The following is a 57,671-nucleotide window of genomic DNA, read 5'->3' as shown; positions in this document are numbered from 1 at the left end:
GATCGGCGCAGCCGCGGCCATACGTATCCGGGAAGCCGAGGCGTTGGAGGTCGAGGAGGCGGGCAGCCCGGAACCGGATTGTCTGGAAGACGGTAGGGAGAAGGCGGCCCCGGACCCGTCTCCCGGACCTCACGAGCGACACCGGCACCCCGCCACCGTGGCCTTCCAACAGGTGCACTTCGCCTACCGCCCGGGTCTGCCCCCAGTCCACCGCCAGGTCTCCTTCACCGTCCCCGCCGGCGGAGTGACCGCGATCGTCGGGCCGTCCGGCGCGGGCAAGACCACCGTCTTCGCCCTCATCGAGCGCTTCTACGAACCGGACGCCGGCCACGTACTGCTGGACGGCAGGAGCGTACGCCGATGGCCTCTCGCCGAGCTCCGCGCGGCCATCGGCTACGTCGAACAGGACCCGACCGTCCTCGCCGGAACCTTGCGCGACAACCTGACGCTGGGCGCAGCCGACGCCACGGACGAGCAGCTCGCCCAGGTGCTGCGCCTGGCCCGGCTCGACACCGTGACAGGACGCCTGCCGCACGGTCTGGACACCCAGGTCGGCCACCGCGGCAGCCGGCTGTCCGGCGGTGAACGGCAGCGGGTGGCGATCGCGCGTGCCTTGCTCCGACGGCCTCGGCTGCTCCTCCTGGACGAGGCCACCTCTCAGCTCGACGCGGCCAACGAGGCCGCCCTGCGTGAGACCATCACGGACACCGCACGCCGCACCACCGTCCTGGTCGTCGCGCACCGCCTGTCCACCGTGACCACCGCCGACCGCATCCTGGTCATGGAAAGCGGCCGCGTACGGGCATGCGGAACCCACGCCGAACTGATGGCACGCGACTCCCTGTACGCCGAATTGGCAAGCACACAACTGATCGTCTTCCGCTGACGTCACGCCCCCTCTTGGCAGTCAGGAGCGGGCAGGTGATGCGGTCAGTCCAGCGTGACGGCTCTGCGTACGGAGTGAATGTGCTGAGGGGCGAGGGGGTGCCCGATCCGTAGGAGGACCTGTGGTCGCCATCCGGATTCCAGCTCGGTCGCGAGCCGCACTGCCAAAGCGGGTACTTCGACTGGCCCGGCCTGAATGTCGTGCGCCAGCCCCTCGGCTGCCGCGCGCAGCAGAACGCGGTATGCGGCGCGGCCCGCGTCGCACCAGGCCATCGGATCGTCGGCCCTCGTTGCGACGACCACGACCAGTCCCGGTGCTGTCGCATAGACGGTGCGCACAGCCTCAGCCGCCTGAGTGGGATCCGCATGTTCCAAGAACCACTCGGTGGCCGGCATGTCGTGCCGTTCGGTGCCGGGGAGAAGGGCTTCCGCAGCCATCCCGTTGAGGGCCGGCTCCCCGTGCCAGTGCACCAGCCCGGCGAGCTCTCGGCGCAGGGAGGGCAGGGACAGCGCGGTGGCGAGGCCGGTGCCCGCGAGCGCGCCGATCCTGTCCACCGCCTTCCGGTCGGTGATCGGGAAGAGCTGGGTATCGGCTCCAGTGTGCGGCAGGGCAGTGGAGTGCAGCCAAGAAGGCTTGGTCAGCGGTGCGTAGGGCCCTCGTTCGGTGTGTCGTTGCCAGATGGCCCGGTACAAGGGGGAGTCCCCGGCCGGGGTGCATTCGGTGAGATGCAGTACGGCCAACGTGTGGTCGCCTGGTACCTGTGCCGTGCGCGTCACACGGGCGTGAATGCCCCAGCGGTGCGCCGCCACGACGAACGCCTCGATGAACATGGCGAGGGAAAGCGCTGTCTGGCGCCGGGTCGGGTCGCCGGCGTCCAGCGCATAGGCGTCATGACGGCCGACGTGGAGTTCGTGCCCGGTGAGCTTGCAGGCCCATGGCTGCGCGTTGTGGGCCGAAGGGGCGCGGCCCGCAACCTGAACCAGGAAGCGCACCTTGTCCCGCAGGGGCCCGTCTGCGGGATACCGGCCCGGCTCCTCCGTCACGGCGCGTCCCCGAACAGCGCCCGCATACTTGCCGTGTACTCGGCGTCGACGCGTTCGCGCTCGGCCACCGCTTGCGGGGCATGGTGGCCGACGTCCAGGACCGCGTCCAGATCCACCGCGTACCGGCCGGATGGCATGGGGTGGCCGGTGAGGATTCGCCGGGCCGTGTAGGCCAGCGCGGCCCCGGCGAGGCCGGCTGCCGTGCCGAGTTGCGGCCAACTGACGAGGCGCGTGCCCACTTGCAGCAGCGACAATTTCATCCGTGCGGTCACCTCTGACCCTACCAATGCGTCGGCCAGAGTGATGCGTTCGGCATCCGTGAGCTGCTCCGGCAGCCGGCGTAGCCGGTCTTGGTCCACCGCTCCGTGAAACAACGGCCGTTCCGGTTCCAGGTCGTAGCGTTCCACGTCCACGAGTACGTTGTCCCCGTTGTCGGTCGCCATGACCACCGGCACCTTCCGGGAGCGTGCGGCAAAGCGCGCGAAGGCTTTCACGCGCAGGTCGTCCGTCTCCTCGATGAGCAGGTCAAGGCCGTTGGCGCCGCGGCCGAAGAAGTCCTCGGCGGTCCGTTCCGACAGGCCGTTGAACACCTCGATGTGCTGGAAAGGGTTGAGTTCCCATACACGCTCGGCGCAGATCGCGGTCTTGGGCAGGCCGAGGTGGCATACCGAGGCCGTCACCCGGTTGAGATTCGTGAGTGCGAGGGTGTCCGGGTCGGCGATGCGCAGTCGGCTCGCGCCTCCCGTACCGACCAGTGTCATGACCGCAGACATGCCCACGCTCAGTCCGGCCACCCCCACCTGGGCGGCGTGATAACGCTGTTGTTCCTGGTGTGTGATCAGGTCGCGGTTGCGTGCAGTGCGCAGCCGCAAGTACGTCATCTCGTCCGGCAGGTGGACGGCGGTGTGCCGCCACGGGAAGTAGGCCCACACGCCGGCACGGCGCAGGTCGCCGTCGTTCCACTTGGAGGCCAGGTAGCGTCGGTAGGTGACCTGGTAATGCGGGGAGTCGACGGCGAGGAAGGGGAACTCGACGCGGAAGAGCTCCTCGATGATGTCGGGGAGAGTATCCACTTCGTGCAGCGGTTCCCCACAGGCCCGCAACTCCGCAAAGGCCGCGACGTCCCGGCGGCGCGACATGTCGTACAGACAAACGCCGGCCGACGACCGCAGGGAGTGGCGTCTCACGGGACGACCCGCCGGCCCTTGCCTGTGCGCACGAAGACCGGATCGCCGTGCGGAAGCGCAACCACGTCCAGGAGGCACCGGCCAGGCATCGCTTCCTCCAACTTCCGGTATTCCGCATTGGTCGCCCGCAGCGATTCACCGACAGCCTGCTGGATGCGTAGCCGCAGCGGTGGGCTCGGCACGGTGCCCGGCGCCAGCTCCACCCGCAGCCGCAGGAACTGCCCGCCGCTTTCCGCGGCCTCCTTGCCGAGGACGAACCTTCCTGATGTTCTGAACACCAAGTCGGGCCGCTCCAGCGCCCCTTTGATGTTGTCCGGGTAGATGTTGATCGCGTAGAAGGTGCATACGACATCCATGCGCCCGTACAGCGCGACGAAGTGCCCTGTCGAGCGCCCGGCAAGCTGCGCGGGCACGTCGTGACCACACTGAGCCATCGCCTCGGACAGCGACGCCATCGACAGCACCCGGCCCGCGTCACCGATGCGATAGCGGATCAACGGCAGACCGCTGCCTGTACTGAGGACGAGGTCCCCGTTGACGTCCTCGATATGGCGGTACCGCGGGTCGAACTCCACGAGCGCGGGCAGTACACCGGCGTCGGGGAACAGCGCCTCGCACAACTGCGGGTCCCTCGCCGCGGCGCGCCGGGCATGTATGGTCAGCGGCGATTCGACGCCTATGATCCCGGTGTCTGCCGAGCCGTAGATACCCAGGGAACTGCTGAGGGGATCAGTGGCGCCTACTGCCTGGTGAACACTGTCGCGCCAGCTTTCGGAAAAGCTCTCACCCGAGAACACCAGACGGAGCCCGAGCGGCTCCAGAGGCACGTCGGCGGCGGAGGCAGCGGCCAGGACATCCTTGACGAGGGGTGGGTAGCCCATGACCACTGTCTGGTCGAAACCGGGAGCGACGTCCCGCAGGATCCTCACGTTCTCCTCGACGTCGATGCCCGGGCAGACCGCTGTGAGCCGGTAGCCCTGTTGGGCCAAACGCAGCGCTGCCTCAAGCTGAGAGGTGCCAGCCACGTGCGTGCCCATGAAGAAGGAGATGACGCACAGGGTTGATCGGGAACGGCAGTCGAACGCATCAAACACACGCGCGTTGAGATGGGCGGCTTCCCGCAGGCTGTCCTCGTCCTGGGGCCAGTAGAACGGGGTGCCGCTCGACCCCGAACTGGACGCCACCAAGCGGGTACCGCCAAGACTGCCGTGCCACATCAGATCGGCCAGCGGAGCCGACCGCAGGTAGTTCTCCTTGGTCGTGACCGGGACGCGACCGAAATCGGCAGCTTCCACCACCAATGCTGGGTCACAGTCCTGGCTGCGCAGAAAGATCGCATACGCCGGTATGGCCACCGACGCCCGCCGAAAGAGCTGCAGTGGCCAGTCACTGTCGGCCGAAGTGGTCAGGACAGACATCAAAGCCCCGCTTTTCTTGCTGGCCACGACGTTATGCCCAGCCCCCGGGCGCGGCCACATGTGAGCCGCCAGGTGGGTGACACAGACGGCCGGCTCGCCATAACGACCCAGGCCGCGGTCGTCCCCGTACAGCGCACGAAGGCCCAGTGGTCCCGCCGCGACCGGTGCGACCCCCGCCGGGCCCTCCGATGTCCTGCCTGGTGGCGACCACCTTCACCTCAAGGCTGTCCTGGTCAGCTGCCCTGATCTCGACGCACTCGCCGACCACCGCCACCACGGACCTGCCCAGCCTCCGCCGGTTCGCTCAGCACCTCGAACACGAGCTCAATGCCGTAACCGCTTGGGATGACTGCCGAGCACTTCGCGCAGATTGGCAGACAGCCTCAGGCCGTCATGCAGCCTTAGGTCGCCATGCAGTCTTAAGCCGTCATGAAGCGGTCCAACTCGCGTGACTTCTGCTGCAGGGTGGCTGCCCAAGCCCCCTCAGAGGAACCCGGAGGCGCCGGGACCTGAACATCCCTGAGGCCGCCGCCTTCGGCGTAGCCTGCTGGCTGCCAGTTCACCTCGATGCCCGCCCTCTCCGCGAGAACCAGAACCGTGGCGACGAACCCCTGGGACAGAGCAGCCACGACGGCGTGACTCGTTCGCCGGTGCCACGCGAGCAGAGCATCGACGAACGCCTTGAACGCGACGGGGTCGATCTGGCACTCGTCGGCCTGCATAGGACCAATGCCGGACGGCAGACCCAGCTCGGCTTGATAGGTGCTCACCTGGCTCATGAATAGCCGGGAGGCTCCGTTGGACGGGTTCCACAGGGTCTGGTCGCCCATGTCGTAGTACTGGCTCAATGCAGCCTCTCTCTGCCGGTCGTACCGGCCAGCGTAGTGAGCACACCATTGCTGCGGCCGCGCCGGGCGCGTACGGCGAGGTGGGGAGTCAGCGTGTCTCGCCGATGGCGTGTGTCGGCCAGGCGGTGCTGTCGGCCTTGAGCCCCGGGTCGCCGGCCAGCTTGGCGGGAGCCGTCGCGGTGAACGCGAGGACCTCCCGATGGAGATGAGACTGGTCGACGTAACCGCATTCCGCCGCGACCTGGGCTGCGGCCTGGCCCGAGGCCAGGCGGCGGGCGGCGTGATGGAAGCGGACCAGTCTTGCAACGCGCTTGGGCGGCAGACCGATCTGCGACCGGAACCGTCCCCACAGGCGTTTGCGACTCCATCCGGTTTCGACGGCCAGGTCCTCGACCCGCACCCGGCCGCAGCTGGTGACGATCCGCTCCCAGGCCCAGGCCACCTCCGGCTGTACGCCTGGCCCCGTCTGGCGCCGACGGGCGAGCAGCGCGTCCGTCAACGCGAAACGGTCTTCCCACGAAGAGACATCGCCCAGCTGTTCCCGGATACGTCCGGCCTCCCGGCCCCACACGTCGTCCAGGGCGACTGCCGAACCGTCCAGCGTCACTGGTGAGATACCCAGCACGGCGTGGGCAACCAGCGGGGAGAGCCGGACCTCCACGCACGCGACGTTCTCGCCCCGCATGTGAACCGCTCCGGAAACGAGCCCGGCGACGAGGCTTCCCCGCTGCTGCCGACCGGCTGCATCTTCCACCACAAGCGAGCCGTCGCCGAACTCCACGACCAGTGTGACGCCGGGGTGAGGGACCACCGGCATCTCGACCGGACCGGCGCTCCGCCCGCGAAATCCGGCCATGGTGACACCATCAACGCGGCTGGGCAGCAACGGACTTGCGGTGGCCCACACGGCCGCAGCGCCGGGCCCCTGCACGGTGGATCGCATGGCCACATGCTACGCGGCGGTCGACCGGAACATTTGTCCAAGACGCCCGTGCGGACCGCCGGAGACAGTGGGTTCATGACCGAAGCCGTACTCCAGAACGCCTTCCAGGCCCTTGCCAGCGGCGACCGCGGACAGATCGCCGCGGTGTTCACTGCGGATGCCGAATGGCTTTCGCCTCCCGGGAACGCGACCAGTATTGCCCTGAACGCGACCCACCACATGGTGGGCAGGGACGCGATCGCACGCTTCTTCGCCGGGGACTTTCCCCGCCTGTTCGCGCGAGACCTGGCCGTCACCTTCAACCATTTCCATGCCGACGGCGCGTGGGGAGTCGCGGAGGTGACCGTGGCGGCGACGCTCGCAAACGGCAACCACTATGCCATCGACTACTGCTTCGTCTTCGAACTCCGGGGCAATCTGATCCACCGGGTCCGCGAGTACACGGACACGGCCCGCGGACACCGCATGGTCTTCATGGGCGGTCGGCTGTGCCCGGAACGGCGAGTGATGTGGGTGGCGGTGGGGTACTGGTGGCCCCACGGTGCGCTCGGTTGTCTGCCGTCAGTTCGTGTCCGTCGAGGTTGACGGCCACGGACGTGACGCCGCGTGTGGCGAGCTGTGCGACCACGCGGCTCCAGCACCAGCTTCCGTGCCAGAGGCTACGAACGAGAAAGGCTCCGCGTGTCGTTGCCTTGTCTTGCCATCGGTCACGCGACCGCCGCGCCCGTGCGTTCGGTGGCGATTTTGACGGCGAAGCCTGCCAGGGCGGTGCCCATCACATAGCGGTGCAGGCGCTGCCAGAGCGGGTGCCGGGCGAAGAACCCGGCGACGGAGCCGGCCGTCACGATGAAGAACGCGTTGCCCGCGACTCCCACCGCGATCTGGGTCAGTCCGAGCAGCAGTCCCTGCAGACCCACATGGCCGCGTTCCGGGTCGACGAACTGCGGAAGCAGCGAGATGTAGAGGATGGCCACCTTGGGATTGAGCAGACAGGTCAGCAAGCCCATCAGGAAGAGCTTGCGGGGACCGTCCTGCTCCAACTCCTGGGGCGCGACCGGGGACCGGCCGCCCGGTCGTACGGCCTTCCAGGCCAGCCAGAGCAGGTAGCCAGCGCCGGCCAGCTTGACCGCCAGGTAGATTTCCGGCACCAGTGCGAAGACGGTGGCGATGCCGGCGGACACCGCGAAGAGGTAGGCCAGGAAGCCGAGGGCCACCCCGGCCAGCGAGATCAGCCCCGCCCGGCGGCCCTGGGCGATCGAGCGGGAGACCAGATAGATCATGTTTGGCCCCGGCGTCAGCACCATGCCGAGCTCCACCACCGCGATCCCCGCTATTGCTCCCAGCCCGATCACAACATTCCCTCCGTACGCGTGTTCGCCTGGAGCAACCTAGCAGCCCGCCCAGCTGCGGCACGCCCAGTCCGTGCAGGTGAGCGAGGGCTGCGCCTCCGGCGCCCGGGGCCTCGTCGCCGCGCGCTCAGGCCACGGAAGATCCGTCCGGAGCCCACCGGGTATCCACGTGGTGCCGGTTTTCGACAGCGTCCTTGGGATTGGTGGAGCCGCTGCCGTATTGGTGAAGGGGGAACATTTAGATCGTTGCTCTTCCCGTCAGGACCAGTGTCTGCTTGGCAGCCCGGGAATCGCCGACCAGATCGCCGTGCGCTACATCGTGGCGCCCCACGTCCCGTCGCGCATGATGACTCTCCCGCGTAGTTCCGGCTCGCCGCGCCACGCGCGCACAGTCTTCGGGACCACGCGTACGTACAGAAAAGAATCCTCTTCTACGCGTGGGTCCCACCCGAACTTGCCGGCGAACGCCTCCGCTGCGTCTTCGGGCACCTCTTGGTCCGGGAAGTACTCCGCCTCACCTTGGATGAGCACCACGTCGAAGGTGTCTGGTAGCGCCAGGCGCACCCGCGGCTCTTTGCGGACGTTCCGCGCAGTCGCGGAAGAGGCGCTGGTGCACATCCACACTGCTTGCCCATCCCACAAGTACCACAGCGGTACCTGGTGCGGCCCGTGATCAGGGTGAGCCGTCGACAGCCATACATCCCGCTCGGTAACGAGCCGCTCCAGAGTGTCACGCGTACGCTCTGCTGTTTGACGACGAACGATTGCCGTGGTGTCCATGGGGACCGACCCTAGCCAAGCAGGCGCGAAGCGCGCCTGAGGCGCAGGACCTACTCCCCGCGACCGATGAGCTTCTCAGCCGTGGGATGGGCCGTGGAAGGGAGTCGAGCTCCCCAAGTCGATCGGCGCCAGCGCCGGCCCGGCGGCGGGGTGCCCGGCAGCGCTACGCTGCCGTTTCCCGCACACCGTGCCGAGGTTCACGCTCGGGTTCGTGGTGTCTCGACGAGGCGGTCGCCAGACAGCAGCGTGCCGGCCTGCTTGACGTGTTGCAGCACAGGTGAGACTTCCATGCTCTGCAGGCCGGCCAAGGACCCGATGCGGTCCGTCGTGAACTCGAATAGTTCGTCGAGGTCGCGGCAGTGCGCGACTGCATGGATGTTGTAGGGGCCGGATACGGCCGCAGCGAAGGCGATCTCGGGCTCCTGCGCAAGCGTGCGTCCGACGTTCTTCACTGCCGACGGATGCACTCGCAGCCACAGGTTCGCCCGAGCGTGATAGCCCAGGGCGGCTGCGGCGATCTCGACGTCGATGTGGACGACGCGACGCTCGATCAAAGCGTGCAGGCGGCGTGATACCCGTCCTGGAGTGGAATCCGCCGCGGCTGCGAGGTCGACGAGACTGGCGCGACCGTCTGCAGCGAGAGAGCCGAGGATCTTCTCGTCCTCTGCGGTGAGGCGCACAGGATCGCGGGTGACGACTGGGGCCTCAGTGAAGGGCGCACCTTCACTGCCCAGCATGGCTTCCTGCTCCGGAGACAAAGTGCCTTGCAGGGCGGCCCAGTAGTGGCCGCGGCCTCCCATGAATTGACGGAGCATGGCGAAGGCATTGATGTCGAGTACCGCTGCGGTGCGCGGAAGCCGTTGACCGAGCAGGTCTTCGCGCTGCTCACGAGTTCGTGACTGCGTCGCGCAGGTGATCTCGCAGCCGGCTGCGCTCAAGGCGACCCAGTTGACATCGTCACGCTTGGCGAGTGCGTCGGCGATCGCTGAGACGCTGCCTGGACGGCAGCGCAGTCGCACCAGCCACCTGCTCTGTCCCAGGGCGCCTGGATTCACCATGCCCGCGACGCGGACGACGCCGTCGGCGCGCAGGCGCCGGTAGCGGCGGTTGACGGAGCCTTCCGTGAGGCCGAGCGCATTCGCTATCGAGGCGAACGAGGCCCGCGGGGCGATCTGCAGAGCGCGAATGATTCGCACATCATCGGGCTGCACATCGCCAGGTTCACACACTGCCATGCCTCGCATGAGGAGAATCCTACAGAAGAGGCCCTTCGGTTCGCTCCGGAAACAGCGCGGCGAACAGACTTGCAAAGCACCGTTGAAGAGCCACAGCGGCATGCTGACCACGGCATCCCGGTGCACGAAGTGGGTTCGCGCCGCGAAAGAACGGAGATGACGCCGTATGCTGTCGACTGGGACAGATCAGCACACCCCGACCGCACTCATCATCGGAGCCTCGCGTGGCCTCGGCCATGCGATGGCGACCGAATTTTTCGACAGGGGATGGCGCGTCATCGGTACAGTCCGCGACACCACTTCCCGAACGCTCCTGCATGATCTCGCGGACCGATCTGGCGGGCGTGTGAGCGTCGAGCACCTCGACATCAACGAGCCCGATCACCTGGCGCCACTGCACGAACGCCTCGCCCACCGCCGGCTCGACCTGCTCTTCGTCAACGCCGGCACCACCAACAACGAGCAGACCCCGATCGGGACGGTTCCGACGTCGGACTTCGTCCAGGTGATGGTCACCAATGCCCTCAGCCCCATGCGCGTCATCGAAGCGCTCGAAGACCTCGTATCCCCCGCCGGACTGATCGGCGCGATGTCGTCCGGACAAGGCAGCATTACGAACAACACGACCGCCGGCCGCGAGGTCTACCGCGGAAGCAAAGCGGCCCTGAACATGTTCATGCGCAGCTTCGCAGCCCGGCAGGCCGAGACGCAGCGCGAGCGCGCCTTCGCTCTCCTGGCGCCAGGCTGGATTCGCACCGCGCTGGGCGGACCGGACGCACCGTTCACCGTTGAGGAAAGCGTCCCGCTACTGGTGGACGTCCTGCTGTCCAGGCTCGGCACCCCCGGTCTGGCGTACCTGGACCGCTCGGGTCAGACAGTGCCCTGGTAAACCAACCGGCTCTCACGCAGGGCGGCCTGGCGAGAACGCCCCGGCCGGCGGTCCGCGCCGGGGCCATCCAGACGTCATCTGGTTTCGCTTGCAGTGACCGCCTCCGCAGGACACCGAAAGGACGACGGCCATGCCGCTCATCGCGATCGAAGAACACTGGATCATGCCGGACGTGACGTCCGCGCTGCGCGCCATGCCGCACAGCGACGAAAGCCTCGCCTTCAACGAGATGGGCGACAACCGGCAACGTTTGGAAGACCTGGCGGCCGACCGCATCACAGCCATGGACGCGCAAGGCATCGACCTGTCCGTCCTCGCCCTCACCCCGCCGGGAACCCATCCGCTGTCGCCTGGGAAAGCCCTGGGACTGAGCCGCGCCGCGAACGACGTGGCCGCTGGAGCCGTCTCCCGCAACCCGACCCGCTTTCGAGCGTTGTCCACCCTGCCCATGTCTTCGCCGAAGGACGTCGCGGGCGAGCTTGAAAGAGCTGCGGGCATGGGGCACGTAGGCACCATGGTCTATGGCCGGGCAGGAGACCTGTTCCTCGACGATCGCGCCTACGACGACTTCTTCTCGGCCGCTTCCGAAATCGGCCAGCCGGTGTTCATCCACCCCCAACTGCCGTCCGATGCTGTGCGCGACGCTTCGTACCGAGGCTTCGATCCCATGACGGATCTCGCCCTCGCCACCTTCGGGTGGGGCTGGCACCTGGACGCCGCGACGGCGGCCCTGCGCCTGATCCTGCGGGGTACGTTCGACCGTCATCCGGATCTGCAGATCGTGCTGGGACACTGGGGGGAGTTGCTGTTGTTCTCGCTGGACCGAGCCGACAGTCTCTCCCGTATCGCCGGATTGCAGCGATCGGTATCGGACTACGTTCGGTCGAACTTCCATATCACCGCGTCCGGGATGCTGAACCCGGCACTTCTGCAGCATGCCCTGTCCGTCACCTCTGCCGACCGGCTGATCTTCTCGACCGACTACCCCTTCCAGCGGCCGACCAAGGTGGAGATCGACTCCCTCCTGAACCACTTCTCCACAGACGCGGAACGTGAACAGTTCTCGTGGGCCAATGCGGCTTCCCTGTTCGGGATCGATCTCTGATCCTCGGCTCATGATCCTCGGCTCAGGGTAAGAACTCCTGCTTGGTTGGCTGCGTCCGTCTCGGCGGCCTATCCCCAACTCGTCATGACCGTCTGAGAGCGGTTCTTGGCATGGGCGGCAGCGCGCCAAGTTTTCCGTAACGCGTGTTGTGTAAATTTGTGTGACTCGATACGGTGCCGCCATCTTCTGTATTCAGGACGGGAAGCCGGGATCAACATGTACGACGTTGCAGCAAGCGGGGCCGGCTTCGCCGGCGTGACGTACGCGGCGTTCAGCGGCTGGGCCGAACGGCCCACCGACTTCGCACCGATGTTGAAAGGGGAGGTCGCGTGTGACGTCGCCGTGGTTGGGGGTGGTTACGCCGGCATGGCGGCGGCGCTGCGGCTGGCTGAGCGCGGTGCTGATGTCGTCCTGCTGGAGTCCGGGTTCTGCGGGTGGGGCGGCAGCTCGCGCAACGCCGGGTACCTGTCGAACGCGCTGGCAGGCGACCCGCAGCTGCTGAACACGCTGTACGGAAGCCGACTGCCGGGCCTCGTCCGTTACGCGGACCGGGCGGCCCGATTCACCGAAGAGCTGATCGGGCGGCTCGCCATCGACTGTGCATACGAGCCGACGGGCAATGTCATCGCCGCCGTCTCCCCGGGGCAGCTCCGGCGCACCCGACGGAACGCTGAGATCCTCCGGGGTGCGGGGGCGGACGTCGAGTTCGTCGAGGGCGGGAGCTTCGGCCTGCCGAAGACGTTCCTCGGCGGCGTCTTCGAGCGGGCCGGCGGGTTGCTGAATCCCGGGATGTTCGCGCTCGGTCTGCGCGAGGCGCTTCTCGCATCAGGTGTGCGGACCTACGAGCGGACCGCCGTGCGCGCGGTCGAGCCCCACGCCTCGGGAGCAGTCGTGAGCGTGCCTGGCGGCTGCGTCCGCGCCGAGCGTGTTGTTCTGGCCACCAACGCATACTCCCGCGACCTGGCGATCGCCCCGAAGCGGATGGTCACACCGATCTGGACCAGCTTGGTCGAGACGGAACCGGTCGATCCCGAACGCCTGGCGGCGACCGGCTGGACGCGGCGCGTCGGTATCATCACCCCGCACGCGATCCTGGAGAACTACCGGCCCACGCCACGCGGCACGATCATGTTCGGAACCCGTCGGCTGCGGGCAGCGCAAGGGGCGCTGGGCGCCCGCGAGCCGGACGACGCGGTCGTGGCGGACCTCGTCCGCGGCTTCCACGAACGGTTCCCCTCCCTCCGCGATGTCGCACCGCGGCGTGCCTGGGGCGGGTGGATCGCGATGACGCCGTCGTTGCTGCCGGTCGCCGGCGAGGCGGCGAAGAACGTCTTCTACGCCATCGGCTGCAACGGCCACGGCCTCGCCCAGTCCCCTTACCTCGGAACGCTGCTCGCCGACCGGCTCGCCGGCGACCGGATGCACGAAGACCTCGCCGCCGTATGGCGTGCGCGGCCGCGGTTCGCTCCGTCCGTCTTCAACGCGCCGACGCTGCGCGCCGCTTGGACGGTCGACCGCGTATCGGATCGCTTGCACCGCCGCAGGTCCGCCTGAAGATCGGCCCCGTGCCGCGCCTTCCGCCGCACCCGGTAGTGGCAGGTTGTTGTGTGAGGGGGCGCTGATTGAAGGGCCGCGGTTGATCTTATGGGGCTGCTACGGCTCCCGGGCCCGAGCCCCGGAGCCGTAGCAGCTGGTGGAGCTTCGAAGTGGTTCGTGTGCTGCCGTGAAGGCCGGTGGCGGGTGATTACCGAGTGGTTGCGTGCCTGGCAGATGGCCCACTGCCCGCTACGGCGACGGCGCGGATTTCGACCAGCAGTTCGGGCAGGGCCAGTTGGGTCACTCCGACCGCGGTCCACGATGGGTAGGGGGCGGCGATGTACTCGTCCTTGACGCGGCTGAACGCTTCCATGCCGCCCCGGAGATCGGTGTGGAACGTGGTGAGCTCGACGATGTCGTCCAGGCTCGCTCCCGCGGCTTCGAGGACGGTCCGTACGCCTTCGAAGGCGAGCCGGGCCTGGGCCTCCGTCCCGTCGGCGGGCGTCATGGTGGTGGCATCGATCCCGACCTGGCCCGACACCCAGATCATGTCGCCGGCGCGGGTCGCCTGCGAGAAGTGCAACCTGTCGTGCAGCGCTCCGGTGGGAGGCGGGTTGACCGATCGGTGTTTCATTCCGTGGGACCTCCTCGCGGTCCTGGTCAGGCGAGTTGGCGGAAGACGGGGGAGCGGAACGGGTCGCCCGCGTTCAGTTTCGCCATCTCCTCGACGAAGAGAACGCCGTTGCGGGCGAAGTGCCTGTTGCCCTCAGGGAGGGGGCGGAACGTCGCGTCGTCGCCGAAGAAGCGCAGGACCAGCGTGTGGCGCTCCGGGCATGCGGCGTCGACGTGCGCGCCGCCATGCAGTGCGCGGGGGTGCAGTACGACGACATCGCCGGGCTCGGTCGCCCAGGAGAGGACGTCGTAGGTGTCGGGGTCGCGTGCGAGTTGGGCGTCGATGTCTGGCAGGCGCGGCAGGGTGCCGCCGCCGTGGAGCGGTTCGGTGGGGTCGTCGGGGTTGGTGAAGGTGGTGCCGTCGTACTGGGTGCCGTGGTGGGAGCCGCGGATGATCTCCAGCGAGTTCGTTTCCGGGAGTGCCTGGAAGCTGATCCAGGCGTTGGCCCAGTGCTCGCCGGCCCAGGGCAGGTACGCGGTGTCCTGGTGCCAGGTGGTGCGGCCACCGCGTCCGCCGGCCTTGAGAAATATCTCCTCGGCGAAGTACCAGACATGCCGGGAGCCCCACAGGTCGGCGAACAGCCGGCCGAACGGCAGCGACGCGACCATCGCGTCCAGTCGGGGCTTGGCGAGCGGGTTGGCGTTGTCGACGTGGGACTGCTGCTCGGTTCCGTTGAACATCCGCGACGCGTTGGGCCCGGGGTGCTCGACGGCCCAGTGGTACGCCTCCTGGCACCGCGCCAACTGCGCCGCGTCGAGACAGCCCTCCATGAGGACGGCGCCGTCGTTGCGGAATGCTTCCCTCACTGACTCCTGCATGGGGTTTCCTCCCGTAGGTCAGGTGGTGGCAGCACCGTAACGATTCCGCAGCGTTTTGCACAACGGTTGTTACGATAATTGTGTGGCAGAATCGCAGGGTGTCTGACAACCCGACCCGACAAGCGAACAACGACGGCGGCACCGGAGCGCCCGTGCGGCGTGGCCGCCCGGCCGGCGATCGCGAAGCCAAGCGGGCCGAGCTGCTGAAGGCGGCGGCCTCGGTGATCGCGCAGGAGGGCTATGCCAACACCTCGTTGCGCAAGGTGGCCCACCGCGCGGGGTGTACGACCGGAGCGGTGACGTACTACTTCGCGAACAAGGAGGAACTGGTCACCGCGTTGGCCGAGAGCCGGTTCGACGGCTTCGACGCCATGCTCGCGGCCGGCCGGGGCCGGCCCGACATCAGGGCGCTCCTGGAGCGGTGGCTGTTGCGGACCACCGACGATCCCGAGTTCTGGCCCGTGATGTCCCAACTGCTCATCCACGCACGCTACGAACCGGCCTTCGCCGCCGTCATCGAGCGGCGTTACGCCCGGCACCGCAGCGAACTGGCCGCGCTCCTCGCGGCCGGACAGGCGCAAGGCGCCATCCGTGACGACATCCCCGCCGACCTGCTCGCCGACCAACTCGGTGCCATTGGCGACGGCTGGATGATGATGTTCCCCATCGAGCCCAAGAGGTTCACGGCGAGCCGGGTGCAGGCTCTCCTCGATGCCGCCATCACCTTGATTTCCCCGCCTCCGGGCGCCCGTCGCGGCCTGGGCTCGTAAGAGACGGGCGCGAGTCGGCCGCGGACCGTCCGCGGCCGAACACGCCCGCCCCGCCGTCCCTCGTCGCGCGCGAACGGGTGCGATCAGGCGCGGTCAGGCGCCCCCGCCGCCCAGGACGCGAGCGATGTCCCGGGCCGCCTCGGTGCCGGTCTCGATGGCGCCGTCGATGCCGCCGACGCCGATCGCGGCGATGTCGCCGCCTGCGAAGCGGATGCGTCCGTGGGGCTCGCGCATCCGGGGTGCGGCCTGGGTCAGGTTCCCCGGCCGGTGATGCGCCCAGGCACCGCGGGAGAACGGATCGGTCACCCAGTCGTGGCAGGCGGTGTCGACCACTTCGATGCCGGGGACGAAGGCCCGCAGGGCGCGCTGCACCGCCGCGTGGTCGTTGCCGTCGATCGCCGAGGCGTCGGAGCAGAAGCACAGGACGAGGGTGTCGCCGTCGTGGCGGTATTCCGTCCTGGCGGCGTTGACGGGGTGTTTGCCGACCGGGGCGCCGGCGGCGAAGGGTGCTGCCTCGCCCCGGACCCGCACCCAGAGCTTGAGCGCCTGCACCGGGTGCTTCTGCTCGATCATGGTGCGCACCGGCTGGGTGAGGGCAGGGGTGATGGTCACGTCGCCGAGCGTGTTGAGGGGGAGTGCGACGACGGCTTGCCGTGCTCGGATGCGGTCGCCGTCCCGGGTCGTCACGGTGACCGCGGCCCCGTCGTCCTCGACCGCCACCACCGGGGTGGACAGGCGTAGTTCGGCCTTCGACTCGCCGGCGATCGCGTCGAGCAGTCGCCTGGTTCCGCCCTCGATCGGCCAGGCGCCGGCGGTTTCGAGGAACGCGCCCCAGTCACCGAAAGTCGTCGCGGCCCACAGGAGGAACTGGGCAACGCCCTGTTCGCTGTAGGAGTGGACCAACGGCGCCAGTACTCCATCGAGTACGTCCCGGTCGTACGCGGACAGGTTGAGCGCGTCGAGCCGGTCTCCGAGCGTCTCCTTCTCGATCGTGTCGGTGTCGGCGGCGGTGAGGTCGAACGGCTGCGGGAACCGCGCCCGTGCGTCATGCAGGTAACGGGTGACCAGCGGGCCGCAGAGGCTCGCGTATTCGGCCGCGGTTCCCGAGTGCACGGTGCCGTCGGCGAGCCAGTAGGTCTTCTCGATCTCCATCGGCGCGGAAAGGCCGATGCCGTAGCGCCTGAGTTCGTGCCAGATGTAGGGCTGGGTCCAGTGTGCGTACGCGCCGCCGAACTCCAGTGGGCGGCCGAACGCCTCGCCCGTGTAGGTCCGGCCGCCGATCCTGTCGCGCGCTTCGCACAACACCACCGAGTGGCCCGCGGCGCTGAGATCCCGGGCTGCGACCACACCGGCGAAGCCGGCCCCGACCACTGCAACGTCATACAAGTTGATCACGGCTTCCTGTCCTGAGTGCGGAGGATGGCGGCACCGTACCGAGCCTCACGAATTGACGCAACGAGCGTTACGAGAAATGTGGCTCCGTCGCCGCTGTCATTGCCCACCGGGGAAGCGCCACCACCGGGGAAGCGCCGCCACCGTGGAACGCCATCAGCAGCCATGGCTCGGCAGCCCGCCTCCGGGGCCCTCGCGCGGCATGCCCCGGTACTGTTCCTGCTCCAGTGCTGTTCCCGCTCCAGTACTGTGACGTCGCATGACCGATGCCGAGATCGAGCTTGAGATCGAGATCACCGTGGGCCTGGTCCGTGACCTGCTGCAGGAGCAGCATCCGGATCTTGCCGGGCTGGCCATCCGTGAAGTCGCGGGCGGGTGGGACAACCAACAGTGGCGTATCGGGGACGAGTTGGTCGTGCGTATGCCGCGTACGGACCGGGCTCCGGAGCTACAGCGCAAGGAGTGCCGGTGGCTGCCTGTCCTGGCCCCGCGCCTGCCACTTCCGGTCCCCAACCCTGTGCGGACCGGTGAACCTTCCGCTCGCTTTCCGAAGCCCTGGACCATCATGACGTGGGTTGCCGGCGAGCCGCTGGACGCCGCCTCCATTAGCCGCGGCGAGCACGCGGCTGACAGGCTGGCGGGTTTTCTCAGGGCGTTGCATGTGAAGGCGCCGGCCGAGGCGCCGACCGGTTCGGACCGTGGCGCTCACCCGAAGCACTACCGCGACGGCTTCGAGTATTTCTTTCAAGCCGTGGCGCCTGGCGGCATGGCCGATGAGGTTCGGGCTGTTTGGGAGGACGCCGTGGCGGCGCCGGCGTGGGAGGGCGCGCCGGTTTGGGTGCACGGTGACCTCCATCCCGCGAATGTCGTGGTCTCGGACGGGACGCTCTCGGGTGTCATCGACTTCGGTGACATGTGCGCCGGCGACCCGGCCTGGGACCTCGCGGCCGCGTGGGTGGTCCTTCCCGCGGGCGCCGCCTCCCGGTTCTTCGACATGTACGCGCATGCGAACGAGGCGACGATCCGGCGCGCACGCGGGCTGGCTGTTCTGAAAAGTCTGTTCCTCATGCTCATGGGCCAGAACGGCGACCGTGGCCTTCCCGGTGGCAAGCCGGCATGGGGGCCGGCGGGCCGGGTAGCGCTCGATCGCGCCGTACGAGGCGACGGTCTGGCGTAACCGCCGGGCGTCGCTAGGGGCATGAGCCGAGCTGGAGTGTCCCCCTCCTGCCATTGCAATACAGAGCTGTGCTGTATTGTATTTGTGTGACGCTTGACGACGATCTCCAAGAACACACCCGCGCCGCGTCGGCCCCGTCCATGAGGGCCCCCGGCCGGCCGCGCAGCCGGGAGGCGGACGAGGCCATCCTCGCGGCCGCGCTCGATCTGCTCATCGAACGAGGTGCCGGCTGGGCGAGTATCGAGCAGGTGGCGCGCCGCGCCGGAGTCACCCGCGCCACCGTGTACCGGCGCTTCCCGACCCTGACCGACCTGTTGGTGCGTGCGGTCGAGTGGGAATACCGGGACGTGGACCCCGGCTCGATGGACTGGCCGGACATCGACAGCATGGTCACGGCCTGGGCCGACCACCTCGGCAAGCCCCGCGCGCGCAAGTTGATCCGCCGCCTCTACGGCACGGTCGACGACCTCCCCGAATTGCTGCACGCCTACCACAAGGCGTACGGCAGCCACCGTGGCCTCGCGGTGCGTACCACGCTGGAGCGGGCTCGCGCGGCCGGGCAGCTCCCCCCGGACAGCGACCCGGAAATCCTCCAGCAGATGCTCAGTGGCGCGGCCCTGCAACACCTTGCCTCGCACCCCGACACCACCGGCGCGGAAGAGGTCAAAGCCTACTTCCTCGCCGTATTGGGACAGGTGGGGCTGCAGGTCGTCCCCGTACCCCGAAGGAGCACCGCACGATGACCGAGAACATGACCGAGAACATGGCGTGGCTCGGGCGGGACGCCCGCAGGGCCCGCAAGCAGGGGATGTCTGCCGTCACGCGGCGGCAGCGCGCCCGGTTGGCCGACATGGTCGCTCACGCCCGGGCCACTTCCCCTTACTACCGCAGTCTCTACAGTGGCTTGCCGGAACGGGTCGAGGACCCGACGCTGTTGCCAGTCACCGACAAGAAGAGCCTGATGGGGAACTTCGACGACTGGGTGGCCGATCGCGCCATCACGTACGAGAAGGTGCGCGCCTTCAGCAACGACCCCGACCGGATCGGGCAGCGGTTCCTCGGGAAGTACATGGTGGCCACCACCTCGGGCACCAGCGGACGACGCGGCCTGTTCGTCCTCGACGACCGCTACATGGACGTGGGCGCCGCACTCACCTCCCGCGCGCTCGCCTCATGGCTGGGCCCCGCCGGCCTCCTGCGGGCAGCCGCTCAACGCGGCCGCTTCGCCCAACTCGTGGCCACCGGCGGGCACTACGTCGGTTTCGCCGCGTACTCCCGCACGCTCCGAGCGGGCGGGTGGCGCAGCAAGCTGCTCCGGGCGTTCCCGGTGCACACGCCGATGCCGCGGTTGGTGGCCGAACTCAACCACTATCGCCCTGCCTTCGTCATCGGCTACGCCAGTACGATCATGCTGCTCACCGCCGAGCAGGAAGCCGGCCGCCTGCGCATCAACCCGGTGCTGGTCCAACCGGCCGGCGAGACGATGAGCACGGACGACACCGACAGAATCGCCCGCGCTTTCCGCACCACGGTCCGCGCCATGTACAGCGCGACCGAGTGCACCTACCTCAGCCACAGCTGCGTCCACGGCTGGTATCACGTCAACAGCGACTGGGCCGTGCTCGAACCGGTCGACGCCGATCACCGGCCCACCCCGCCCGGCCAGCTCTCGCACACCGTACTGATCAGCAACCTCGCCAACCGCGTGCAGCCATTCCTGCGCTACGACCTCGGTGACAGCGTCCTGCTCAGGCCCGACCCGTGCCCGTGCGGCAATCCGTTGCCCGCGCTGCGCGTGCAAGGGCGCGCAGGCGACATTCTCACCTTCCCCGCCAACGGCGGCGATTCCGTGCAACTCGCCCCACTGGCCTTCGGTACCCTCTTCGACCGCACTCCTGGAGTCGAACTGTTCCAGGTCGAGCAGACCGCCCCGTCGACCCTGCGTGTACGTCTGCTACCGGCCGCCGACGCCGACCCGGACCGCGTATGGCGGGCCGCCCACTCGGAGTTGACCCGCCTCCTCGCCGACAACAAACTCGACCACGTCACGGTCCAACGCGCCGAAGAGTCACCCCAGCAGGCGGCTGGAGGCAAGTACCGAACGGTCATCCCCTTCGACAGGGCCGGCACCCGTCCCTGAGCAACAATGGCGCGGCAGTAGCGGGAGCGCTTGATGCGAAGGAATGGCCGGTTCCTCGCTCACTTTCGTATCTGCAGCATCACAAAATATGCCCGGGCTCGTGAATGCCCATCCACCCGGAGAGGGCACTCGGGTCAGCTTCATGACAAGGGGAACCCCGTGCATCTGTTCGGAACCCGAACGGCCAGGGCCGCGGCGACTGCGTCGGCTGCCGTCGCGCTGACGCTGGCGCCGCTGGCGGGCAGCGCGCACGCTGGGGACAAGGTTGCCGTCGCGAGCCACGGCTGCCCCAGCGGCTACGTCTGCCTGTATCCGAATGCAAGCTGGAACAACGACAAGCCCGCGTTCAAGTGGTACCGCTACGGCTCCTACAACCTCAGCAACCAGTTCGGCTACAAGCGCTTCTTCAACAACCAGACCGACAACGCCAAGGCTCGCAACTGTCTCGGGTACGGCGGCACCGACTGCCAGGGCAACCAGGTAGCCGGCACATATGCGGACTACGACTACACCCCGTACAACTCGGTGAAGCTGGAACCGTAGGCCCAACTCTCCCTGGACCAGAGCGACCGTACGGCGCGGGAACGAACGGGGCCGCCGCCCACCGGAACGTGAGCGGCGGCCTCTCGCCCTCCTCGCAGCGGCGTGGCCCGCGTCGGTCGGCGGCTACGGCTCCACGGTGGTCGGCTTCTCGGCCCGGAGGTCGCTGACGAAGCCGCCCTTGATCACGCGCATCCAGTAGGCGTGCGACCGGTTCGCCGGGGGGATTCCGGGGTCGCGCTCCAGCTTGCGGTCCATCGAGGTGGCGCCGGCCGGGGCGTTCCGCTGGAATGTGTAGGGGTGCCACAGGCCGATCTCGCTGCTGTAGAACGGCTTGCGTTCCATCAGGAGGACCTGGTCCGGGTTGCCCTGCGCGGGTTTCCAGGCGACGCGGACGGTGACCGCGTCGAGCCGGGTGACGGACGTCAGCGCCGGCGCCTTCGGGATCACCGAGGAGGGTGCGGGCTTGACGGCGTCGCTGCGGATCGTCCGTGGCACGGACGGCTCGTAGTGTTCCGGGTTCTCCAGCTTGCCGATGACGCTGAGCGTGCCGGGAGCCGGGCCCTGCCCACCCGAACACGCGTCGACCTGGGCGACCTTGTGCCAGCCGTCGGAGAACCTCACGAAGTCCTCTTTTTGGAGGGGCAGTTCGCGGGTGCTGCCGCCGATGAGACCTCGTACGGAATAGGCGTAGCGGGAGTCGTCGGAACGGACCACCTGGTAGCTGCACCGGTCCACGGCCGCGGCGCGCGCGTCGATCGCCGGCCGGAGCGACGGCGCGTCGACGGCGGCGGCCGACGGAGTCGCGGAGGCGGCGCCTGCACCCGAGGCAAGGGCTCCGAGGCTCAGCGTGCACGAGGCTATTGCGACGGTGATACGGCGGGGCATGCATCCTCCGGTGACATTTAACGGCTCGCGGGAACCGGCGAACGGATGACGATCGGCGGCACCGACCGGGACGGGACGCTACCGTCAATCGATGGTCAAGGCGAGGGCAAGGGGAGGTAAAGGGAAACTTTTGTGTCAACTTCGCCCGCGGTCGTCTCCCTGGCCTGGTGGCTCGATGGCCCGGTGGCCCGAGGCGCGGCGGCATCCGCCTCTCAGATCACCCGGAACAGATCCGCCGCCACCTGAACATCCGTGAAATCCTCCACGGAGCGCAGGTTGTCGCTCAGCGTGTCCAGCACCGAGTCGGCCTCGGCGGCGCGAGGGGCGCCGATGGCCACGCCGAAGACGCGGAAGCCCAGGCGGTGTTTGGCGGCGTTCCAGTTGCGCATCCAGGTCTCGGTGACGTCGCACTCGTCGTCGGTGAGCATGACGATGTCGCCGCGGGCGCGGGCGGTGTCGTCGAACTCCTCCTCCAGCAGTTCCGCGGCCGCGGACAGGGGCGTTTGGTAGCTGGTGCCGCCGCCGAGGAAGGTTTCCGCGAAGTCGAGCACCTGGGTGGTGCCGGCGGGCTCGCCGGCCGGGAAGCGGAAGACGCGGAGTCTGTCGGCGGAGGAGAAGAGGATACCGACGAAGTCGCGTTTCGCGTGGCGGGCCTGGTCCAGCAGCGCGAGGGCGCACGCCTTGGCCCACGCTTCGCGGGTGCCTCCGCCGGGCCCTTCCATGTACATGGAATGCGAGGTGTCGACGCACGCGATGATCGCGCCCCGGCCGGTGGTCTGCTCGCCCTGGCTGTCGTAGAGCATCAGCTCCCCGGCGGCGTAGCGCGCGGCGAACACGGCGCGCAGCGCGGGCAGGCCGAGGTTGGCCAGCTCGGAGGGGATGACGCGGGAGAGGTCGTCGCCGAGGGTGACGCCGATCAGCTCCCCGGTGGCGTTCTCGACCTTGCGGGCGCGTTCACCGTCGGCCATCTGCCGGAAGCGGCCGATCAGTTCGGCCCACTGGGCGAGGCGGCTGGTGCGCAGCCGCTCGGCGAGCCGGACGCGCTCGTCGTACGGCAGCCGCTCCAGCTCGCCGGGGCCGACGCCCCACGCCCGCATCAGCGCCGCCTCCTCCCGTACGGTCTCGGCGGCCTTCGTCACAGCCTTCCGCGCGGTGGGGCGGAGGCCGGGGGCCGTTGCCGCGAGAGCGTGCGCGGCGTCCTGGGCGGCCTGTCGCGCGGCGGTGCCGGCGGCCTCGGCGGACTCGGCGTGTTGGACCGCCCGTCGTACGGTCTCGGCGGCCGGAGCCGGTACGGTGCCGTCCGCACCGGTCCCAGCGGCGGCCTGCTGTAGCGCCGCGCCCACCGCGGCCGCCGCGCCTTCGGCGGCCTGCCGGGCCTTCGCCGCCCGCTCGGCCTGCTCCCGAGCGGGCCGTAAGCGCTCCAGCATTTCGCGCAACGCGGTGCCCTGGGCGAGTACGGCCATGGCGGCGGCGTACGGGTCGCCAACCGTCTCCCGGTGCAGCTCGGCGAATTCCGGTGACTCCACCAACGAGCTGATGATCTGGTGGTTGACCAGCCGGGAAGGGGTCATCTCCGTACGTTCGCGCAGTCGCGGGCCGGCCTTGTAGGCGGCCAGGAACACGTCGGCCAGGAGGTCGGTGGCGTGATCGTGGCGTTCGGCCAGTTCCTCGGACAGCTCACGCAGCCCCGCGGACTGCGCGTAGGTGTCGCGCCACGCGATCTGCTCGAACGAGTTCGCCAGCACGGCCGTGAGGTGCTGTTCGGGCGCCGCGGCGGACCGGGCCAGCCACGGCCCGGCCCGGTGCGCCAGCTCGTCGAGTCTGCTCGGTGTCTCGCCCATACCCGTATCCCGACCGGCCGTGTTCAGACCTGGGCCTGCACCGTGCTCGCGTCCACGCCGAGGGCCTCGGTGAGCACCCGGGCGCGGACGGCACGCTGGCGGCCGGCGACCCGCTCGATGGCGGTGGTGGAGCGCCCGGCGCCCGCCGCCTCCGCGCGCAGCCGCTCCAGTCGCGTGCCCGCCCTGGCGAGCGTGTTGTGGGCGTTCTTGATGACCCACTCGCTCAGCGCCTCGCGGGACTGCCCGGCCATGGCGTCGAGCTGGGCCTCCAGCTCGTCGATGGTGTCGGCGAGATCGAGCGCTTCCTTGGCGTCGGGATTGACCAGGTGCAGCACCTCGCGCTCGACGGCCGGGCGCTGGGCGGGGGAGTCCCACAGCACATGCGTCAGCACCGACAGATCGGTTTCGGCGACGGCCGGACGGCCGTCGAGGTACGCGGAAGCCTGGAGCAGCCCCACCGCCTGCCGCCAGCGGCGGTCCGAGGCGACGAGCTCCTTGCGGCGGAGGGCGGCCCGCAGCGTGCACACCGCGTCCACGATCGCATCGGGCACGTCCACGGCCGGGACGGCTTCGGTCACGGCGTGCTGCAACGCGGCCAGCTCGACGGTCGTCCGTGCCGGTGCCGCCGGGCGGCTGACGGCGGAGCGGACCAGCGCGGCGAAGTTCGAGGGGTCTTCCAGGTACCCGACCTCGATCCGCACCAGCAGCCGGTCGTAGATCGCGGCCGCGTCCTCCCCGCCGGGCAGCTCGTTGCTCGCCGTGATGGCCCCGATCAGCGGGCAGCGGATCGGTTCGCCGCCGTTCTCGGGATGGTAGATCCGCTCGTTGAGGTAGCCCAGCGTCTCGTTGAGCGCCGCCGTCGAGCATTTGAATATCTCGTCGATGAACGCCACATGCGCGGTCGTGGCGCGCCCGTCGTAGACCTGCCGGTACTCGCCCCGGGCCAGCGCGGCGACGTCGATGGGCCCGAACATCCGCGTCGGCGCGGTGAACTTGGACAGCAGGATCTCCCAGTAGGAGGCCCCGTCGATCCTGCCCGTGAGCTCCCGGGCCAGTTCGGACTTGGCCGTCCCTGGCGGCCCCAGCACCAACGAGTGCCGCCCGGCCAGCAACGTCACCACCAGCGTCCGCACCACGTCGTCCCGCTCGTAAAACCGGTCCGACAACTCGTCGCAGACCGCCCGCAGCCGCTTCGCGGTGTCCTGCGCGTCCGGTGCGCCCATGGGCAACTCCTCGCTGTGGTGCCCTGGTGGGCATGAGGCGGTCTTGTTGTCCGGGCAAGATTATGTGAGGACCGGGGCGCGGCTTTTCGGGGCCCCGGAGCCGTCGTCACGTGTATTGCACCAAGGCACCGGTCACCAATGCCTGCACCGGTGCCTGCACCAGTTTGGGAGCGCTGCCGGGCCCGGAACCCTGGGAGACGGGTGGCCGTCATGTACGCGGGACGTCGATGCCGGCCGCGCGCAGCTTCGTCTCGACCAGCGCGTTCAGCCGGGCGATGGACGGTGCCTCGTCCGCCCGGTGGCTGTTGATCACCGCGTACCGGGAGGCGGCGTCGGACCGCTTCCGGAACTCGGACGGCATCGACGGCAGCGCGCGGTCGGCCAGCACCTTGCCGGCCAGCGCGTCCGCCAACTCCTCGATGCGCGGGTCGTCCGGATCCCAGGCCCTCGCCTCCCAGCCGCGCCGGGTCAGCTCAACGTGCTCGGGGTCGTCCAGGAGACGTTCCAGCCGGGTCAGGAAGCTGTCGAGGATTTCTGGCATCAGCGCCCGGACCAGCACCAGAGCCTCCCGTTGGACGGCCACGTAGTCCGGGCCGAAGCCGGCACCGGAGAGCCGGTCCAGCACCGCGCAGGCCCGGTCGGGCAGCAGGGCCCGGTCGCCGTGGGTGAGCCGGTGCAGCGTGTCGCGGCGCGCGGTCATGTCCTCGATCTGTTCGGTGAGCCGGCGACGGACGTCGTCCAGGGCTGCGGCGAACCGCTCGGGACCGGCGTCCAGCAGGTCGGCGATCCCGGCCAGCGGCACGCCGGCCCCGGCCAGGGTCCGGACCTGGATCAGCCGGTGCAGGTCGGCCGAACCGTAGCGCCGGTAGCCGGAACTGTCCCGGTCCGGCTCGGCGACCAGGCCGAGCCGGTGATAGTGCCGCACGGTCTTGACCGTGACGCCCACGAACGCCGCCGCCTGGCCGATCGTGAGCCCGTTCGCCGGGTTACGGGTGATCACAGCAGCGAGCGTAGCGCGCCTCCGCGACAGTGCGGCACCCCCCTCGGGGACGCCGGCAGCGCAAGGTCACGGCCGAACTTGACCTTGACCTTGGGTCAGGGTGAACGCTCGTCTCATCGCCGCCTCGAAGGGGCCGGTGGCCACCTTCCGGGGCCACCGTCGCGCGGCCCGACCGGTGCCGCGTACCTGCTGATCCGACACAAGGAATGACAAGGAATGACCATGAGCGAGTCCCTGAACACCGCCGAGAACGTCGCCGCCAGGCAGGACCGCCCGCAGCTGCGCAAGGCCCTCCAGGAGATCGTCGATGCCGGTATCACCGGAGTGCACCTGCGCGTGCACGACGAGCGGGGCGGATGGGCCGGCAGCGCCGGGGTGGCCGAGCTGGGCGCAAACGCCGAGCCTCCGGCCGACGGCCACGTGCGGATCGGCAGCAACACCAAGACCTTCACCGCGACCCTGGTGCTGCAACTGGTGGCCGAGGGAAAGGTCGAACTGGACGTCCCGGCAGCCGTTTACCTGCCCGGGTACGGGCTGGACGAGCGCATCACGGTGCGGATGCTGTTGCAGCACACCAGCGGGGTGTTCAACTTCACCGGCGAGTACTACGAGGACGGCACGGTGACGCCGGGGATCCCCTCCACCATCTCGGGCAAGGAGTGGGTGGACAACCGGTTTCACACCTACCGGCCCGAGGAACTGGCACGGCTGGCGCTGTCCCGGCCCGCGCGGTTCGAGCCGGGGACGGACTGGAGTTACTCCAACACCAACTACGTACTGGCCAGACTGCTGGTCGAGAAGGTCACCGGCCGCTCGTGCGCCGAAGTGACACAGGAGCGAATCGTGCGGCCGCTCGGCCTGTCGGGCACCGTCGTGCCGGGCACCTCGCCGGAGATCCCCGAGCCGTACGCCCACGCGTACTACCGGTACGAGGACGCCGGCCGCCAGGAGACGGTCGACGTCACCCGCCACAATCCCTCCTGGATCTCCGCCGGCGGCGACATGATCTCCACCACCCAGGACCTCCACACGTTCATCTCCGCACTGGCAGGCGGCCGGCTCCTGCCCGCCCCGCTGCTGGCCGAGATGGCAAAGCCGCACCCCAAGAGCGGTTTCGGCCTGGGGCTGCGCGTGCAGGAAGCGGGCCCCGGCGGCGGCACGCTGCTCTTCCACAATGGTGGCGCCGCCGGCCACGCCGCGCTGATGTACAGCACGTCCGACGGCAGCAAGACCCTGACCGCCTCGCTGAATTATGTGGACGACGCCGCGTTGTCCCTGGCCGGAGCGTTCTTGAAGGCGCAGGACAGACTTGTGCAGGAAGTGTTCTGCGGTGAGGGGACCGGGCCGGCCGACGAGGCGGCCGAGCCTGCCCAGCCGACGGGCTGAGGACGGCGGGGAAGGCACGCCTGTCTTCCGACGGGGACGCGGTCCGTGCAGCGGTGTTGGGGCGGATTGGCGCGTACGGTCATGGGGAGGGCGTGTCTGATCCGTCCGTGCCGGCTTTGTGGGCTTTGTGCAGTGGCTCGATGCTCATTCGGTGGTGGAAAACGTTGCGTGGGTCCCAGCGCGTCTTGGCCGTGCGCAGACGGGGATAGTTGTCCTTGTAGTAGAGGACCGGCCAGGGGACGCCGGAGCGGTTGAATTCCGGGTCGGTCATGTCGGCGTCCGCGTAGTTGATGTAGCAGCCGTCGGTGGCGGTGTCCGGTATGGGTACGCCGCCGGTGGCCGCGAACAGTTCCTGGAAGATGTCCCGGGCCCAGCCGATGTTCGACGCGTCGTCAGCCGGGTTGACCCACCAGTTCTCGACGCGCATCTTCATCACCGAGTCGCGCTGCGCGGAGGCGGTCGCATCCGGGGCCACCGCGTTGATCTGCCCGCCGAAGGGCATCAGCATCACGATCGCGCCGGGGCTGTGGATGTCGGGCCGGGTCAGGTGCCGGTACATCGTGGTGGCCTGTTGGGAGGTGTAGTTGGTGCGCAGGTACGCGGACTTGGTGGCGCCGCGTACCGAGGGGATCGGCTGGTTGCCGATGATGGTGGTCAGGTGCCGGTTGGCCTGGAGCCAGGCCAGTTCCTGCACCGCTTCGGTCACGGCGGGGTCGCCCTCGACGGATGTGCCTTCGACCAGCGCGGTCAGGAATGCGCGCAGCATCTCGCGGGCGCCGGGCCGTGCCGCGTCGATCTGGCTCACGAGGGCGATCGGGCCGCTGGAGACGTGGTTGAGTACCAGAATGCTGGAGATCTCCGCGCCGGGCGTCCCGGGGGCGCTGTTCCGCTCGTTCCAATTCCCGTAGTTGAGGAGCAGCCGGTGGAAGTCCGGCTCGGCCAGCCGGTCCCAGCCGATGGCCGCCTGGCCCAGCAGGACCTTGGCGGGCGGTGCGACCAACTGCCGCGACGGAGTGGTTCCCGTACGGCCGGGCGTACGGAACCAGTAGCGGGTCACCAGCCCGAAGTTGCCGCCTCCGCCGCCCGTGTGGGCCCACCACAGGTCGTGGTGCGGGTCGTCCGGGTCGCGGCTCGCCACCACGCTGTACGCCACGCCCGCGGCATTCACGCACACCACCTCGACGGCCTCCAGGTGGTCGACGGTCAGCCCGAGCGTGCGCGACAGCATCCCGTATCCGCCGCCGCAGACATGGCCGCCGACGGCGACCGAATAGCAGATGCCGCCCGGAATGGTGACGCCCCAGCGCCGGTAGAGCTGCTCGTAGACGTTGAACAGCAGCGCGCCGCTCTCCACGACGAAAGCCTGGCGCGCGTGGTCGAAGCCGATGTGGGACATCCGTGTCATGTCGAGGACGACTTCCACGTCCGGGTTGTACACGAAATCCTCGACGCAGTGCCCGCCGCTGCGCACCGCGATCCGTTTGCCCTCGCGCACGGCTTGCTGGACGGCGTGTACCGCATCGGCTGTCGACGTGATCAGCCGGATGCGCTCCGGGCTGCCGATGAAGCGCTGGTTCGTCCCGGATATCAGGTCCACGTAGCGGGGATCGCCCGGCCTCACGACCGTGCCGTCGTTCGTTCCCTGGTGCCCGGCGGCGGCGTCCTGGTCCGTACGGCTCGCAGTGTTCGTCAACGCGTCCTCATTCCTGGTCGGGATCGGTGCCCACGCGGCAGCGCGCACGGCAGGCGCGTGATGCCGTGGACGAAATTGCTGTGCAGGTAGGTGGCGTCCCCCACCTCGAAATCCGGCACCCGGCGCAGCAGTTCACCGAACATCGCGGTCAGCTGCGTACGCGCCACGACGGCGCCGAGACAGTGGTGCGGCCCGCCACCGCCGAAGCCCACGTGGGGGTTGGGCGAGCGCCGCACGTCGAAGGCGAGCGGGTCGGCGAACACCCGCTCGTCCCGGTTGCCCGACAGGTAGAACAGGACGACTTTGTCTCCCTCGGAGATGCGCGCACCGCTCAGTTCCACGTCCCGCGTCGCGGTGCGCCGGAACGTCAGCACCGGCGTCGCCCAGCGCACGAACTCCTCCACCGCCGTCTTCGCCAGCCCAGCGAAGTCCGCGCGCAGCAGCTCCCGCTGCCGGGGGTGCTCGGTCAAGGCCAGTGCCGTGTGGCTGATGGTGTTGCGCGTGGTGTCGAAACCCGCGGTGACCAGCAGGTTGAAGAAGGCCCCGATCTCCTGGTCGGTCAGCCGCTCGCCGTCGATCTCCGTTTCCACCAGGCTGGTCATCAGGTCGTCGGCGGGCCGTCGGCGCCGGGCCCGGGCGAGGTCGGTGCCGATGCCGGTCACGAAAGCGACGGCCTCGGCGACGACCCGCATCGGATCGCGGCCCTGGTGTACGGACTCCTCGTGCACCGACAGCGGGACATCGGCCGCCGTCGCCAGCTCGTCGTGGAGCGACGGGGGCACTCCCATCATCTCGGCGATGGTCCATACGGGCAGGCGGCGGGAGACCTGGGCGACGAAGTCGCAGTCGCCCGCGGCAAGGAGACCGTCCACGATCCGCTGGGCCTGGCCGGCGATCTGCTCCTGGACGGCCGCCACTCGTCGCGGGGTGAAAGCGGCGACCACCAGGCGGCGCAGCTGGGCGTGGCGGGGATCGTCCATGGCGATGAAGGACTGCGTCGCCCGAAGGATCTCCGGCGGGAAGTCGTCGAGCAGCATGCCGCGGCCGGAGCAGAACGTCACCGGATCGCGGCTCACTTCGAGGATGTCCGCGTGCCGCACGATTGCCCAGAAGCCGTCGCCCTTCTTGGCGGACAGCACTCCGGCCTCGGCGACGAGCGGGTGCCAGGACGGCGGGCGGCTGCGCAGGTCGCGGAAAACCTGCTCCTGCTCGGAGGCTCGGGCGGCCCAGAAGGCGCCGGTGAAGGGGGTGGCGCTCATGAGGTTCCCTCCGAGCCGGTGGTGGCGGTATGGGGTGTGTCGGGTGTGACGGGTGCGGTGGGCACAGCGGGTGTGCCCGGTGGTGTTCCGGGTGTTCCGGGCTGCCCGTGCTCCTTGCGGCCGAGCCAGTAACCGCGGTGCTGGAAGGCGTAGGTGGGCAGGGAGACCGCCTGTCCGCCGGTGCCGTCGAACGCCACCTGCCAGTCCGGCAAGGCACCGCCGTACGCGAACGCCATGGCCAGGCCCGGCAGCAGGGGATCGGCCGCGCCCTGGTAGCGGGCGGCGGGTACCGAGACGGCCGCTCCCGAGACGGCCGCTCCCGGGTGACCCAGGGAGCTGTCCGTCTCCGTACCATCGGACGCCCCGAAGCGGACCACCAGCGGCCCGTCCCACTGCGCCACGACCTTCTCCAGCGCTCCCGGCCCCGCCGGGGCGGACCTCCAGTGCCCGGCCGGGGCTTGGGCCAGGGTGAGTTCGGCGGCCTGTCGCGCGGAATACCAGGAGGCTCCGTCCGTACGTACATCCGTCGGCACCGCCTCGCCCGGGTCGCCGCCGCTGCCGCGCAGGGCGGCCATGCGCGCGCCCTCCTCCGGGGGGATCGCTCCCACAACACAGGCCGCGGCGATCTCTCCGAGTCCGTCACCGACGGCGGCGGCCGGGCGTATGCCGCAGGACCGCCACAGTTCGGCGAGGGCGACCAGCGCGGCGTACGCCCTCACCTGCTCGTCGGCGTCGCCGGGAAGCGAGGTTTCCGCCGCGGTGAGGCAGCGCTCGTACGTTGCGGAGAAGACCGGCGAGCGGTCGCGCAGGGCAGCCACCAGCTCTGCCCAGGCTTCTCGGTCCGCGGTACCGCCGTACTCGGGGAAGGCGAAGACGATCGGCCGCCGGGCGCCCGAGTCACCCCAGACGACCCCGGCGCCGGAGCCGTCCCATACGGTTCCGGCGCCGGTCCGCCCCTCCGCCACCGCGCGCAGCCCTCGCGCCAGCTCCTCCCCGCTGTCTCCGGTCACGGCGGCGCGGTACGGGAAGGGCGACCTGGTGAGCGCCAATGACCAGCCGATGTCCAGTACGGACCGGTCCGGCCACGCCTCCAGGTGCGCCAGCAGCCGCCGCGCCTGGTCGCGCAGGGCCTCGGGGGTGCGGCCGGACAGCACCCACGGCACCGCACGATCGGTCCGTTCCGCATCGGTCCGTTCCGCATCGGTCCGTTCCGTATCGGTCCGTTCCGCATCGGGCGGGGCGGTATCCGGCTCCGGTGCCTGCTCCAGGATCGTGTGGACGTTGGTGCCGCTGACGCCGAAGGCCGACACGGCAGCTCGCCGTGGCCGGCCGGTCTCGGGCCACGGCGCCGCCTCCGCCACCAGGCGCAGGGCGCCCGAGGCCCGTTCCACCGTTTCCGAAGGGCGGTCCGCGTACCGTGTCGGCGGCAGGATGCCGTGCCGCAGCGCCAGCACCGTCTTCATCAGCCCGGCCATCCCGGCCGCCGCCTGCGGATGCCCGAGATGGGACTTGACCGAACCGAGCCACAGCGGCCGGTCCCGGTCCGCTCCGTACGCGGCAAGCAGCGCGTTGGCCTCGATGGCGTCGCCGAGCGGCGTGCCCGTACCGTGCCCCTCGACCAAGTCGATCTGCGATGGCGACAGCCGGGCGTCGGCCAGCGCCTTGCGGATCATCCGCTGCTGGGACGGTCCGTTGGGCGCGGTCAGGCCGTTGCTGGCCCCGTCGTGGTTGACGGCGCTGCCGCGTACGACGGCCAGGATGCGGCGGCCGTTGCGTACCGCGTCCGACAGCCGCTCCAGCACCACGACGCCGACACCGTCGGCCCACCCGGCGCCGTCGGCCGCCGCGGAGAACGACTTGCAGCGGCCGTCCGGCGCCATCGCATCCTGCCGGCTGTACTCCAGGAAGATCTCCGCGTCCGCCATGACCGTGGCGGCGCCGACGACGGCCAGCGAACAGTCCCGGTGCCGCAGCGACTGCCGGGCCAGGTGCAGGGCGACGAGCCCGGACGCGCACGCGGCGTCCAGGGTCGTGCTCGGCCCCTCGAACCCGAAGGTGTAGGAGAGCCGGCCGGCGGCCACGCTGGTGATCGAGCCGGTCATCCGATGGTCGATGCCGCCCTCGGGGAAGGCGTCGACGGTGTCGCCGTACGGCTGCCGGGCCATGCCGAGGAACACGCCGGTGTCGCTGCCCCGTAGCGTGTGCGGGGCGATCCGGGCGTCCTCCACCGCTTCCCAGCAGGTCTCCAGCAGGAGCCGCTGCTGCGGGTCCATCATGATCGCCTCGGTGTCGTCGGCACCGAAGAACTCCGCGTCGAACAGGTCGGCGTCGCGCAGGAACCCGCCGGTACGGACATGGGTACGGCCGGGCGTGCCGGGCGCGGGGTCGTACAGGCCCGCCACGTCCCAGCCGCGGTTCTCCGGGAAGGCGGAGATGCCGTCCCGGTCGCCGACGAGCAGCTGCCACAGCTCGTCGGGGGAGGTGACGCCGCCGGGCCAGCGGCAGCCCATACCGATGACGGCCACGTCCCCCCGCGTGTCTTCCTCCAGTTCCCGTACCCGGGCGCGGGCCGCCTGGAGGTCTCCGGTCACCCGCTTGAGATAGTCCCGGAGGCGTTCTTCGTTTTCGTGGTTGTCGTGCACGGTGTCCACCCCGTGTTCCGTCGTCAGTCAGAGGTCCGAGCGGTCGGAGATTCGGGCCGCCAGAGGCCCGAGCCGTCGGAGGCCCGAGCCTCAGAGGTCCGAGTCGAGTCCGTCGATCAGGCTGAACAGCTCCTCGTCGGTCGCCGTCCGTACGCGGTCGCGGTCCACCGCTTCCGCCGCCTGGCCCGCCATCCGGGCGGTCATCTCCCGCAGGCGCGCCACGACCCCCGTACGGACCGCCTCGTCGTGCGCGGCCGCCCCGGTCAGCGTCTCCTCCAGCCGGTCGAGTTCGGCGAAGACGGCGGTCGTGGACGTCGTGCCCTCCGTGCCCTCGGTCGGCGCCATCTCGGTACGCAGGTGAGCGGCCAGCGCGGCGGCGTTGGGCTGGTCGAAGAGCAGCCCGGCGGGCAGGCGCAACCCGGTGGCGGCGCTCAGCCGGTTGCGCAGTTCGATGGCGAGCAGGGAGTCCAGGCCCAGATCGCGGAAGGCCCGGTCCGGGTCGATGCCGGTGGCCGCGGTGTGACCGAGTGCGGCGGCCACCTGGCGCTGCACCAACTCGGTCAGCACCGCATCCGCCTCGTCCGCCGCAAGACCGCTCAGCCGCTCCCGGAGCCGGTCCGCGTCCGAGGCGCCATCCGGCGGATCGTTCCGCGTCGCCGTACGACTGGCGTCGGCACCGTCACGGGCCGGCGCGACCAGCAGCACGGGCGGCCCGCCGTCCGCAGCCCCGAGCAGGTCGGCGGCCCGGTCGTCGGTCAGGGGCGACGCGCCGCGCCGCCCGCCGTCCGCGCCGCGCTCCCAGGCGATCACCTGGCCCGGCAGTCCCCGGGCGGCCCGGTGCTGGACGAGAGCGGCCACGAAGGCGGTACCGGCCGCGCGCGCTGCCTCGCCGATCGCGGGCAGCGCGCCCGCCGTCGAGGACGTGACGAGGAAGAAGGCCGGTTGGCGGTCGAGGGTCGCGTCGTGGAGCCACCAGGCCGGTTCGGTCATGCGTCGCAGTGAGGCGGTGAGCTCGTCCGGCGTACGGGAGCCGAGCACGCCGTCGTCCGTGTCCGGTACGCCGTGCAGGACACCGGTCAGCGGGCGCGGCAGTCGGGCGATGATGTCGGCCAACTGCGAGCGGTCGGTGCCGTTCCAGGAGAGGGTGTGGAGTTCGGGCCCGCTCTCGCCGAACTGGATCGTGTCCTCGTTGTCGTCGTCCGGTTCGGTGAGCACGGTGAAATGGCGGGCGCCGCGGGCTGCCAGACGGCGCAGCGCCGCCGGATCGGGCTTGCCCGTCACCAGCACGGTTCCGGCCGGATCGGGGGCCGGGCCGGTGGCGGTCGCGGGAGCCACCGGCTCCAGCCGGGGCACCAGCAACTCCCCACCGCGTACAGCGGTCTCGGGCGCACCGCAGGCGAGCACCGCTCCGACCACATCGGCGAGTGCGTCGCGTTCCTCCACGTCCACCAGGACGATGCGCCCGGGGTTCTCCGCCTGGGCCGCGCGGACCACCCCCCACACCGCCGCGTAGCCGAAGGCGTCCGTACGCTCGTCCTTCACGGCGACCGCCCCCGACGTGGCCACGACCAGCGGTCCGTCGCCCCAGCGGGTGTCCCCGAGCCACTGTTGCAGCGCGGTCACCACACGGGTCACGCCGGTACGGGCGTGATCCATGGCCGACGCGGCTTCGTCATCGTCCGGGCCCGACCAGAGCGGTAGTACGGCGATGGCGCCGGGGCGCGGTTCGATGTCGGCGTACGGCTCGCTCAGCACCACCAGGTCGCTCGGTGCAACCGTGCGCTCCTCCACCGGTTCCCAACGTGCGGTGAACAGCACTTCTTGGGTGCGTGGAGCTGTGGCGGGTGCCGCGGCGTCCAGCCAGAGGTGTTCGCGTTGGAAGGGGTAGGTGGGGAGGTCGGGGATTGTGATGTGGGGGTGGGTGGGCCAGGTGATGGTGTGGCCGTTGACGTGGAGGTGGGCGGCGGTGGTGTGGAGGTGGTGGGTGTCGGGGTGGTTGCGGTGGAGGGTGCCGGTGGTGTGGACGGGGGTGTGGTGGGTGGTGGCGGTTTCTTCGATGGCGGGGGTGAGGACGGGGTGGGGGCTGGTTTCGATGTAAGTGTGGTGGCCGGCTTGGAGGAGTTCTTGGATGGCGGTGTGGAACTGCACGGGTTCGCGGAGGTTGCGGTACCAGTACTCGGCGGTGAGTTCGTGGCCTTCGACGACGCGGCCGAGGAGGGTGGAGAACATCGGGGTGTCGGTGTTGCCGGGCGTGATGCCGTCGAGTTCGGTGAGCAGATGGTCTCGGATCTTTTCGATCTGGGGGGAGTGGGAGGCGTAGTCGACCGGGAGGAGGCGGGTGCGGGCGCCGTGGTGGTGGGCTTGGTTGAGGGCTTCGTGGACTTGGTTGGTGGGTCCGGAGATGACGGTGGTGGTGGGGCTGTTGGTGGCGGCGATGGTGGTGTCGGGTGGGAGGAGTGCTTGGACGGTGTTGGGTGGGAGGTTGATGGTGGCCATGGTGCCGTGGCCGGTGAGGGGGGTGAGGGCTTGGGCGCGGAGGGTGCTGATGCGGGCGGCGTCGGTGAGGGTGAGGGCGCCGGCGATGTGGGCGGCGGCGATTTCGCCTTGGGAGTGGCCGGTGACGGCGGTGGGGTGGAGGCCGAGGTGTTGTTGCCAGGTGCGGGCGAGGGCGACGAGGACGGCGAAGAGGGTGGGTTGGACGACGTCGATGCGGTCGAGTGACGGGGCCCCGGGGGCTTGCCGCAGGACTTGGGTGAGGGACCAGTCTGTGTACGGCCGCAGGGCTTCTTCGCATTCGGCGATGGCGTGGGCGTAGACGGGGTTGGTGCTCAGGAGCTGGCTGGTCATGCCGGGGTATTGGCTGCCCTGGCCGGGGAAGACGAAGACTGGCCCGGCCCCGGTGGGTTGGGCGGTGCCTCGGATCACTGACGCGTTCTCGTGCCCGGTGGCCAGATCGGTGAGGGCATCGCGTATTCCGTCGGATGCCGTGGCGGTGAGGACGGCGCGGTGGGGGAAGGCCGTGGTGCGGGTCGTGGTCAGGGCATGGGCGATGGCCTGGGGGGAGTCTTCGGGGTGTTCGGTGACGTGGGTCAGCAGGCGTTGGGCCTGAGCGGTGAGAGCAGGTCCGGACTTCGCCGACAACACCCAGGGGACATCCGGACCGTCGTCGCCGGGTTCCACGACATATGCCTGAGGTGGTGCTTCGAGGATGAGGTGGGCGTTGGTGCCGCTGACGCCGAAGGACGAGACGGCGGCCCGGCGCGGGCCCCCGTCGGCCGATTCCCAAGGCGTGGCCTCTGCCAGCAGGCGTACGGGGCCGTCTGCCCAGTCGATGTGCGGTGAGGGCTCGTCGGCGTGCAGGGTGCGCGGCAGTTCCCCGTGCCGCATCGCCATCACCGTCTTGATCACTCCGGCGGCCCCGGCGGCGGCCTGGGTGTGGCCGATGTTGGATTTGACCGAGCCCAACCACAACGGGCGCCCGCGTTCGCGCCCGTACGTGGCCAGCAGCGCGTTCGCCTCGATGGGGTCGCCCAGGCTCGTACCGGTGCCGTGCGCCTCCACGACGTCGATGTCGGCGGGGGAGGCGCCCGCATCCCGTAACGCGTCCCAGATCACGCGTTGTTGTGCGGGCCCGCTGGGCGCGGTGAGGCCGTTGGACGCGCCGTCCTGGTTCACGGCCGAGCCGCGGATGACGGCCAGCACCCGGTGTCCGTTGCGCTCGGCGTCCGACAGCCGTTCCACGACGAGGACGCCCACGCCCTCGCCCCACCCCACGCCGTCCGCCGCGGCGCCGAAAGCCTTGCACCGGCCGTCCGGGGCCAGCCCGCGTTGGCGGCTGAACTCGATGAAGGTCATGGGTGTCGACATGACGGTGGCGCCCCCGGCGAGCGCGAGATCGCACTCGCCCAGCCGCAGGGACCGTACGGCCAGATGCAGCGCCACCAGCGAGGACGAGCAGGCCGTGTCGACCGTCAGGGCCGGTCCCTCCAGGCCCAGCGTGTAGGCGATACGGCCGGATGCGACACTTCCCGCGCCCCCGGCGCCGAGCAGCCCCTCGATGTCCTCCGGCGTCGGGAACAGCCGGGTCACGTGGTCCTGGTACATCAGCCCGGTGAAGACGCCGGTGCGACTGCCGCGCAGTGACTCCGGGTCCAGCCCGGCCCGTTCCACGGCCTCCCATGAGACCTCCAGCAGCAGGCGCTGCTGCGGGTCCATCGCCAGGGCTTCCCGCGGCCCGATGCCGAAGAAGTCCGCGTCGAACAGTCCGGCATCGTGGAGGAAGCCGCCCTCCCTGGCGTAGGACCTGCCGCGCCGGTCGGGGTCCGGGTCGAACAGGCCGGCCAGGTCCCAGCCGCGGTTGGTCGGGAACCCGGAAATGGCGTCTTTTCCGTCCCGTACGAGCTGCCACAGCTCCTCCGGGGAGGTCGCCCCGCCGGGATAGCGGCAGCCCATGCCGACGATGGCGACCGGCTCGTGCCGGGCGGTCTCCGCCTCGACCAGCCGCCGTCGGGTCTCGTGCAGTTCTGCCGTGACCTTCTTGAGGTACCGCAGGGTCTTGTCGTCGGCCATGGAGCAGTTCCTTCGCGGATCAGCGCTCGGTCAGGGTGTGCCGAACTCGGCGTCGATGAAGGCGAACAGTTCCTGCTCGCCGGCAGCTTCGATGTCCTGGCGTACGTCGTCGGGCGGAGACCCGTCATTCGTCCCGTCCCCGCCGTTCTGCCACTGGGAGAGCAGCGCTTGCAGTTGGACAGCCACCCGGGCCCGTACAGCGGCACTGGCGTCCAAGGCCGACAGGGCCCCGGCGAGGCCGTCGATGCCCGCGAGGACGGCGGCCTCCCCGGCGTTGTCGTCCGGCTCCAACTCGGTGAGGAGGAAGTCGGTGAGCTTGGCGACGGTCGGATAGTCGAAGGCGACGGTGGCGGGCAGGCGCACGCCGGTCGCGGCCTTGAGGCGGTTGCGCAGTTCCACCGCGGTGAGGGAGTCCAGGCCCAGTTCCCGCAGTTCACGGTCGCCAGCGGCGTCGGCCGGCTCCTCGTACCCGAGGACGAACGCGACGTCCCGGCCTACTTGGTCGAGCAGTACGCGGCGACGGTCCGCCGGGGGAGTGGCGGCCAAGGTCCGGCGCAGGTCCGGCCCGTCCGGGCGCGCCGCATCGGCAGGGGTGGGGGTGTTGCTTTGCGCGACGGGTGCTCCGTGTACGGAATGCGACGCGTAACCGATGAGTTCCCGCAGCAGTGGGGGGACGAAGCCGGAGCGCGCCACCGTGGCGATGTCGAAGCGCATCGGTACGAGGGCGGGCCGCCCGGACGCCAGTGCGGCGTCGAACAACCGCAACGCTTCGTCCGTGGGCAAGGTGAGCATGCCCGCCCGTGCCATGCGGGCCAGATCCTTGTCGGTCACATGGGCCGTGACGCCGGTGCGCTGTTCCCACATGCCCCAGGCCAGCGAAACCGCAGGCAGGCCGAGGGCGGCACGGTGACCGGCGACGGCGTCGAGGAAGGCGTTGGCGGCGGCGTAGTTGCCTTGCCCGGGTGCGCCGAACGTGGCGGCGCTGGAGGAGAACAGCACGAACAGCGACGGGTTAGCGTCCCGGGTCAGCTCGTGCAGCCACCAGGCCGTGTCCGCCTTCGGGCGTAGCACTTCGCGCAGGCGGCGGGGGGTGAGGGAGCCGATCACACCATCGTCGGCGACTCCGGCCGCGTGGATCACGCCGGTCACCGGGCGGCCCAACGAGGTGAGGGCAGAGGCGAGTTGGCTACGGTCGCCGACATCGCACCTCACGTGGTGGACCCTGTCGCCCGGTCCCTCGCCCGCTTTGGGAGAGTCGCCGGGCGCCGGGCGTCGGCTGAGCACCGTGACATGGGGTACGCCGAGGTCGAGGAGGTGGCGTACGAGCACCGATCCGATGCCGCCCGTACCGCCGGTGACCAGCACCGTTCCCTCGGGATCCAGTTCCGGCAGCACGCTGCCGTCCGCCTTTGCCTGCGCTTCCGCCTTTGCCTCGGCCTTTGCCTCGGCCTTTGCCTCCGCCTCCGCCGGTGCGGCGTTCGTCAGCCTGGGGACGAACATTCCGCCCGCCCGCACCGCGGTCTGCGGTTCGCCACTGGCCAGCACCTTTCCCACGACGCGGGGGAGCGCGGCGGGCTCGTCCAGGTCCAGCAGGACGATACGGCCGGGCCGTTCGGTCTGCGCCGACCTGACCAGGCCCCACACCGCGGCCGCCGCCGGGTCGGTGACCTCTTCGTCAGCGACCCGCACCGCGCCACATGTGACGACCAGCAGCGACCCGGTGCCGCCGTCCGCCTCCTCCGTCTCCTCCGCCTCCTCGTCCATGCTTTGCAGCTCCTTGAGCACCCGCTCGGTCCACGTGTGCATCCGGTCGACCACGGACGTACGGTCGCCCGGAGCGGGCGGGGGGATGATGATGTCCGCCACGGCGTCCGGAGCCGGCTCGTGGGCGGCGGCACCGTTCTCGGAGGCGACGGCATCCAAGGCCGTCCAGCGCACCGCGAACAGCTCTCCGGCGGGCCGGTCGGCCGCCGTACGGTCACCCGGTGCGGGAAGCTGGTCCTTGGGCACCGCACGCAGCGTCAGCGAGTCCACGCTCAGTACGGGGCGGCCGTTCTCGTCCCACAGCGACAGCTCGACGGAGTCCGCGGCCCCCGACCGGGCCGGCGCCACCCGGACCCGGGCCCGGGACACCGCGCGGTCACCGCCGCGCACCCCCGACCAGGAGAACGGCACCCGGCCGGGCTCGCCGGACGTGTCGAGCAGATGGACGGCGTGCTGGGCCGCGTCCAGAAGGGCGGGGTGCAGCGTGCCCGCGGCGAGCGGACCGGCAGCCTCGGGCAGGACCAGCTCGGCGAAGACCGCCTCGCGGTCGCCGGCGCCGCCCTGCCGCCAGGCACGTACCAGGCCACGGAACGCGGGTCCGTAGTCGAAGCCGTGCTCCGCCATCCGCGCGTACAGATCACCCGAATCGAGCCCGACCACGCCCGGAGGGGGCCAGGCGCCGGTGTCGCCGTCGCCGGAGGGCGCCGGCGCGGTGGCGTCCAGGACGCCGACGGCGTGCCGTACCCATGCCGGTTCACGGCCCGTCTCGTCCCCGGCCCGCCGGGCGAAGATCTCTACGGGACGCTGTCGGGTGCCCGGCTCCGGCCCTCCCACGACCACCCGCAGCGGTACCGTGGCACCGCGCGGCACGATCAGCGGCACCTCGACGGTCAGCTCCTCGACCTGCGGGCTGCCCACCTCGCGGCCCGCCCGCAGCGCCATGTCCAGCAGCGCGGCGCCCGGCAGCAGCACGGTGCCCAGTACCGCGTGATCGTTGAGCCAGGCGGTGGCGCCCGCCGCCGATATCCGGCCGGTGAAGACCATGCCCTGGTTGCCGGGCAGTTCGACCCCGGCGCCGAGCAGGGGGTGACCGAGCGTCCGCTGCCCCAGCGCGGCGGCAGCCCCGCGCCGCCCGCCGCCGTGGTCCGGCTCCAGCCAGAGCCTGCGGTGCTCGAACGGGTATGTCGGCAGATCGACCTGTCGACCACCCGCCAGCATGCGGTCCCAGCCGACCTCACGTCCCCGGACGTGCAGCTCGGCGAGGGCGGTCAGCAGCGTACGTACGGCCGGGCGGCCTCGGCGGGCCACGCTCACCGTCAGGGTTCCGGCTTCCTGTTCCTCCCCGCCGGCGGCCAGGCACTCGGCCGCCGCCGTGGCGAGCACGGTGTCCGGCCCCAGTTCGCAGAAGTCGGTGACCCCGGCGGTACGCGCGGCCGCCACCGCGTCCCGGAACCGTACGGCCTCGCGCAGTTGCCGCACCCAGTACCCGGCGGAGCAGAGGTCGGCCGGATCGGCGGGCCGTCCGGTGACGCCGGAGACGACCGGCAGCGACGGCACCTGGTAGTCGATTCCTTCCGCCACGTCGCGGAACGCGTCCAGCGCCGGGTCCACCAGCGGCGAGTGGAAGGCGTGGCTCACGCGCAGCGGGCGCGTCCGGTGCCCGCGGTCCCGCAAGGCGGCGACGACCGGGGCGAGCGCATCGGCCGCCCCGGACAGCACGACGGACGCCGGGCTGTTGACGGCCGCGACCGCCACCTGGCCCGCGTGCCCGGCCAGTAGCGGCAGCACCGCTTCCTCGGGTGCCTGTACGGAGACCATCGCGCCGCCTGCGGGCAGTGCCCCGAGCAGTCGTCCCCGCGCGGCCACCAGGCGGCAGGCGTCGGGCAGCGGCAGCACGCCCGCGACGTGCGCGGCCGTCAGCTCGCCGATCGAGTGCCCTACCAGGTGCGTCGGCCGGATGCCCCACGTCTCCAGCAGCCGGAACAGCGCCACTCCGACGGCGAACAGGGCCGGCTGCGCGAAGGCGGTGTCCGTGAGGGGAGACGCGTCCGGTTCCGCGAGGGGAGACGTGTCCGGTTCCGCGAGGGGAGACGTGTCCGGTTCCGCCTCATGTCCTGGTTCGGGCGCGTGGTCGGGCGAGGGCGTGGGTTCGGGTTTGGGTTCGGGTTCGGGCGTGGGCTCGGTGAGCAGCAGGGCGCGCAAGGTCCGGCGCAGTGGCTCCTCGAAGTGTGCGCAGACCTCGTCCAGAGCGCGTGCGAAGGCCGGGAAGGTCTCGTACCACTCCTGGGCCATACCGGGACGTTGCGCTCCCTGGCCGGTGAAGAGGAAGGCGAGACCGCCGCGCGGGGCTGTGGTGCCGCTGACGATGCCGGGTGTCGGCGTGCCGTCCGCCAGTGCGGTCAGCGCCTCGCGCGTGCCGCTGATGGCCACGGCGCGGTGTTCGAACATCGAGCGCGTCGTGGCCAACGAGTGGGCGAGATCGCGTGGGGCGTACTCGCCGCACCGGTCGGCGAGCCGGCGGGCCTGCGCGGCCAAGGCCGTGGGGGTACGGGCGGAGAGCACGAGCGGCGCCACCTCGGCCGACCCGTCCGGGTGCCGGTCCTCGCCGGTCTCCGGAGCCGGTGCCGGTGCCTGCGCCGGTGCCGGTGCCGGTGCCGCTTCGAGGATGAGGTGGGCGTTGGTGCCGCTGACGCCGAAGGAGGAGACGGCGGCCCGGCGCGGGGTGTCGCCGGGTTGCCAGTCTGTCGCTTCGGTCAGCAGGCGTACGGGTCCTGCGGCCCAGTCGATGTGCGGGGAGGGCTCATCCGCGTGCAGCGTACGAGGGAGCTGGCCATGGCGCATCGCCATGACCATTTTGATGACGCCGGCGGCTCCGGCGGCGGCCTGGGTGTGCCCGATGTTGGATTTCACCGAGCCCAGCCACAGCGGCCGTTCGCGTTCGTGCCCGTAGGTGGCCAGCAGCGCGTTCGCCTCGATCGGGTCGCCCAGAGCGGTCCCGGTGCCGTGGGCCTCGACAGCGTCGACGGCCGAAGGGCCGAGTCCGGCGTCACGCAAGGCATCCTGGATCACACGCTGTTGGGCAGGCCCGCTGGGCGCCGTCAGCCCGTTGGAAGCACCGTCCTGGTTGACGGCGGAGCCGCGGATGACCGCCAGCACCGGATGCCCGTTGCGCTCGGCGTCGGAGAGTCGTTCCACGGCGAGTACGGCCGCGCCCTCGCCCCAGCCGACCCCGTCGGCCGTGGCCCCGAATGCCTTGCAGCGCCCGTCCGGCGCCAGCCCCCGCTGCCTGCTGAACTCCACGAAGGCCGTCGGACTGCACATGACCGTCGCGCCCCCGGCCAGGGCCAGGTCGCATTCGCCCTGTTGGAGGGAGCGTACGGCCAGGTGCAGGGCCACCAGCGAGGACGAGCACGCCGTATCGACCGTCAGTGCCGGGCCCTCCAGCCCGAAGGCATAGGCCACCCGGCCGGACGCCACACTGGCCGCTCCGCCCGTGGTGGCATACCCCTCCAGGTCCTCGGGCACGTCCTGCGGGCGGTTGGCGTAGTCCTGTAGCGCCAGGCCGGTGAAGACGCCGGTGCGGGTGCCGCGCAGCCGGACCGGGGCGATACCGGCGCGTTCCACTGCCTCCCAGGAGACCTCCAGCAGCAGTCGCTGCTGCGGGTCCATGGCGAGCGCTTCGCGCGGGCCGATGCCGAAGAACGCGGGGTCGAAGCCGGCGACATCGGCGAGGAAGCCGCCTTCCCGCGCATACGACGTGCCGGGGTGGTCAGGGTCGGGGTGGTGGAGTCCCGCCAGGTCCCAGCCGCGGTCGGTGGGAAACCCGGACACGGCGTCACGCCCGTCGCGTACGAGCCGCCACAGATCCTCGGGAGACGCGACACCGCCGGGGAAGCGGCAGCCGATGCCGACGATCGCCACCGGGTCGTCCGCTGTGACGGCGGTTCCGCGAACGGCCTCCACTGCGGTGGTGGCGCGGCCGGACAGACGGTCCGCCAGGTGAGCGGCCAGCGCGTGGGGCGTCGGGTGGTCGAAGGCCAGGGAGGCGGCGAGGGTGAGCCCGGTGGCGGCGGCGAGACGGTTGCGCAGTTCCACCGCGCCCATCGAGGTCAGCCCGGCGTCCCGGAACGCCCGGCGCGGATCGAAGCCCGTATCGCCCTCGGCCGTGCCGGAGCCGGGGCCGCCCAGCACCTGGGCACAGACCTCCACCACCAGGCGCAGCACCTCGTCCTCGGCGATGTCCGTGGGCGGGGGAGCGGGGGCGACCGTGGCCTCCGGCAGGGCGGGAGCGGCCGCGACCGGCTGGCGGTGCGTCACGTCACCGAGCCAGTACCGCCGACGCCGGAAGGCGTACGTCGGCAGCTCCGCGCGCGGAGCCTCGGGCAGCATCGCGGACCAGTCGACCCGGCCGCCGCGTACGTGCCTCCGGGCCACCGCCGTGAGCAGTGTGGCCACCTCGGGCCGTTCACGTCGCATCAGCGGTACGGCGAGCGAGTCACCGTCGGTCAGGCAGTCCTGCGCCATCGGCGACAGCACGCCGTCCGGCCCCAACTCCAGGAAAGTCCGGGCCTCGTCGCCCTCCAGCGCCCGTACGGCATCCAGGAAACGCACCGGCGAGACGATGTGCCGTACCCAGTACTCGGCCGACCCGAAGAACGCCGGGTCCACCGGCTCCCCGGTCAGCGTGGAAACGACCGGAACGGCGGGCGTGGCGAAGCCGATGCCCTCCAGCACGGCACGGAACGGCTCCAGCACCGGCCGCATGAGCGGCGAGTGGAAAGCGTGGCTGACGCGCAGCCTGCGGGTCCGGTGCCCGTCCGCCGCGAAGCGGGCCGCGAGCTCCAGTACGGCACGCTCGTCACCGGAGAGCACCACGGCTTCGGGGCCGTTCACCGCCGCGAGGGTGACCAGCCCCTCGTATGCGGCCAGCCGCGGCCCGGCCTCGTTCTCGGATGTCTGCACCGCGACCATCGCCCCGCCCTCGGGGAGCGCCTGCATCAGCGCCGCCCGCGCCGCGATGAGCCGCGCTGCGTCGGGCAGTGTCAGCACACCGGACACGTGGGCCACCGCAACCTCGCCGATGGAGTGCCCGGCGAGCACATCGGGTGTCACGCCCCACGACTCCAGCAGTCGGAACAAAGCCACCTGGAGAGCGAAAATCGCCGGCTGGGCGAACTCCGTACGGCTCAGCAGCCCGGCCGACGGCGCATCGTCTTCCGCACAAAGCACCTCGTACAGATCCCGGCCCACATGCGGCGCGAGCACCGCGCACACCTCGTGAAGGGCGGCTTTGAACACCGGGAAGGCCGCGGCCAAGTCTGCTCCGGCGCGCGGGCGTTGGGAGCCCTGCCCGGTGAAGAGAAAACAGGTGTCACCGCTCACCCGGCGGCCGGTGATCAGTTCGTCGGACGTACGGCCCTCGGCGAGGGCCGTGGTGCCCCGCAGGAGGTCCGCCATGGACGAGCCGAGCACCACCGCGCGGTCCCGCAGCGCCGCCCGGCTTTCGGCCAGCGCCCTCGCTACACCGACGGAGGTTTCCCGCCGCTCCGACAGCCACCCGGTCAGCGCCCCTGCCTGCGCCCGCAGGGAGGGCTCGCCTTGAGCGGACAGGAGCCAGGGGAGGACGGCGGGTTCTTCGGCGGCGGTCGGTGGTGGTGCCGTTGCGGGTGCTTGTGGCTGTGCCGGTGCCGGTGCCGCTTCGAGGATGAGGTGGGCGTTGGTGCCGCTGACGCCGAAGGAGGAGACGGCGGCCCGGCGCGGGGTGTCGCCGGGTTGCCAGTCTGTCGCTTCGGTCAGCAGGCGTACGGGTCCTGCGGCCCAGTCGATGTGCGGGGAGGGCTCATCGGCGTGCAGCGTGCGGGGGAGCTGGCCGTGCCGCATCGCCATGACCATTTTGACGACGCCGGCGGCTCCGGCGGCGGCCTGGGTGTGGCCGATGTTGGATTTGACCGTACCGAGCCACAAGGGCCGTTCGCGCTCGCGCCCGTAGGCGGCGAGGACGGCGGCGGCCTCGATGGGGTCGCCGAGGGCCGTGCCGGTGCCGTGGGCTTCCACGGCATCGATGTCGTCAGGTATGAGTGCGGCGTCCCGTAACGCGTCGCGGATGACCTTTTGCTGGGCGGGTCCGCTGGGGGCGGTCAGTCCGTTGGAGGCACCGTCTTGGTTGACGGCGGAGCCGCGGATGACCGCCAGTACCGGGTGGCCGTTGCGCTCGGCGTCCGAGAGGCGTTCGACCGCGAGGACGGCGACGCCCTCGGCGAAGGCTGTACCGTCGGCTCCCGCCCCGAATGCCTTGCAGCGTCCGTCCGGCGCCAGCCCCCGCTGCCTGCTGAACTCCACGAAGGTCGCCGGGCTGGTCATGACGGTGGCGCCGCCCGCCAGCGCGAGATCGCACTCGCCCGACCGCAGGGACCGTACGGCCAAGTGCAGGGCCACCAGCGAGGACGAGCAGGCCGTATCGACCGTGAGGGCCGGGCCCTCCAGGCCCAGGGCGTAGGCGACGCGGCCCGATGCCACGCTCCCCGAAGCGCCGATGCCGAGGAAGCCCTCCAACTCGCTCGGCGCGTCCAGTACGCCGTGGCCGTGGTCGTGCGTGATGCCGGTGAACACTCCGACCTTGCGGCCCGCCAAAGCATCGGCGCTGATGCCGGTACGTTCCACCGCTTCCCAGGAGACCTCCAGCAACAGCCGCTGCTGCGGGTCCATTGCCAACGCTTCGCGGTCGGAGATGCCAAAGAACTCGGCGTCGAAGGTGGTTGCGTCGGCCAGGAACCCGCCGCGCTCGGTGAAGGGCGGCCCGCCGGACTCGGCGTCCGCGCGGCGCAGACGGTCGAGGTCCCAGCCGCGGTCCGTGGGAAAGCCGCCGATCACCTCGCCGCCGGACGCGACGAGCTCCCACAACGCCTCGGGGGAGGCGATGCCCCCGGGGAAGCGGCAGCCGATGCCCACGATCGCGACCGGCTCGCGGGTCCTGCTCAGGGCGTCCCGCGTGTGCCGCAGTTCGCCGGTGACCTGCTGGAGCAGGCGGCGTATCTGGTCGTCGTTCATCGGATGCCCCCGTCGGGTGTCCACACGAGATACCGCTGTCCTTTGTCCTTACGAGATGCCGAATTCACGGTGGATCAGGCCGGCGATCTCGTCGTCGCCGGCCGTGTCCCAGTCGATGTCCGAGCCGGCGCCCCCGCCGGCGTCCGAGCCCGGACCCGAGGCGGCGGGCCCGCCGCCGTCCACGCCGGAACGCGCGTCCGGCAGCGGCGGCTCCTGGCAGTCCCCGAACAGTTGCGTACGCACATGGGCGGCGAGCGAGCCGGGGTCCCGCTGCTCGAACACGATGGTGGTGGGCAGCCGCAGCCCGGTGGCCCGGTTGAGGCGGTTGCGCAGATCCACCGCGGCGAGCGAGTCGAAGCCCTGGTCGCGGAAGCTGCGGCCGTCCTCGACGGCGGTGGCGGAGGCACGGCCCTGCGCGGCTGCGGAGCACTCCCGCACCAGCCTCCTGATCGCCTTCTCCTGCTCCTTGGCCGTGGCACCGGCCAGCGCCTGGAGCGGACCGTCGCCCGATGGCTCGGCGGCATCCGCCGTACGGTTCTCCCGAGGCAGCAGATCACGCAACAGCGGGGCCGGGGCCAGGGTGCTCCAGTCGGCATCGACCACCGCGATACGGTCCTCATCGCGGTCCAGCACGGCCTGCAACGCACGCAGGGCAGCCTCCGGGGCGATGGCGTCCGTGCCCCGGCGGCGCAACTGTTCCTCCACCTCCGGCGCGGCGATCCCGCCGCCTTCCCAGTGCCCCCAGGCAATCGCCGTGGCCGGCAGGCCCAGCGACCGGCGGTGCTCGGCCAGAGCGTCGAGAAAGGCGTTGCCCGGCGCGTAGTTGGCCTGGCCGGCGAGCGCACAGACACCGGCGATGGACGAGAAGAGGACGAACGCCGACAGCTCACCGTCCCGCGTCAGCTCGTGCAGGTTGACCGCGCCGACCGCCTTGGCCCGCAGCGCCCGCGCGATCTGCTCCCGGGTGAGGTCGCCGAACAGCGCGTCGTCCAACTCCGCGGCCGTGTGCACGACCGCATCGATCCGGTGGCCCGCCAGGGCCACGGCCAGCTCGTCCCGGTCGCCGACATCACAGGCGGCGACGGTCACCCGCGCGCCGGCGGCGGTCAGCTCGGCCACCAGGTCGTCGGCGCCGGGCGCCGCCCGCCCACGGCGGCTGAGCAGCAGCAGATGCTCCGCGCCGCGCCCGGCGAGCCACCGTGCCACGTGGGCGCCGAGTGCTCCCGTACCACCGGTGACCACGACGGTCCCCGTGCCCGGCCGCCAGTCACGGAGGACGGGTACGTGCGCCAGCGGCGCCCGCCGCAACCGCCGCGCGACCACGCCGGTGGACCGTACGGCCAGTTCGTTCTCCCCGTCCGGAACCCCCACGAGGACAGCGACCAGACGCTCCGCGTCCGCTGCGGAAGGCTCCGGCGGCAGATCGACGACGCCGCCCCACAGACCGCCGTACTCCTGGTCGGCGACCCGGCCGAGCCCCCATACGAGGGCGCCCGCCGGGTTGGTCACCCGATCCGCCGGACCGGTGGCGACCGCGCCGCCGGTGACACACCACAGTGCCGTACCCGGGTCTTTCGTACCGTGCGCGGCCTGGAGAGCCTGTGCGGCTTCGACGGTCGAGGCGAAGCCCGGCGGTGCGTCCGGCGCGGCGGCGAGCAGGGGGTCCTCGGCGAGCGCCAGCAGGGACAGCACCCCACGGGCCGGGCGCGCCAGCGCCGCCGTCAACGCCTGGCGGTCCGGGGCCTCCAGGTTGACCGCGACCAAGGAGGTCAGGGCACCGCGTCGGTCGAACGCGCCGGTCAGGGCCGTGACGAACCCTTCGTACGCGCCGCTTCGCCAATCGTCCGGCACCAAGACGATCCACTCGTCCGCGCCGGTCGTCGGAGAAGGGGCGCCGACGGAGACCGGCGTCCACTCCACCCGGTAACGCAGGGAGTCCAGTGCGGCTTCGGAACGCAGTTCGTCACGCCAGGCAAGCAGCTTCGGCAGGACGATGCCGAGCGCCTTCCGTTCGTCCTCCGTGAGGCCCTTGTCGGTGCCTTCCAGCCGCTCCCAGAAACGCTCGTCCTCGACGGTGGATCCGTCGTTCTCCTCCGCGATGTCGAGCCAGAGGTGTTGGCGTTGGAAGGGATAGGTGGGGAGGGGCCTGGAGGTATGAGGTGCGGGCCAGGTGATGGTGTGGCCGTTGACGTGGAGGTGGGCGGCGGTGGTGTGGAGGTGGTGGGTGTCGGGGTGGTTGCGGTGGAGGGTGCCGGTCGTGTGGGTGGGGGTGGGGTGTGCGGCGGTGATTTCCTCGATGGCGGGGGTGAGGACGGGGTGGGGGCTGGTTTCGATGTAGGTGTGGTGGCCGGCTTGGAGGAGTTCTTGGATGGCGGTGTGGAACTGCACGGGTTCGCGGAGGTTGCGGTACCAGTACTCCGCGTCCAGCTCCTCCGGTTGAGTCCAACGTCCGAGCAGAGTCGAGAAGAAGGGAATGCGCGCTTCCTGGGGATGGACCGTGCCCAGGGCCTTGAGCAGTTCGTCCCTGATGCTCTCGATCTGGGGGGAGTGGGAGGCGTAGTCGACCGGGAGGAGGCGGGTGCGGGCGCCTTGTGTTTGGGCGCGGATGAGGGCCTCGTTGACTCGGTCGATGGGTCCGGAAATGACTGTGGTGGTGGTGCTGTTGGTGGCGGCGATGGTGGTGTGTTCGGGAAGGAGTTCCTGGACGGCTGGTGCGGGGAGGTTGATGGTGGCCATGGTGCCGTGGCCGGTGAGGGGGGTGAGGGCTTGGGCGCGGAGGGTGCTGATGCGGGCGGCGTCGGTGAGGGTGAGGGCGCCGGCGATGTGGGCGGCGGCGATTTCGCCTTGGGAGTGGCCGGTGACGGCGGTGGGGTGGAGGCCGAGGTGTTGTTGCCAGGTGCGGGCGAGGGCGACGAGGACGGCGAAGAGGGTGGGTTGGACGACGTCGATGCGGTCGAGTGATGGGGCCCCGGGGGCTTGCCGCAGGACACGGGTGAGGGACCAGTCTGTGTACGGCCGCAGGGCTTCTTCGCATTCGGCGATGGCGTGGGCGTAGACGGGGTTGGTGTTGAGGAGCTGGCTGGTCATGCCGGGGTATTGGCTGCCCTGGCCGGGGAAGACGAAGACCGGCCCGGCTCCGGCGGGTTGAGCGATGCCCCGGATGAGGTGGGGGTGCTCGTGGCCGGTGGCCAAGGCGGTGAGGGCGTCTCGTACGTCGTCGGGTTGGGTGGCGGTCAGGGCGGCACGGTGGGGCAGCGTGGTGGTGCGGGTGGTGGCCAGGGCGTGGGTGATGGCACGAGGCGGAACCTCAGGGTGCTCGGAGACATGAGTGAGCAGGCGTTGGGCTTGGGCGGCCACGGCGGTGTCCGTCTTGGCGGACAGCAGCCAGGGAATCTCGGGGCTGTCGTCGCCGGGTTCCGCGATTTGGGTCTGGGGTGGTGCTTCGAGGATGAGGTGGGCGTTGGTGCCGCTGACGCCGAAGGAGGAGACGGCGGCCCGGCGCGGGCCCCCGCCGGCCGTTTCCCAAGGCGTGGCCTCTGCCAGCAGGCGTACGGGTCCGGCGGCCCAGTCGATGTGGGGGGAGGGTTCATCGGCGTGCAGCGTGCGGGGCAGCTGACCGTGCCGCATCGCCATCACCATTTTGATGACGCCCGCGGCTCCGGCGGCGGCCTGGGTGTGGCCGATGTTGGTTTTCACCGAACCGAGCCACAGCGGCCGGTCCCGGTCCGCCCCGTACGTGGCCAGCAGCGCGTTGGCCTCGATGGGGTCACCCAGGCTCGTACCGGTGCCGTGTGCCTCCACGGCGTCGACACCGGACGCAGCCACGCCCGCGTCGCGTAACGCCTCCCGGATCACCCGCTGTTGTGCGGGGCCGCTGGGGGCGGTCAGCCCGTTGGACGCGCCGTCTTGGTTGACGGCGGAGCCGCGGATGACTGCCAGCACTGGGTGGCCGTTGCGCTCGGCGTCCGAGAGGCGTTCGACCGCGAGGACGGCGACGCCCTCGGCGAAGGCTGTACCGTCGGCCGCGGCCCCGAATGCCTTGCAGCGTCCGTCCGGCGCCAGCCCCCGCTGCCTGCTGAACTCCACGAAGGTCGCCGGAGTGGCCATGACGGTCGCGCCGCCCGCCAGCGCGAGATCGCACTCGCCCGACCGCAGGGACCGTACGGCCAGATGCAGGGCCACCAGCGAGGACGAGCAGGCCGTGTCGACGGTCACCGCCGGGCCCTCCAAGCCGAACGTGTACGCGACGCGCCCCGACGCCACGCTCCCCGAAGCGCCGATGCCGAGCAGGCCCTCGAATTCCCGTGCTTTGGCCTTCGACGTACGCCCGTGCGGCGGCTGCCCGTAGTCGTGGTACATCAGCCCGGTGAAGACGCCGGTGCGGCTGCCGCGCAGCGACTCCGGGTCCAGCCCGGCCCGCTCCACCGCCTCCCAGGAGACCTCCAGCAGCAGCCGCTGCTGCGGGTCCATCGCCAGGGCTTCCCGCGGCCCGATGCCGAAGAAGTCCGCGTCGAACAGTCCGGCATCGTGCAGGAAGCCGCCCTCCCGGACGTACGACGTACCCGGGTGGTCGGGGTCCGGGTTGTACAGCTTGGCCAGGTCCCAGCCGCGGTTAGTGGGGAACCCGGAGACGGCGTCCCGTCCGTCCCGTACGAGCTGCCACAGCTCCTCCGAGGAGGTCACCCCGCCGGGGAAACGGCAGCCCATGCCGACGATCGCCACCGGGTCGTGTGCCGCGGCGGGGGCCCGCTGAGTCGTGGGCTCCGGGGCGGTGCGGCCGGAGAGGCGGTCCTCCAGGTGCGCGGCCACGGCGTACGGGGTCGGGTGGTCGAAGGCCAGGGAAGAGGCCAGGCCGAGTCCGGTGGCGGTGGCGAGGCGGTTGCGGAGTTCCACAGCGCCGCTCGACGTCAGCCCCGCTTCGCGGAACGCCCGCCGTGGATCGAACGTTCCCGCCCCGGGGCCGCCCAGGACTTCCGCGCACGTCTCCAGCACGAGGTCCAGCAGCCCGCTCGCACGACGCGGCGTCCTCGTCCCCTCGCCCCCGGGCGCCGTGGCTTCCTCGACGGGCGGACGCGCGGCCAGGACCGCTTCGTCGTGGCCCAGCGCCAGGTCGAACGCCGCGGTGAGCTGGTGCTTGGACAGCTGGTCGGCGGGCAGCGCGAGGGCGAGCGAGGGCAGCCCGCGGGCCTGACGGTGCCGGGCCATGGCGGACGCGGCCATGGGGACCGGGCCGTCGCCGTCCGCCGTCGCGTCGATGGTGACGAAAGCTCGGACACCCGCGTCGGCGGCGAACCGGTCCAGCGCGAGCAGGGTGCCGAGGCATTCGGCGAGCGCGTCGTCCGCACCGCGCGTATCGCTCGTACGCGCCAGGGTGTTCGGCGACGCCGAGACATCCGGTGGCGCCGAGACATCCGGCGGCGCCAAGGCATCCGTCCCCGCCGGGGCGTCGGAGGCGTCCGGCAGGACGTGGATCACACCGGTCACGTTCTGCGCCAGACGTTTCGACGCCACGCCGAGCGACCCGCTCCCGGCGCCGACGGCGGCCCACGGGACCAAAGACACCTGGGCGCCCAGCCGCTCCAACTCGGTCCGCAATCCCGCGACGTCCGCCCCCGGCGCCCCCAACGCGGTCACCGCGCCGGCCAGTACGAGCCGCCGGACCCGGTGCGCTGTGACCAGATGCCGGGCAACCGTGGCCGTCAAAGAGGAGCCGGCGCCCGTCAGGAGCAGGATGTCCGACGGGTCGAAGGCGGCGCCGGGCCGGGCGACGACAGGGGCCGCGACCGGCGCCGTCAGTGCCCCGTCGTGCCACGTCACCTCCGGCTCGCCGGAGAAGAGCGCCGCCGACAGGAGTTCGGCGGAGCAGGCAGGGGCGTCCGGAGGCAGCACGAGGGTGGTGACCCGCTCGTCCCGGCACGCCCGTACCGCTCCGCGCACCGCGGCACATGCCAGCACCGGCCCGGCCGGCTCCCCATCCGTCTCCGGCTCCCGTACCACCACCAACAGCCGGGCCCCACCAACAGGTTCACTGGCCGCCATCCACTCCCGGACCTGCGCACCGACCGCCGCGGCCGCTCGCGCGGCGTTCACCGCCCCGCACGCCCTGTCTGCCTCATCTGCCCTGTCTGCCCCATCCACCCCGTCCGTGTCGTCCCCCGCTGCCCGGCTGTACGGGGCGAAGAGCACGACAGCCTCTGATACGTAGTCGTCACCGCCCCCGCTCCGGGGCACCGCCGCCAGATCCGCATAGCCACGGACCTCCCCACCGCGCTCCTCCACGGCCGCCCGTAGAGAGCCTTCGGGCGCCCCGCCCACCACCGCCCACCGCACCCCGCCCGACCGCTCGCTCCCCGCCGCGCCCACTGTCCGGCGGCCCACACCGGACAACCGCCGGTGGGTGACGGCATTGACCGCCCACAGCCGGGACGGCCGGGCCGCCAAACGGTGGCGCATGGCTTTGCCCGACGCCGTACGCGGCACCTTGGCGACGACGTGCAGTTCCTCGGGCACCTTGGTCGCCGAGAGGTGTTCCCGGCACGCCGCGAAGAGATCCTCCGGAGCCAAGTCCATACGTTCCGGGTCCGGCACCACGAACGCCACCGGCACCTCCCCGAGCACGTCGTGCGGCGCGGCGGCCACCGCGGCGTCCGCCACTCCGGGGACGGCGCGCAGCACGTTCTCCACCTCGGTCGGGTGGATGTTCTCGCCACCCCGGATGATCAGCTCCTTGATCCGTCCGGTGATGCGGTAGCACCCGGACGCGTCCCGGCGGGCGAGGTCGCCGGTGTGGTACCAGCCCTCGCGCAGCGCCTCCTCGGTCGCCTCCGGGTGCCCGTGGTAGCCGGCGAACAGGCTGGGGCCGCGCACCCACACCTCGCCCTCCGCGCCGGCCGGCACCTCCGTTCCGGAGTCCGGGTCCGTCAGCCGCAGCTCCAGGCCGGGCACCGGCAGGCCGCACGAGCCCGCCACCCGGTCACCGCCCGGCCGGTTGACGGTCATCAGCCCGCACGTCTCGGTACTGCCGTAGCCGTCGAGCAGCCGCTGACCGAAGGTCTCCTCGAACGCGCGGTGCAGCTCCGGCGAACTGGCCGCGCCCGCGACGAAGCAGCGCCGCAGTCCCCACTCCCGCCGCGGCAGGTCCCGGGCCACGGCCGTGAGCTGGTGGTATGTGGTGGGCACGCCCGCGAGGAAGGTGTAGGGGCGGCGCTTGAGCTCCTGGAGGACGTCCTCGCCGGTGAGGCCGTCCTGTACGTGGGCCGTCGCGCCGACCGCCGTGACGCCGATGACGCACAGCACGTGGGCGAGGCTGTGGAAGAGCGGGGTGGGCCACAGCACCTCGTCGTCCTCGCGCAGGCCGAGGACCGGGGCGTAGCACGCCGCGACCGACCACAGGCAGCTGCGCTGCGTCGACAGCACGCCCTTGGGCTGCCCGGTGGTGCCGGAGGTGTAGAGCATCCACGCGATGTCGTCGAGCCCCAGGTCGTCGCGGGCGGGGATGCCCGGGTCGGTCGCGCACAGGGTCTCGAACGCCAGGGCCCCGTACTGCGCGGGCGACGGGGTACCGGTCACCACCACGCGCAAATGGGGGCGGGTGGCCTGGAGCGGGCGCACCTGGTCGAGGTGCGCGGGGTCGGTGATCAGGACCCGGGCGCCGCAGTCGTCGAGGAAATACGCCAGCTCGCTCCGCGCGGACAGGGGGTTGAGCGGTACCCCTACCCCGGCCGCCCTGGTGATCGCCAGGTAACTCTCCACGTTCTCGACGCAGTTGCCCAGCAGGATGGCCGCCCGGTCGCCCGGCTGGAGCCGCGCCCTCGCGAGGTGTCCGGCCAGCCGCGCCGTGCGCCGGTCCAGCTCCGCGTACGTGACGGCGCGGCGGGCGTCCCGGAAAGCAGTCTTACCGCCCGTCCGCTCGGCGTGCGCGCGCAGCAGCTGGGGCAATGGCGCGATCAGTTCGGTGCGGAACACCTCACCACGTCCTTCACTCGGCCGGGTCCGGTGCGCTCCATTCTTGGCCGCGCGGTGATCCGGCGGCCCCCTGCCGTACCCCTATGCCACCCCTAACGTTCCGCCGGTGCCGGTGCGCTCCAATTCACCGCGGAAAGCCGGGGTAGCGTGCGGACTGACATCGCGATGCGCATTCTCCTTCCGGCTCGTGCGATCACTGCGAGGACGTACATGACTGACGTTGTTCTCTCGTCCGGCACTCTCGATGTGGAATTCCGTGAACGCGGCGAGGCGCACGCCGCGCCATTTCCCGACGCGCATACGCTGGGTGTCATCGACTACGGGCCGCGGCCGTCAGGGCCGTCGCTCTCCCGCCGCGGAGTGGAACTCGCCGTGCCGATGGCCGCCGCGCCGGCGGACGGGTTCGCCGAGGTCTGGACGGTCAACCGCCCCGTCGCGACCGGCGAGCACCACGGAATCCACTATGCGCACGACGGCGAGCACCTGTTCTGCGCGGGCCGCATACCACCGTCTCTGTGTTACGCGCGCAAAACGGAGGAGGCGTACGCGGCCCTGCTCGGGGTGATCGACCGGCTGGGATATCACTCGGTGTTCCGCATGTGGAATTTCATCGGACACATCAACGAAGACAACGCCGAACGGCTGGAGATCTACCAGGACTTCTGCCTGGGTCGCGCCATGGCCTTCGAGAAATCCCGTATACCGCTGCGCCGGCTGTCCGCCGCGACCGGAATCGGCGCGCTCGGCGAGGGAATTTCCTTTTACGCGCTCACCGCGCGGACCGCGTCCTGCACACCGCTGGAAAACCCGCGGCAGCTCGCCGCGTACCGCTATCCGCCGCGTTACGGCCCCAAGCCGCCCAGCTTCGCCCGCGCGACGTACGTACGGCACGCCGGAGCCGGCCCCGGTTCCGCGGCGGCGGGGGAGCGCGACCGCGCGTCCGGCCGCCTGTACGTCTCCGGGACGGCGAGCATCCTCGGCCACGCGTCCGTACACCGCGGGCGGATCGAGGAGCAGGTCCGCACCACGCTCGACAACATCGCCGGCGTCATCGGCGACGCCAACGCCGCCGCGCACGGGCTGGACCACGGCTACCGGCTGACCGACCTGCACCGGGTCAAGGTCTACGTACGCCGGGCCGAAGACCTCGGCACCGTGCGCCGGATGTGCGGCGAGGCGTTCTCGCCGGAGGCGGCGACCGTCTTCCTCAACGTCGACATCTGCCGTTCGGACCTGCTGGTCGAGATCGAAGGCATCGCCCGGTGACCGCCACGCCCCGCCCGCCCCGCCGCACCGCTCCTCCGGAGGTGACCATGCGCCCGTCCCTGTTCCCCGGCGTACCCGACGACAGTGCCCCGCCCCCGGCCGGCCGTCCGCAGACGGACACCGATGCCGTGGTCGTCGGCTGCGGCCCGGTCGGCATGACCGCCGCCATCCTGCTCGCCCAGTGCGGCTGGCGGGTGCTGGCCGTGGACCGCTACCGCGAGCCGTACCCGTTCCCCCGCGTCGTCCACTTCGACGGGGAGACCTCGCGCGTCTTCGCCGCCGCCGGGATCGGTGACGCGCTGCCCGTGATCGGCGACTCCGCCGAGGAGTACGAGTTCCGCAACGCCGACGGCGAGGTGCTCCTGCACTACGACGCGCCGAACGTACCCGCCGAGTCGGGCTGGCCTCGCTCCACGATGATTCACCAGCCCACCCTGGAGGCCATCCTCGCCGAGCGCGCCGCCCGGCTCGACACGCTGCGCGTCGTACGCGGCGACCCGGTCACCGGCCTGACGGACCACGGTGACCACGTACAAGTCACCGTTCCCGGACCCGTGCTGGGCGGGGCGCCGGTCACCACCCGCTGGGTCATCGGCTGCGACGGCGCCAACAGCTTCGTACGCGACCACCTCGGTGGCGGCACGACCGACCTGGGGTACGCGGGCGACTGGCTGCTGTGCGACGTCGTACCGAAGCAGCCGCGCACGTTCCGCCCGAAGAACCTCCAGATCTGCGATCCCGCCCGGCCCACGACCGCGGTCGCCGGCGGCCACGGGCACCGGCGTTGGGAATTCATGCGGATGCCGGGCGAGGACGCGCAGCGCCTCGCCGAGGCGGAGACCGCCTGGCGCCTGCTGGCCCCGTTCGACATCGACCCGGCCAACGCCGACCTCGTACGGCACATGATCTACACCTTCCGCGCGCGCTGGGCGGACACCTGGCGGGCCGGGCGCCTGCTGCTCGCCGGGGACGCGGCCCATCTGATGCCGCCGTTCGCCGGGCAGGGCATGTGCTCGGGCATCCGGGACGCCGCGAACCTCGCCTGGAAACTGGACCTGGTCCTCGGCGGCCGGGCGCCGGAGCGATTGCTCGACACCTACCAGAGCGAACGGCTACCGCACGTCCAGCACATGATCAAGCTGTCCGTCGCCATGGGCGACGTCATCGCCCAGACCGACCCGGCCAAGGCCGCCGAACGTGACGCGGCGATGCTCGCCAAGGACGCCGACCCCGACGAGCTGATGCCCCGGATGTTCTTCAACCCCATCGACACGGGCCTGGTGCGGGCCGGCCCGGACGGCACCGTGACCGCACCTGCGGGCGCGCTCATGCCGCAGGGCCGGGTCGCGTGCGGGAACGCGGTGGACCGTTTCGACGACCTCGTCGGCCGCGGCTTCGTCCTGCTGACCTCCGTCGACCCGTACACCGCCCTCGGATCGCAGGACAGCGCCTTCCTGAAGCTCATCGGCGGCCGCGTCGTCCGGATGCTGCCGCGCGGCACGTCACCGGAGCTCATCGGCCCGCACGCCGTGGTCGACACCGACGGCGTCTACCTGCCGTTCCTCGCCGCGACGGGGCACGTCGGCGTCCTGGTCCGCCCCGACTTCTACGTCTACGGGGCCGCCGCCGACGCCCCGGGGCTGAGCGACCTGGTGCGCGACCTGCGCGACCGGCTCTCCGGCTGAGCCGCACCTCGACAGCGGTCCGGCGCCGCGGTACGGGAACCTCTCCGTACCGCGGCGCCGGACCGTTTCCGTACCGCTGTCGCAGGACCGCTACTTCGTGCCGACCACCATCGAGACCGAGCCCGCCAGCTGCTCGACGCGGGTGTCGCGGAACCCCGCCTCGGCCAGCCAGGCCCGGCCGTCCGCCCCGGTGTAGTCGGAGCCGCCCGGCGTCTCCATCAGCATGTGGAGGCTCACCAGCAACGGCAGCGCGTTGCTGCGCCGGTCGTCGTCGATCAGGGCCTCGCGTACGATCACCGTCCCGCCGGGCGGCAGTGCTTCGTACGCCTTGCGCAGCAGCATCCGCCGGGTGTCCAGGTCCCAGTCGTGCAGGATGTGACCGAAAGAGAGCACGTCCGCCTCCGGAAGCGGGTCGGTGAAGAAGTCCCCCTCCCGGAAGGCGAGACGATCCGCCAGCCCGGCCCTGCCGACCTCCTCGGCGAAGTGCGGACCGACCCGCGGCAGGTCGAACCCCACACCGGTCAGATGCGGGTGGCGTTGCAGTACCCGGATCAGGAAGGCTCCTTCGGAACACCCGATGTCGGCGACGCTCGTCCGGCCGGACCAGTCGAACCGCTCGGCCAGCGCCAGGCTCGCACCGAGCGAGATGCCCGACTGCATGCGCTGGAAGCGGGCCAGCCGGTCCGGGTCGGCGTACAGCGCGCCGAACGGGTC

The 57,671-nt window shown here is 70.8% G+C and carries 34 protein-coding genes and 1 pseudogene (2 of these 35 running past the window's edge); 13 read left to right on the top strand and 22 right to left on the bottom strand.

Annotated features, from left to right (window positions below; genetic code table 11):
- Positions 1 to 886, top strand: partial view of an ABC transporter ATP-binding protein gene (locus ACH4OW_RS35240; RefSeq protein WP_398032301.1) — the end only. The gene continues 983 nt to the left of window position 1, outside the view; 886 of the gene's 1,869 nt are visible here — the last part of the coding sequence; its start codon lies beyond the left edge, outside the window; its stop codon occupies positions 884 to 886.
- 44 nt (positions 887 to 930) lie between these two features.
- Here the strand turns inward: ACH4OW_RS35240 and ACH4OW_RS35235 are convergent, their stop codons facing one another.
- From ACH4OW_RS35235 to ACH4OW_RS35215, 5 genes are all read right to left on the bottom strand, one after another.
- Positions 931 to 1,929: a hypothetical protein gene (locus ACH4OW_RS35235; RefSeq protein ID WP_398032299.1), complete on the bottom strand. Its 999-nt coding sequence runs from the start codon at positions 1,927 to 1,929 to the stop codon at positions 931 to 933.
- Positions 1,926 to 3,002 (bottom strand): ThiF family adenylyltransferase, encoded by a 1,077-nt coding sequence (locus ACH4OW_RS35230; RefSeq protein WP_398032297.1) that lies wholly within the window; start codon positions 3,000 to 3,002, stop codon positions 1,926 to 1,928. The genes ACH4OW_RS35235 and ACH4OW_RS35230 overlap by 4 nt, the downstream gene beginning before the upstream one ends.
- 110 nt (positions 3,003 to 3,112) lie before the next feature.
- On the bottom strand, positions 3,113 to 4,561 hold the full coding sequence (locus ACH4OW_RS35225; protein ID WP_398032294.1) for a phenylacetate--CoA ligase family protein: 1,449 nt from the start codon (positions 4,559 to 4,561) through the stop codon (positions 3,113 to 3,115).
- A 392-nt stretch (positions 4,562 to 4,953) separates the two neighbouring features.
- Positions 4,954 to 5,382, bottom strand: a complete 429-nt coding sequence (locus tag ACH4OW_RS35220; protein ID WP_398032291.1) for a DUF6086 family protein — start codon at positions 5,380 to 5,382, stop codon at positions 4,954 to 4,956.
- Between the two features lie 88 nt (positions 5,383 to 5,470).
- Entirely contained in the window at positions 5,471 to 6,325 is an 855-nt protein-coding gene (locus tag ACH4OW_RS35215) for a helix-turn-helix domain-containing protein (RefSeq protein WP_398032288.1), read from the bottom strand.
- A 75-nt stretch (positions 6,326 to 6,400) separates the two neighbouring features.
- Between ACH4OW_RS35215 and ACH4OW_RS35210 the strand changes: the two genes are divergently transcribed.
- Positions 6,401 to 6,910: a nuclear transport factor 2 family protein gene (locus ACH4OW_RS35210; protein WP_398032286.1), complete on the top strand. Its 510-nt coding sequence runs from the start codon at positions 6,401 to 6,403 to the stop codon at positions 6,908 to 6,910.
- Positions 6,911 to 7,032: 122 nt separating this feature from the next.
- On the opposite strand, the gene ACH4OW_RS35205 is transcribed toward ACH4OW_RS35210, so the two are convergent.
- The 3 genes from ACH4OW_RS35205 to ACH4OW_RS35195 form a co-directional block, all read right to left on the bottom strand.
- Positions 7,033 to 7,677 carry a LysE family translocator gene (locus ACH4OW_RS35205; RefSeq protein ID WP_360135583.1) on the bottom strand — a complete coding sequence of 215 codons (645 nt, stop codon included), beginning with the start codon at positions 7,675 to 7,677 and terminating at the stop codon, positions 7,033 to 7,035.
- 309 nt (positions 7,678 to 7,986) lie between these two features.
- The gene (locus ACH4OW_RS35200; RefSeq protein WP_398032283.1) at positions 7,987 to 8,454 is read right to left on the bottom strand and encodes a pyridoxamine 5'-phosphate oxidase family protein; all 468 of its coding nucleotides are present in this window, start codon (positions 8,452 to 8,454) and stop codon (positions 7,987 to 7,989) included.
- Positions 8,455 to 8,651: 197 nt separating this feature from the next.
- Positions 8,652 to 9,698: an Lrp/AsnC family transcriptional regulator gene (locus tag ACH4OW_RS35195; RefSeq protein WP_398032281.1), complete on the bottom strand. Its 1,047-nt coding sequence runs from the start codon at positions 9,696 to 9,698 to the stop codon at positions 8,652 to 8,654.
- Positions 9,699 to 9,855: 157 nt separating this feature from the next.
- On the opposite strand from ACH4OW_RS35195, the gene ACH4OW_RS35190 reads away from it, so the two are divergent.
- The 3 genes from ACH4OW_RS35190 (at position 9,856) to ACH4OW_RS35180 (ending at position 13,237) form a co-directional block, all read left to right on the top strand.
- Positions 9,856 to 10,578, top strand: coding sequence for an SDR family oxidoreductase (locus ACH4OW_RS35190; RefSeq protein ID WP_398032279.1), 723 nt, complete (start codon positions 9,856 to 9,858; stop codon positions 10,576 to 10,578).
- Positions 10,579 to 10,708: 130 nt separating this feature from the next.
- A complete protein-coding gene (locus ACH4OW_RS35185) occupies positions 10,709 to 11,683 on the top strand; it encodes an amidohydrolase family protein (protein ID WP_398032277.1) in 975 nt (324 codons plus the stop codon).
- Positions 11,684 to 11,899: 216 nt separating this feature from the next.
- The gene (locus ACH4OW_RS35180; protein WP_398032274.1) at positions 11,900 to 13,237 is read left to right on the top strand and encodes an NAD(P)/FAD-dependent oxidoreductase; all 1,338 of its coding nucleotides are present in this window, start codon (positions 11,900 to 11,902) and stop codon (positions 13,235 to 13,237) included.
- A gap of 190 nt (positions 13,238 to 13,427) precedes the next feature.
- Here the strand turns inward: ACH4OW_RS35180 and ACH4OW_RS35175 are convergent, their stop codons facing one another.
- A complete protein-coding gene (locus tag ACH4OW_RS35175) occupies positions 13,428 to 13,853 on the bottom strand; it encodes a RidA family protein (RefSeq protein WP_398032271.1) in 426 nt (141 codons plus the stop codon).
- A 26-nt stretch (positions 13,854 to 13,879) separates the two neighbouring features.
- Positions 13,880 to 14,710 carry a phytanoyl-CoA dioxygenase family protein gene (locus ACH4OW_RS35170; RefSeq protein WP_398032270.1) on the bottom strand — a complete coding sequence of 277 codons (831 nt, stop codon included), beginning with the start codon at positions 14,708 to 14,710 and terminating at the stop codon, positions 13,880 to 13,882.
- 98 nt (positions 14,711 to 14,808) lie between these two features.
- Between ACH4OW_RS35170 and ACH4OW_RS35165 the strand changes: the two genes are divergently transcribed.
- Positions 14,809 to 15,480, top strand: a complete 672-nt coding sequence (locus ACH4OW_RS35165) for a TetR/AcrR family transcriptional regulator (RefSeq protein WP_398032267.1) — start codon at positions 14,809 to 14,811, stop codon at positions 15,478 to 15,480.
- Between the two features lie 93 nt (positions 15,481 to 15,573).
- Here ACH4OW_RS35165 and ACH4OW_RS35160 read toward each other — a convergent pair whose 3' ends face one another.
- On the bottom strand, positions 15,574 to 16,875 hold the full coding sequence (locus ACH4OW_RS35160) for a flavin monoamine oxidase family protein (RefSeq protein WP_398032265.1): 1,302 nt from the start codon (positions 16,873 to 16,875) through the stop codon (positions 15,574 to 15,576).
- A 256-nt stretch (positions 16,876 to 17,131) separates the two neighbouring features.
- Here ACH4OW_RS35160 and ACH4OW_RS35155 point away from each other — a divergent pair, with 256 nt between their 5' ends.
- From ACH4OW_RS35155 to ACH4OW_RS35140, 4 genes are all read left to right on the top strand, one after another.
- The gene (locus tag ACH4OW_RS35155) at positions 17,132 to 18,049 is read left to right on the top strand and encodes an aminoglycoside phosphotransferase family protein (RefSeq protein WP_398032263.1); all 918 of its coding nucleotides are present in this window, start codon (positions 17,132 to 17,134) and stop codon (positions 18,047 to 18,049) included.
- A gap of 86 nt (positions 18,050 to 18,135) precedes the next feature.
- Positions 18,136 to 18,792, top strand: coding sequence for a TetR/AcrR family transcriptional regulator (locus tag ACH4OW_RS35150; protein ID WP_360135605.1), 657 nt, complete (start codon positions 18,136 to 18,138; stop codon positions 18,790 to 18,792).
- Positions 18,789 to 20,189 (top strand): phenylacetate--CoA ligase family protein, encoded by a 1,401-nt coding sequence (locus ACH4OW_RS35145; protein ID WP_398032260.1) that lies wholly within the window; start codon positions 18,789 to 18,791, stop codon positions 20,187 to 20,189. The genes ACH4OW_RS35150 and ACH4OW_RS35145 overlap by 4 nt, the downstream gene beginning before the upstream one ends.
- 159 nt (positions 20,190 to 20,348) lie before the next feature.
- On the top strand, positions 20,349 to 20,732 hold the full coding sequence (locus ACH4OW_RS35140; RefSeq protein WP_360135609.1) for a hypothetical protein: 384 nt from the start codon (positions 20,349 to 20,351) through the stop codon (positions 20,730 to 20,732).
- Positions 20,733 to 20,855: 123 nt separating this feature from the next.
- Here the strand turns inward: ACH4OW_RS35140 and ACH4OW_RS35135 are convergent, their stop codons facing one another.
- The 4 genes from ACH4OW_RS35135 to ACH4OW_RS35120 form a co-directional block, all read right to left on the bottom strand.
- A complete protein-coding gene (locus ACH4OW_RS35135) occupies positions 20,856 to 21,617 on the bottom strand; it encodes a hypothetical protein (RefSeq protein ID WP_398032257.1) in 762 nt (253 codons plus the stop codon).
- Between the two features lie 212 nt (positions 21,618 to 21,829).
- Positions 21,830 to 23,458 (bottom strand): VWA domain-containing protein, encoded by a 1,629-nt coding sequence (locus ACH4OW_RS35130; protein WP_398032254.1) that lies wholly within the window; start codon positions 23,456 to 23,458, stop codon positions 21,830 to 21,832.
- 23 nt (positions 23,459 to 23,481) lie between these two features.
- A complete protein-coding gene (locus ACH4OW_RS35125) occupies positions 23,482 to 24,681 on the bottom strand; it encodes an AAA family ATPase (protein WP_398032251.1) in 1,200 nt (399 codons plus the stop codon).
- Positions 24,682 to 24,889: 208 nt separating this feature from the next.
- Positions 24,890 to 25,681: a MerR family transcriptional regulator gene (locus ACH4OW_RS35120; RefSeq protein ID WP_360135617.1), complete on the bottom strand. Its 792-nt coding sequence runs from the start codon at positions 25,679 to 25,681 to the stop codon at positions 24,890 to 24,892.
- Between the two features lie 222 nt (positions 25,682 to 25,903).
- Between ACH4OW_RS35120 and ACH4OW_RS35115 the strand changes: the two genes are divergently transcribed.
- Positions 25,904 to 27,067, top strand: coding sequence for a serine hydrolase domain-containing protein (locus tag ACH4OW_RS35115; protein WP_398032248.1), 1,164 nt, complete (start codon positions 25,904 to 25,906; stop codon positions 27,065 to 27,067).
- Positions 27,068 to 27,146: 79 nt separating this feature from the next.
- Here the strand turns inward: ACH4OW_RS35115 and ACH4OW_RS35110 are convergent, their stop codons facing one another.
- From ACH4OW_RS35110 to ACH4OW_RS35085, 6 genes and pseudogenes are all read right to left on the bottom strand, one after another.
- Positions 27,147 to 28,760 carry an FAD-binding protein gene (locus ACH4OW_RS35110; protein ID WP_398032245.1) on the bottom strand — a complete coding sequence of 538 codons (1,614 nt, stop codon included), beginning with the start codon at positions 28,758 to 28,760 and terminating at the stop codon, positions 27,147 to 27,149.
- Positions 28,757 to 30,019: a cytochrome P450 gene (locus tag ACH4OW_RS35105; RefSeq protein ID WP_398032242.1), complete on the bottom strand. Its 1,263-nt coding sequence runs from the start codon at positions 30,017 to 30,019 to the stop codon at positions 28,757 to 28,759. Before ACH4OW_RS35105 ends, ACH4OW_RS35110 begins: the two co-directional genes overlap by 4 nt.
- Positions 30,016 to 32,670 carry a type I polyketide synthase gene (locus ACH4OW_RS35100; RefSeq protein ID WP_398032241.1) on the bottom strand — a complete coding sequence of 885 codons (2,655 nt, stop codon included), beginning with the start codon at positions 32,668 to 32,670 and terminating at the stop codon, positions 30,016 to 30,018. Before ACH4OW_RS35100 ends, ACH4OW_RS35105 begins: the two co-directional genes overlap by 4 nt.
- 81 nt (positions 32,671 to 32,751) lie before the next feature.
- A pseudogene (locus ACH4OW_RS35095) lies at positions 32,752 to 37,188 on the bottom strand (type I polyketide synthase); the annotation flags it as partial.
- A gap of 72 nt (positions 37,189 to 37,260) precedes the next feature.
- A complete protein-coding gene (locus tag ACH4OW_RS35090) occupies positions 37,261 to 46,065 on the bottom strand; it encodes an SDR family NAD(P)-dependent oxidoreductase (protein ID WP_398032239.1) in 8,805 nt (2,934 codons plus the stop codon).
- A 24-nt stretch (positions 46,066 to 46,089) separates the two neighbouring features.
- A complete protein-coding gene (locus ACH4OW_RS35085; protein WP_398032237.1) occupies positions 46,090 to 54,006 on the bottom strand; it encodes a type I polyketide synthase in 7,917 nt (2,638 codons plus the stop codon).
- Between the two features lie 210 nt (positions 54,007 to 54,216).
- On the opposite strand from ACH4OW_RS35085, the gene ACH4OW_RS35080 reads away from it, so the two are divergent.
- Together ACH4OW_RS35080 and ACH4OW_RS35075 are read left to right on the top strand one after the other, a co-directional pair.
- Positions 54,217 to 55,272: an FkbO/Hyg5 family chorismatase gene (locus ACH4OW_RS35080; RefSeq protein ID WP_360135633.1), complete on the top strand. Its 1,056-nt coding sequence runs from the start codon at positions 54,217 to 54,219 to the stop codon at positions 55,270 to 55,272.
- On the top strand, positions 55,269 to 56,957 hold the full coding sequence (locus ACH4OW_RS35075; RefSeq protein ID WP_398032235.1) for a bifunctional 3-(3-hydroxy-phenyl)propionate/3-hydroxycinnamic acid hydroxylase: 1,689 nt from the start codon (positions 55,269 to 55,271) through the stop codon (positions 56,955 to 56,957). Before ACH4OW_RS35080 ends, ACH4OW_RS35075 begins: the two co-directional genes overlap by 4 nt.
- A gap of 90 nt (positions 56,958 to 57,047) precedes the next feature.
- Here the strand turns inward: ACH4OW_RS35075 and ACH4OW_RS35070 are convergent, their stop codons facing one another.
- Positions 57,048 to 57,671, bottom strand: partial view of a methyltransferase gene (locus tag ACH4OW_RS35070; RefSeq protein ID WP_398032233.1) — the 3' portion only. 468 nt of this gene lie beyond the right edge of the window; only the last 624 of its 1,092 coding nucleotides appear in the window; its start codon lies beyond the right edge, outside the window; the stop codon is at positions 57,048 to 57,050.

Origin of the sequence: Streptomyces sp. NPDC017056, from assembly GCF_044332485.1 — a bacterium.
In the GTDB taxonomy this organism is placed as follows: Bacteria; Actinomycetota; Actinomycetes; order Streptomycetales; family Streptomycetaceae; genus Streptomyces.
The sequence above is the reverse complement of the archived record's forward strand: the minus strand, read 5'-3'. Positions and strand labels throughout refer to the sequence as shown.

Bases quoted from the DNA above. Each gene is read 5' to 3' on its own strand.
- ACH4OW_RS35185 (WP_398032277.1), top strand. From the start codon at position 10,709: ATGCCGCTCATCGCGATCGAAGAACACTGGATCATGCCGGACGTGACG.
- ACH4OW_RS35190 (WP_398032279.1), top strand. From the start codon at position 9,856: ATGCTGTCGACTGGGACAGATCAGCACACCCCGACCGCACTCATCATC.
- ACH4OW_RS35080 (WP_360135633.1), top strand. From the start codon at position 54,217: ATGACTGACGTTGTTCTCTCGTCCGGCACTCTCGATGTGGAATTCCGT.
- ACH4OW_RS35215 (WP_398032288.1), bottom strand. From the start codon at position 6,325: ATGCGATCCACCGTGCAGGGGCCCGGCGCTGCGGCCGTGTGGGCCACC.
- ACH4OW_RS35200 (WP_398032283.1), bottom strand. From the start codon at position 8,454: ATGGACACCACGGCAATCGTTCGTCGTCAAACAGCAGAGCGTACGCGT.
- ACH4OW_RS35180 (WP_398032274.1), top strand. From the start codon at position 11,900: ATGTACGACGTTGCAGCAAGCGGGGCCGGCTTCGCCGGCGTGACGTAC.
- ACH4OW_RS35210 (WP_398032286.1), top strand. From the start codon at position 6,401: ATGACCGAAGCCGTACTCCAGAACGCCTTCCAGGCCCTTGCCAGCGGC.
- ACH4OW_RS35175 (WP_398032271.1), bottom strand. From the start codon at position 13,853: ATGAAACACCGATCGGTCAACCCGCCTCCCACCGGAGCGCTGCACGAC.
- ACH4OW_RS35105 (WP_398032242.1), bottom strand. From the start codon at position 30,019: ATGAGCGCCACCCCCTTCACCGGCGCCTTCTGGGCCGCCCGAGCCTCC.
- ACH4OW_RS35155 (WP_398032263.1), top strand. From the start codon at position 17,132: ATGACCGATGCCGAGATCGAGCTTGAGATCGAGATCACCGTGGGCCTG.
- ACH4OW_RS35195 (WP_398032281.1), bottom strand. From the start codon at position 9,698: ATGCGAGGCATGGCAGTGTGTGAACCTGGCGATGTGCAGCCCGATGAT.
- ACH4OW_RS35145 (WP_398032260.1), top strand. From the start codon at position 18,789: ATGACCGAGAACATGACCGAGAACATGGCGTGGCTCGGGCGGGACGCC.
- ACH4OW_RS35125 (WP_398032251.1), bottom strand. From the start codon at position 24,681: ATGGGCGCACCGGACGCGCAGGACACCGCGAAGCGGCTGCGGGCGGTC.
- ACH4OW_RS35115 (WP_398032248.1), top strand. From the start codon at position 25,904: ATGAGCGAGTCCCTGAACACCGCCGAGAACGTCGCCGCCAGGCAGGAC.
- ACH4OW_RS35130 (WP_398032254.1), bottom strand. From the start codon at position 23,458: ATGGGCGAGACACCGAGCAGACTCGACGAGCTGGCGCACCGGGCCGGG.
- ACH4OW_RS35170 (WP_398032270.1), bottom strand. From the start codon at position 14,710: ATGCAGGAGTCAGTGAGGGAAGCATTCCGCAACGACGGCGCCGTCCTC.
- ACH4OW_RS35135 (WP_398032257.1), bottom strand. From the start codon at position 21,617: ATGCCCCGCCGTATCACCGTCGCAATAGCCTCGTGCACGCTGAGCCTC.